The following is a 57,671-nucleotide window of genomic DNA, read 5'->3' on the forward strand; positions in this document are numbered from 1 at the left end:
AAGTGGACCTGTGCATGGAAACTTACGGCGAATGCATGAACTTCGGCCGGAGAAACATTGAGGTTTACGTACTGGCGTAAAAAAGAAGCACATATCAGGCTGACAAGTTGCCTGATATGTGCTTTTTGCATATGAGAAGAGAGTTAGAACTTCCACGTAGCGCCGAGCTGGACGCTGCCGCCGCGTTGTTTTCCGGCCCAGCCGGTGAGGCCGAGGTCGAGAGTCAGGGGCGTTTCGCCGGGTTTAACCTGCCAGCCGAGTTCGAGCATGCCGCTGCCGCCTTTGACACTGGGGCTGGGGACATTGCCGCCACTGGAGAAGTGGGCTCTGGCTTCGCCGCCGAATTCGTACTGGTAGGCAAGACCGCCGTAGAAACTGTTCTTGTCGTTGACCTTGTGGGTGAGCCGTGCGCCGATACGCAGGCGGTGGCTGTCTACTGCATCGAAGCTGCCACGTTCATCCGCAGCATTTTCGATATGGATGGTGGTGGTGTCACCAGCCTGATGGCTGTAGAAATATTTCAGATAGCCGTCAAGGGTGTTGCCGTTGCCGATATTAAAGGCTTTGCCGACACCGAGGTGGGCGGCAAAGTAGTTGGAGGAACTGTCGTAATCGACCTTGCCCAGGGTGTCCATGGTGGTCTTGTAGTCGGAGTTCACGCGGCCGCCGCGCAGGCTGCCCTCGTAGTAGAGGCCGTCATGGTTGACCTGCCGTGCCATGATACCAAGGCCGTAGTAATGGGCGCCGCCTTCACCGTGGGTACCTGCGGCATCTTCGAGGTAGCTGTCATAGCTGCCGCCGCCGTATTCCACTACGGGACCAAAGAGCAGTTTGCCCTGCGGATTGGCAATCTCCCGGGCAAAACCGACATTGATGCCAAAGCCCTTGGTGTCGACATAGGAGCCGCTCTGGGCACGCATGGAGGAGCCACCAATAGCGGCAAACGGCGTGAAGGTACTAACAGAGGGTACGCCTGCCGCGCCGCTGTTCGTCTGTTCGGCAACTTCGAGCGCTACGGCATTAGCGGCCTGCATAAAGCCCTGTGAGGAGAGCATATCTGCACCGGCGTTGATAAAGGTCGTAGTAGCCGCACGCGTTTCTACAAGGGACTTGGCGCGTTCCATACTGCTTTCCGTGCTGCTTTCGGTCTTGTCAGTAACGGTGGCGGTAATGGCGGTATCGCCCTGATTGATAGCGAATTGATAGGATGTGTCCAAAGTCAGGCTGGTGGCTGTAGGAACCGTGGTCAAAGTAGTGGTGGCAGCGGTGCCGGTAAATCCTGCAGCGTTGCTTATCAAAGTGACTTTATCTCCTTGATTGAGATTTACCCCAGTCTGAGCCGCTGCGCCGATGGTCACAGGAGTAGTGGTAAAATCAGTAGCACCGCCATTGATGGTCACCATTGTGTCACCACTGGCAATGTCGGAAGGCAGATAGAAGTTCAGATTTTGTGCGCCATAGATATTGTCGGTGATAGTAATGTCCTTGGCGGCAAAGTTGATGGTATTGTTGGAGGAGGTACCTGACATGACGCTGCCGCCGTTGATGCCCTGCAAAGTTATGGCAGCGAGGATATTGACAGTGTTGTCAGTGGCATTACCAGTTCCCATTGCCATACCGCCAGAAACCATGCCGTTGATGGTGCCACCGGAAATCGTCACCGTATTGTCTTTGGCATTGCCATAATTAGAGGTGCCGTCTGTCTGGGCACCTATGACTGCGCCGGTGACGGTACCGCCTTTGATAATGACGCTGTTTCCTGTTGCGTCACCGCCGTTTGAGGCCCAACCGCCAACAATATTGTTGGCACTAATCGTACCACTGGTAATAGTGATGGTGTTGCCTGTGGCATTGCCGTTGGTCGTATTTCCACATATAATGTTCTGGGAAGCTGTGACTGTCGCATCTGAAATGGTAATACTGTTGTTGACTGCATTGACTAGGGAAGCACTACTCATATTACCACCGATTATATAGCCAGTTGTAATGGTACCACCCGCAATGATGACCTGATTATTCTCCACACTTCCATTATAGGCTTGAGCGCCTACGATTCCGTTATATAAAATGACATTGAGATTGTTCAGTGTGATGGTGTTGTTGGTGGCGCTCTTACCCCAGGCACCGATAAATTGGTTTATATCCGTACCAGTATTTGTAAAATCATTCAGTGTCAGTGAATAGCCATCGGCACTTTGAGTGCCGGGATAACCGCCGATTATACTCCAATTAGACCAAGCACTGGTGCCGGTGATGGTCAGGGATTTTGTATTGGACGTGCCAACAGCAGGTGTCAACTCAGCACCTGTGGGCAAAACTGCGCCTGAGCCAAGTTTTACTGTGTCGTTATCATCTGTGTCAATATATATCGTTTTATCTGCCGTGGATGCTTCTGCCGATGGCGGACTAAAGAATCCCCCCCCAGTGCACATCAGTACGGCCAATACGAGCTTGGCCAATCTTTTTTGCTTTGTCTTGCTGCAATTTCTCATTTTTTATCCCCCTTTGGCTTGCGCCGTTTATAAAAATTTTGATACCGTCAGGATAGAAAATCCCAAAGACTATCATAGGCGGGTGCTTATCCAAAATCTACTGACAATATGGACAGTTTTGAAGAAAGGGGCGATTTTTCTACCTGTAAATTAGTACAGGTAGCCTGTATCGCATCTATATAATCATCGAGTTTAGCAAAATCAAGACTATCCTTCAGCTGGCGATAGCTTTGTACTATTTCCTTATAATAATCGAAAGCCATCTTATTTCTATGGCGGATTAGCTCTAAAAGCATTCGTTCACGGTCATAGCAACGGATGGATAAACCGTTGTATAGCATTTGCGTTTTTCCAATACCGTAATAATTGACTGACTCAAAATATTGTTTTGCGCCAGCCATCTTGATGCGTGTCATATGCCGACCTGTAGCTAAATGAAGTTGGTCAGGTATAACATCTGTTAGTCCCCAAAAATAAAAGGCATTATCCATAATGAAAATTGCATCCTTGTAGCTAGCCATAACAATCTCAATATCGGAAGCGGTTTCATTCTTGGAATATAAGCCAGGCGAAAGTTTGAAAAGTTCTCCTTTCTGCATAGCTTGTTTTACCTTGTATAAAGAACCGTATTGATTTATAGCATCTTTAAGTATCATAACCATAAGAATTGTCCTTTACTATAAACACACATTTTATCGTTTGTTGTGTATGATTACTTAATTTATATAGGGGGACTTGCTTTTTGTCAATATTTCAGTGATTATACACAATATAAATATATAGTTTGTATAATTGCTGAAATATAATTTGCTATAAAAATAAGGAGTTTCTGTACGAAGTAATGTCATACAGAAACTCCTTGTTTTTTAGAATGTCCAGTTAGCGCCGAGCTGGATGCTACCGCCGCGTTGTTTCCCAGCCCAGCCGGTCATGCCTAAGTCGATGGTTACGGGGCCGCCAGGTTTTACCTGCCAGCCAAGTTCCAGCATGCCGCTGGAGCCTTTGACACTGGGGCTGGGGACGTTGCCGCCACCAGCGAAATGGGCTCTGGCTTCGCCGCCGAATTCATATTGGTAGGCAAGGCCGCCATAGAAGCTGTTACGCTCGTTGACCTTGTGAGTAAGTCTGGCGCCGATGCGGAGGCGGTGGCTGTCTACCGCATCGAAGCTGCCACGTTCATCCGCAGCATTCTCGATATGAATGGTGGTGGTGTCACCAGCCTGATGGCTGTAGAAATACTTCAGATAGCCATCCAGAATGTTATTGTTGCTGAGATTATAGGTCTTGCCTACACCCAGGTGGAAGGCCCAATAATTGGAGGCGCTGTCGTAATTGACTTTGCCGAGGGTATCCATATTGCTCTTGTAGTCGGATGTTACGCGGCCGCCACGCAGGCTGCCCTCATAATAGAGACCGTCGTGATTGACCTGTCGTGCCATAATGCCCACGCCAAAGTAGTGGGAACCACCTTCACCATGGGTACCCGCCGCATCTTCAAGATAACTGTCATAACTGCCGCCGCCATATTCCACAATGGGGCCGAACAATAACTTGCCCTGCGGATTGGAAATCTCCCGGGCAAAACCCACGTTGAGGCCAAATCCTTTTGTATCCACATAGGAGCCGGTCTGTGCTCGGAAGCTGGAACCACCGAAGGCGGCGAAGGGCGTGAAAGCATTGGCGGCAGGTGCACCTGCTGCTTCCTTGCTGACATTTTCCGCGGCCTCGATGGCCACGGCGTTGGCAGCCTGAGCAAAGCCCTGAGAGGCCAGCATATCTGCCCCGGCGTTGACGAAGGTGGTGCCAGCGGCACGGGTTTCCACAAGGGATTTAGCTCTGTCGGTATTGCTGGTTTCTGTTTTGTCTGCCACAGTAGCGGTAACTGCGGTAGCTTCCTGAGTGATAGCGAATTTATAGGAAGTGTCTACAGTAAGACTGGTGGCTTTCGGTGCTGTGGTCAAAGTAGTGGTGGCAGCGGTGCCGGTAAATCCATTGGTATTACTGATTAAGGTTACTGTATCGCCTTGATTAAGATTTACCCCAGTCTGGGCTGCCGTGCCGATGGTGACACCAGTTAAATCGGTAGCGCTGCTGTTTATGGTCAGCATGGTATCGCCGCTGGCAATATCTGATGGCAGATAGAAATTCATATTCTGGAAGCCAACGACACCTTCATCGCCTACCGTCACGTTCTTGGCGGCAATATTCAGCGTATTGCCTGTAGCCGTGGAACCTTCACCGCCAAGAATATGCTTAACGGTAATTGCCTTGAGGATATTGATGGTGTTGTTATTGGCCGTACCATAGACAGCCGGATTCACCGAATAATCTACAGCCATACCACCATAAATGCGGGTCTCGCTGTCAAGCACCGCATCTTTTTCGATGGTGACAGTATTGCCACTGGCCTCGGTATCGCCATAACCGCCGTAAATGTAGCCTTTGACAGTGCCGCCGCTGATGGTAACCGTGTTATCATTAGCAACTCCACCGGCACCACCATTGATATGCACGGTACCGCTCCCAAAGGTGCTGTTGCCACTGATGGTAACTGTATTGCCTGTGGTCTCTCCATTGGTGACACCGCCCGCGATATAAATTCTGTCAGTCGCCGCTGTTGTGTTTATAGCCGCATTTCCCGTAATGGTTACGCTGTTGTTCTTCGCGCTCTTGCTGGCAGCGGTACTCTGACCGCCATATATTGCGAGTATGCCAGAAGATGTAGGCTCAAGAGTGCCACTGATTGTTACCGTATTGGCTTCAGCGTCTCCACTAGAACTTTCGCCCCCCTTAATCATAGAGCCATAGCCTCCGTTACCTCCGTTGTACATTACGGTGCTGCCCTCGCTGATATTGACGTGATTATCCGTTACAGTACCGCTTCCGTAACCACCTGTAATGATGGCAGTTTCAGGGGTGAATATAGTTGTCCCTCCCAGGAAATTCACATGATTTCCCGTAACGCTGCCGTTATTCTTGCCGCCATAAATACTATATAAGGTTATATTGGTTCCATTGATATTTACAGTAGCTCCATTAGCTCCTGCATCATAGCCGCCTATAAGTGTCAGGGCATCGGCAGTAAAGCTGCCTGTAACATTCAGAACATTTGCAGACGTAGGATAAAAGCTGTCATAGTCAGTATTACTCACCTTGGTCATTATTCCATCCGGAGTAAAGGTATATGAACCTGTGCCTCCACTTACATTCGTAATTGTGGCTTCCGTCGCCTCTGCCATCCCGGATAAATCAAGTAGTCCCCCCCCCTGAAAACAATAGTGCAATGGCGATTAAGCTGGCCAGCTGTTTGTATTTTCTGTTGTTTTTGTGCATATTAAATCGCTCCTCTAACAATAGAATAATAATAAACATTTCCTTTACTTTTTCTGCGTTTGGCTGTATGTTCCTACTGTACTTCAGGTACAGTCTTTGCCAAAACGCATTGCAAGCGACCTGTACTTTACCTGTACTTCGTAGGCTGGGGAAAAACAAACAAAAAGCCCCTTGAGCATAAATTCCTCAAGGGACTTTTGGTTTGGAAGATAAAGATCTTCCACGATTAGATTTTTTTCATATCGCGGGCGAGTTCTTCAATTTCAGCCCGGGTTAAATCAACCAATTCCAGAATTTCATCAATCGGTTTATTCTTTTGCAGCATACGCATAGCTGTGCGGCGGTCAGCGGCTTTTTCTCCTTCCGCCATACCTTTAGCCAGGCCTTCTTCCATGCCTTCGGCACGGCCTTCCGCCTTGCCTTCTTCAATCCAGGCATCTTTATCGGACTCATAGTCCATGATGGCCATTTCGCGGTTCAGGTAGTCGAGGCGTTCCTGCCGGTTCTGCATAAATATAGCGGCTGCGTCCAGCGCAGTCTGAATTGCAACTTCATTCATAGCCAGTTCCTCCATTTCTTTGGCATCCAATTTGTTGGAGAAGTAAGCCAGCCAGCGCTCCACACTGGTCATTTCGCTGATAGGCTTTTTCTGGAACTTGGGGACTTCGAGGAAATGCAGTTCCATGTCTTCGTTCAAGCGGCGGCCGGTTTCCTTGTTGTAAATGCTGTACATGGAGTGCGCCGGTTCGCCGGGGAAAATCGTATAGCGCAGGATGTTGATGGTGATGGACGGTTTCAAATTCTGATACTTTCCACCCTTGGCCAGGTTCATCAGGTACATCTGCGACCAATAGTAAAGGGTGCGGCGTTCCATGTTTTTCTTGTCCACAATCTGGACTTCCACATCAATCTGCGTGCCGTCCTCAGTGACGCAGAAAATGTCCAAACGGGTGAGCTTGTCGTCATCATAGAGCGGGACAATTTCGCTGTTTTGGAACTGAATGTCCTTTATGGCCTTGGCCTCGTGACGGTCAAGGACAGCGTTGAGAAAGTCGATGGTGACCTGCTTCCGCTCATCCTTGCCGAAGATGAACTTGAACAGGACATCGTTCATGGGATTGTATTTTTTGTTGGCAATATCGTTCTCGATAGCCTGCTTGAGAAGGTCTTTTGGGTATGTCATGGTAAACGCGCTCCTTTGGGGTTCTAATTGGATTATACCATGAAACGGGATAATTTTCAGCAAATTTATAAGAGCCCCTTCTAGTGATTTAGTCTAGAGGGGCTCTTAGTACAATAATGTATTTTTTAGAATGTCCAGTTAGCGCCGAGCTGGATGCTGCCGCCGCGCTGTTTTCCAGCCCAGCCGGTCATGCCTAAGTCGATGGTTACGGGGCCGCCAGGTTTTACCTGCCAGCCCAGTTCGAGCATGCCGCTGCCGCCTTTGACACTGGGGCTGGGGACGTTGCCGCCACTGGAGAAGTGGGCTCTGGCCTCGCCGCCAAATTCGTATTGGTAGGCAAGACCGCCGTAGAAACTGTTGCGGTCGTTGACCTTGTGCGTGAGGCGTGCGCCGATACGCAGGCGGTGGCTGTCCACGGCGTCAAAGCTGCCGCGTTCGTCAGCGGCGTTTTCAATATGTATGGTGGTCGTGTCACCGGCCTGATGGCTGTAGAAATATTTCAGATAGCCGTCAAGGGTGTTGCCGTTGCCGATACTAAAGGCTTTGCCGACACCGAGGTGGGCGGCAAAGTAGTTGGAGGAACTGTCATAATTGACCTTGCCGAGGGTATCCATGGTGGTCTTGTAGTCAGAGTTTACGCGGCCGCCGCGCAGGCTGCCTTCGTAGTAGAGGCCGTCATGGTTGACCTGCCGCGCCATGATACCAAGGCCGTAGTAATGCGCGCCGCCTTCGCCGTGGGTGCCTGCGGCATCTTCGAGGTAGCTGTCATAACTTCCGCCGCCATATTCCACCACGGGGCCAAAGAGGAGCTTGCCCTGAGCGTTGCTGATTTCCCGGGCAAAGCCGACATTGAGGCCAAAGCCCTTGGTGTCGACATAGGAGCCGCTCTGTGCACGCATGGAGGAGCCACCCATAGCGGCAAACGGCGTGAAGGTACTAACAGAGGGCACGCCTGCCGCGCCGCTGGTCGTCTGTTCGGCAGCTTCGAGCGCTACGGCATTAGCGGCCTGCATAAAGCCCTGTGAGGAGAGCATATCCGCACCGGCATTGATAAAGGTAGTAGTAGCCGCACGCGTTTCTACAAGGGACTTGGCGCGTTCCATACTGCTTTCCGTACTGCTTTCGGTCTTGTCAGTAACGGTGGCGGTAACGGCAGTATCGCCCTGATTGATAGCGAATTTATAGGAGGTGTCCAAAGTCAGGCTGGTGGCTGTGGGCGCAGTGGTCAGCGTAGTGGTGGCAGCTGTGCCTGTAAAGCCGTTGGTATTACTGAGTAAAGTCACCGTGTCCCCCTGATTGAGATTTACCCCAGTCTGGGCTGCCGTACCGATGGTGACACCAGTTAAATCGGTAGCGCTGCTGTTAATTGTCAGCATGGTATCGCCGCTGGCAATATCTGATGGCAGATAGAAATTCATATTCTGGAAGCCAACGACACCTTCGTCCCCAACAGTTACACCCTTGGCCGCGATGTTCAGCGTGTTCCCGGTGGCTGATGTGCCTTCACCGCCCAAGATGTGTTTGACCGTAACGGCTTTGAGAATATTGACGGTGTTGTTATTGGCGGCCCCATTCATGGTAAAGCCACCGTAAATGCGCGCGTTGCTGTCAAGTTCAGCATCGTTTTGGATGGTGACGGTATTGCCGCTGGCCTCTCCGTCAGAAGTAGCGCCACCGTATATATAACCGGTTACCGTACCGCCGCTGATGGTGACTGTATTGTCATTGGCATCGCCGCTGACGGCGTAATAACCGCCACCTACTTGTCCGCCGGTTACACTGTTAATGGTACCGCTGTTGATATTAACGGTATTGTTGTTGGCGGTTCCTGTAGGACTGGGATTGCTGTCACCATAAACATAGCCACCGTATACCATCTGAGTTATTGTGGTACTGTCGCCTGTGATGGTCAGGGTATTACCGCTGGCCGAGCCTCTGGTAGTGGCGGCGGCACCAAAAAGCCTGTAGGATGTAGGGGAGGTGATGGTAACTGTGAAGTTGTCTGCAGAGGTCGTTGGATATGACACGGCAAAGATTTCATTCCCGTAGGCGTAGTCGGCATGCCCAGGCGTAAAACTGGTTCCTGAAAAACTGGAGGTGTTGCCTTCGTGTTCTACAGTACCGTTGACAACATACGATGCTGCTAATACATCTGTAGATAGATTATAAAGTCCCCCCCCCGTGCACATCAGTGCGGCCAATACGAGCTTGGCCAATCTTTTTTGCTTTGTCTTGCTGCAATTTCTCATTTTTTATCCCCCTTTATTTTGCGTCGTTTATTGAACTTTGATTTTGAAGCGGAACGTGTCCTGATATTGTTTCGGGATGAGTTCTGCCAGGATTTTTTCGCAGAGGCCGCAAGTGCTGCACTCTTTGCATTCACAGGTCAGCAGCTTGTCTGGCACTTGCTCAACGGTTATTTTCTGCAGGATTTCAGCAGGTAGTACCTGGGCTGCGAAGAGAATGGTGCCGGAAAGCATCAGTTCAACTAATGGCAGGCTGTTGTTATCCGTCAAATAGGCATCCAGAGTACGGAAGGGATAATCCCCTGCAGAGTTCCGCCCCGCTATCTTATAGATATCCACCACATCATCATAATACTTCTGCCAACGGGGCAGGATCCAATTGGCCCGGAACAAATCTGCAATGCCGTCCTGACAGCAGCTCAAAAGTATTGGACGCTGCCCTCTGGCAATGGCCAGATTGTGGTTGAAGGAATTGGGACAGCCCATCAGACAGGCTTCGTTGACCAGGCATTTGAGGCGGAAGCCTGCGGCGTGCATTTCCTTCAGTTTGGACGGTGAACGTAGAATTTCTCGAGGCGGGTTGAATACGTTTACACCGCATTTTTCCCGCCAGATTTCCATTTGCCGCAGATTCCACTGATAAGCGTTGCAGGATGTGTGTATTTCCAGCTCCGGCATTACTGCGTGCAGGAGGGCGGCTACCCGGTAATCCGAGAGGATAAAGCCCTCGATTTGCAATTCGTTAGCTGCCCGCGCCAGAGTAAGGACAAAGCTTTTGACAGCATCCTCACTGTCAAACTGGTAACTCATGGCATTGACGGGGCAGATGCGGCGCACCTGTCCTCGGGAGAGGCGCAGGAACTCAAAGCAGTTTTTCAGGTACTGTGCCCGCATGGAATCCACATTGGCAGGTGGCTCTCCGGCCGCTTTCCTGTCGTCAAAGGTAAAACGCACATGAGAAATCATTTCCTGAAACGGCAGTTCACAATAGACATGGTCGATATGTTGTTTGCGCTTTTTCACCTCCTGTAAAAACCATTCAGGTTCCGTCCCATTATAAGGTACGGAATAAATTCGGTATGCTGGTGTCATTTCAACGGCCCCTTCCGTAAACATAAAATCCCAAAGACTATCATAAAAGATTATATATAGAAATAATACTGTATTAAAATACAGTTATGGAAAAATAATGAATTTTTCTACCTGTACTTTAGTACAGGTAGGCAATAAAGGTAAGGATTCATCGTAATTTTTTGTTTATTCGTATCAGCATGAAAAAAGTGTTATAATGTGGATGGAGTAATTTTGATTTTCATGGAGGAATTATCTTGTTTTCTGTACGTTTATTGTCATCAACGACATTGATATACATATATCTGATTCTGGTTTATAATCTGGCCATGAGTGGTGTGCAGGGCGTATCTGAAGCTGCCGTGAATACGGTGCTGGTGTCTTGCGCTGGGGCGGCAGGGATGGCATGCTTCGCTTTTGGCTTCCGTCATTTGCAAGAACGTGTTCAGTATCGTGTTCCACTTTATATCGTGGGGCTTTGCGCGGTCAGTCACCTGCTTATGGAGATTTTTTCAGCTGCTTCCCCGTTGTTTTTCGTGGAAATTGTGCTGGCGACGATGGGCTGGGGATTTCTAACGGCGTTTATTTTGTGCCGCGTAGCAACAGAGGTTTCAGCTACACATTTTGGGCGTTTCATTGGCCTTTCTTATGGGGGAGCTGCACTTTTGCAATTCGCTGTGGGCGAGGCGGATCGGTATTTTACTGAAGTGTCTTTGGCACAGTGGGGGGCCGTAGCGTGTTTGGCTGCATTTACCTACTTTATCAAGCGTGAGCCGATTTCTCTGTCTGTTTCCACGCCGCAAAGTGATTCGCCGGTCTGGTCATCGTTTTTTCAGAAAAGCCGTGTCTATTTGTTGGGCGGTGCTGCAGTGCTGTCATTGCTGATGGGCTTGTCTGATAGTGTTACGATTATGCACTACGCCGAATATGCGCCGTCTTTTCCGGCATCGCGCTTGTTTTATGCGATGGGGTTGGTGGCTTTTGGCTGGCTGGCAGACAGGCGTATGCTGCTGCTTCCCGGCGTTGTTTTGCTGACCAATGCTTATTATTTGTGGTTTAGGGCAATGGCGGCTGATGCAGATTTGTTTATCCTGTTGGCACAAATCGTGGAAGCTGTTTATTCGGCACCGGCTATTATTTTGCTGACGGTTGGTTTTTTGCACGCAGCCGCCCACTCGGCTTGTCCCGAACGATGGGCGGCTATGGGGCGTATTGTTGGTTTGCCTTTAACGAGTTTTGGACTGATGATGGGGTTATGGCTGTGGCCTCTTACTTCAACGCTGACGATGCTGGCCGTTTATACGACATTACTGCTGGTTGCTATTGCGTTGCTTTATCGTAGCATGCTGGGGTGTCTGGAAGCATTGGTTGAACTTGCTAAGGAGAAAATAAAGGCTGCGTCTCATAAATCTGAAACAGAGACGCAGCCGGTAGAGGAGAAATCCGTAGGGAAATGTGAAGATGAGTCAGCTGGCGATATCTTTACTGCATACTGCCGTCGTTATAGCATTACGGCAAAGGAAGCAGAGATTTTGCTGGACATCCTGAAAGGTCAGAATGCTGGTGAAATTGCTGCAGCGCAATTTATAACGAAGCGTACGGTGCGCTTTCATATCAGCAATTTACTGCATAAAACTGGGAATAAAACGCAAATTGCCATGATTGCGCATTTTCATCAAGTGACAGAAGATGTTACCCTGTTGGAAATGGACAATAACGCATCTGAAAGGAGTCCTGGATAAGGCGATTTAGAACTTCCACGTAGCGCCGAGCTGGACGCTGCCGCCGCGTTGTTTTCCGGCCCAGCCGGTCATGCCTAAGTCGATGGCAATGGGGCCGCCGGGTTTAACCTGCCAGCCGAGTTCGAGCATGCCGCTGCCACCTTTGACACTGGGACTGGGGACGTTGCCGCCACTGGAGAAGTGGGCTCTGGCTTCGCCGCCAAATTCATACTGGTAGGCAAGGCCACCGTAGAAACTGTTGCGGTCGTTGACTTTGTGCGTGAGCCGTGCGCCAATGCGGAGGCGGTGACTGTCTACGGCGGAGAAACTGCCGCGCTCGTCAGCGGCCTTTTCGATATGTATGGTAGTGGTGTCACCGGCCTGATGGCTGTAGAAATATTTCAGATAGCCGTCAAGGGTGTTGCCATTGCCGAGGTTAAAGGCTTTGCCGACACCGAGATGGGCGGCAAAGTAGTTGGAGGAACTGTCGTAATCGACCTTGCCCAGGGTGTCCATAGTGCTCTTGTAGTCAGAGTTCACCCGGCCGCCGCGCAGGCTGCCTTCGTAGTAGAGGCCGTCATGGTTGACCTGCCGTGCCATCAGCCCTACGCCGAAGTAATGAGCCTTGCCTTCGCCGTGAGTACCTGCTGCGTCTTCGAGGTAGCTGTCATAATTGCCGCCGCCGTATTCCACAATGGGGCCAAAGAGGAGCTTGCCCTGAGCGTTGCTAATTTCCCGGGCAAAGCCGACATTGAGGCCAAAGCCCTTGGTGTCGACATAGGAGCCGCTTTGGGCACGCATGGATGAGCCACCCACAGCAGCAAAGGGGGTAAATGAACTTACGGCAGGAGCATTAACAGCACCATTGTGGCTCTGTTCAGCTGCCTCAAGAGCCACAGCATTAGCGGCTTGCATAAATCCCTGCGAGGAAAGCATATCTGCACCAGCATTGACAAAGGTTGTGGTAGCGGCGCGGGTTTCTACAAGGGATTTAGCCCGTGCTGAACTGCTTTCCGTACTGCTCTCGGTCTTGTCGGTAACAGTGGCAGTAATTGAAGTACTTTCTTGATTAACAGCGAATTTATAAGAGGTGTCTAGAGTCAGGCTGGTGGCTGTGGGAGCAGTGGTCAGTGTAGTGGTTTTGGCTGTGCCCGTAAAGCCGTTGGCGTTGCTGAGTAAAGTTACGGTATCCCCTTGATTAAGGTTTACACCTGTTTGTGCCGCCACGCCGATGGTCGTATTCATCAAATATGTCGTACCACCGTTAACGGTCACCATGGTATCTCCTGCCGAGATGTCATCAGGCAGATAGAAATTCATATTTTCCGCACCGTAAATATTATCCGTAATGGTTATGCCTTTGGCGGCAAAATTGACGGTATTATCGGAGCCGTCTGCACCGCTGCCACCATTGATACCCATTAGTGTCATGGCGGCGAGAATATTGACCGTGTTGTTAGATGCTGTGCCGCTTGTTGCCATGCCGCCTGTGACCATTCCAGAAATGCTGCCGCCGGAAATGGTGACGATATTATTCGTGGCATCGCCGTTGGAACTTTGGCCGCCAATAACTGTGCCTGTGATTGTGCCGTCCGAAATGGCAACGGTATTATCGCTGGCCCTCGTATAACCCCAGCCGCCAGTGATACTATTATTAATCGTACCGCCGGAAACGGTAACTTTGTTGTTCGTGGCCTGGCCGCTCATCGCATGGCCGCCTTCCACAGGAGAATTGACTGTTCCTCCCGTGATGTTGACCTCGTTCGCCGTTGCGGTGCCGTTATATGCAAAAGCGCCGGTAATGCCTAAAACGCCACTGCTGATTTCACCGCCGTTGATGGTGAAGATGTTTCCTGTGGCGTCTGTTTTTCCGTATCCAGCATGCAGATAAGCGCCGTTAATGGGGCTGTCAGTAGCATTGATGATAACCTTGTTTCCAGTGACGCTGCCGACAGCAGAATATGCACCAGTTATCCCACCTATCGTACCGCCGTTGATGGTGATTGTATTATTGTCTGCATTGCCCGCAGCACCGGCTGTGCCGTTGTTGGCATTCCCGCCATAAACTTCGTTCACGGTGGCTCCACTTGCTATAGTGACCTGGTTGTTATTGGCATTGGTTTTTTGAGAACAGCCTCCATACACAGTTGTCACCGTACCGCCGTTGAGGTTTACGGTATTATTCGCGGCTTCCTGTGTCGTGCTGTACCCGCCGTACAGATATTTCAGCGTACCGCCTGTCATTGTCGTAGTGAATCCGGAGGCGGCACCGGTCCAAGTATTCAGAATAGAAGTTACCGCACTCTGTCCAGGCGTAATAACCACCATTGGCGTTGACAGTTGGGAAAAGACATCCCTTAGGCCACCCGAAGTCATGCCCATAATATTACCAAATACATAATCGTTCGCACCCATAGTTGCTCCTTCGGTGTTTAGCGAAGTTGCACTTATGGTCGTTGATGTAGCAGTACGGGCAGTTGGATTTACCGACTCAGCCGATGCTGTCCCAAGTCCCCCTCCCGTGCACAATAGCGCCGCCAGTACCAATCTTGTCAATTTCCTGTTATGACGTTGTTCCTTCATAATTAAATCCCCTTCTTTACGCAAAATAATATTGACGATTACTTTTATCTTTTTCTGCGTATAGCCGTATGTTCCTACTGTACGGCAGGTACAGTCTTTGTTGTAGGGCGTGGCTGGCGGCCTGTACTTTGCGGTTGACGGTCAGATTTGACAGGACAAGGCCAGAGGAAAATGGTATAATTTACGGATGTAGAAAAGCGATTTTTCAGGGGAAGTGATGAAATGCTCTATACACTTTATGCAGGAATGTTCTTTGCGAATATATTGTTTTACATGCACCTCTTGCAGCTGGTGGATGGTGAAGCTGTGGTCATGGCGAATCTGGGCTATATGCTGCTGTGTTCGTTGGGGATGATTGCCTACGGCTGGCTGCATGAGCGCTGGACGAAGGGGAAGTTGGCACTGTACAGTGCGTTGTTGCTCAATTCCTTGGGGAGTATATTTCTTTGGCAGGGCGGGGATTCCTGGTGGTGGCCGCTGCTCATGTTTGCCCTGTCTTATGGCTATCTGGCAGGCCATGTGGCCTATTTATCCGCCATGCAAGTGCAGGGCTGTTGTCAGGGAAGATTTATCGGTGTTTCCTTGTGCCTGTGCAATTTGCTGGTGTATCTTGCCTCACATCTGCCCGCCGGGGGACAGATGGCACTAGTGGTAAGCACTGCGGTGCTGGCCGCTTGGCTGATGGACAGGCTGGCGGATAATTTACCGGGGGCCGTTGATTTGCCGTCAGCGTCGCCGCAGGTTTTGCCCCAACAGTTGTCTTTAGCCGTTATGATCGCGCTGGTTTTGGGACTGCTCGTAGGGCTTGATGATAGTTCGTTCTTTCCACGCTTTGCAGCTTATGAGGAAACCTTTAGCACATCACGCATCTTTACGGCAGTCGGTTATCTGTTCGCTGGTGTGATTGCCGATTCTTGGCCCGTGTATCTGCCGGTCATCGCATTAGCCGCCAAAAGCATACCTATCTTTGTGCGGGCCGGTTCGGATAGTTTTGCCTTGTCACTGCTTTCCTATACGGATGCGTTTTTTACAGGCGCTTTGATTATACTGGTTATCAGAATGTTTTTTGCCGTCGCTCCGCTGACCAGCCGTCCGCGCCTGTGGGCTGGCATGGGGCGCGGCATTGAGATGCCGGCCAGCGCTGTAGCCGCCTTAGCAGGTAGTGTGTATTTCGAACAGCACAGCTTGTCTTTAACCGTGGCTTGTCGTGCGGCACTTCTGCTTTTCGGTGCGATTCTGTTCTATCGGGCGGTGGTGATTTATGCTGAAAGGCGAAACGAGGAGATTTTCTCCTTGCCGGATAATATAAGCCTCGTGGTAGAAAATGGCGGTAGTTGTGCTTTGATGCAGGAACGGGAACAGGAAATCGTACAGGAAAACGTACAAGTACAGGATAACTGTCCTGACTGGCAGCGGCAGTATAACCTGACCGACAGAGAGACAGAGGTCCTGCGTGAAGTGATGCAGGATAAAAAAATTGCCGATATAGCCGCAGCACTGGTGGTCACAGAACGTACAGTAAAATTCCACATTGGCAATATCTTGAAAAAGACAGACTGCAAGAACCAAAGAGAACTGCGCAACAAATTAGGAAAATACTAAAATAAAAAGCCCCTGAGGATGTAGTTTCCTCAGGAGGCCTTTTATTTTAGTGTTTTTATTTGCGTGACTACTCGACTTCGACGCCGTGTTTTCTGCATTCGTTGAAGAAGAAAACGGCATTGGTGTCCTTGGGATTTTCGCTCCAGAATTTGATAAGTTTCTTGGCCATATCGTACTTCTCCTGCATGAAGGGCAGGAGGTTTTCGGCGGTTACAGGGCCACCGACGGTCATAAACACATCAATATTATGGCTGAGGGTTTCAAGCATTTCCTCGGTACATTCATTCTTCGCCAGAGCTTCAGCAAAGCGTATACCCTGTTCCACATCATCAGCGTAGCCACGCTTTAACAGCCAGACGGCGATTTGTTTTTCCATGGAAGTCCCTCCCTTTTTCGCTATGTGTTAGACTTATTCGCTATCGGGTTGGGAATTTCCTGCCTGCTGGCAGGGAATATATTCGTGTTATGAATTACTTGTCAGCCAGTAACAGTTTTAAGGCAATTTGCTTCTCTGTCGGCAGGTTTTGCAACAGTTTTAACAATTGCGGGTCAATGCCGGCTGTTTCAGAAGCAGGAGGCTCGTTCGTATCCATTTTATCCGCCAGATTGTTGAGGTCTTCAATGCGGATATTCAGAGCCCCACAGATTTTCAACACGTTGTCCATGGCAGCACCGCCAATGGAGCCATTGAGAATGGACAACAAAGTAGTGTAAGGCATATTGATTAACTTGGCGAAGTCTTTCATGGTGTAACCATGGGACTTAATCAAAGCCTTGATGTAATCCTCTCTGTTCATTGTAACTAATCCCTTCCTCATCCCATAAATAACTAATTATTATTGTACAAGTAAATCGCGAAAAAGAAAAGACCTCAGGCAGGAAAACTGCGAAAAAAATTCTCAATAAGAAAAACGATGAAAAATAATAAATAAAAATCATATTTCGTATTGACTAGTATGGAATTTTGTAGTAGTATAAGCATGTAAACGAAATATAGTATTTATGACGGGCACAAAAACGAAATTCCCTTTTTGTGAGAAAATATCGAAACGACTAACGATATGGAGAAGGGATTCGCGCCCTAAAAAAATGTACTTTTTATGATTGAAAATTTATTATTACCCAAATTGTCTATAAATTTACAATCATAGAAATAAATAATCGCTTGGGCGGTTAAAAATGTGTGTTATTCCGGAGAGGATGAGATTTACGATGGAAAAAGCAACGGTCGTTGTTATTGGCGGCGGGGCTACCGGCGTAGGTATTCTGCGCGACCTTTCCATGCGCGGGGTAGATACGCTGCTGGTGGAAAAATGCGACCTGGTAAATGGTGCCAGTTCCCGCTATCATGGTTTGCTGCACAGCGGTGGCCGCTATGCGGTGAAAGACCAGGAGGCAGCCAAGGAGTGCATTATCGAAAATCAGATTTTGCGAAAGATTGGCAAGTCCTGTGTAGAGACGACCGGGGGGATGTTCGTAAGACTCAACATTGATGACCCGGATTACGAAGAAGCCTGGGTAAAGGGTTGTGCGGAGAGTGGAATTGAAGCCAAGCCGATTACCTTGGAAGAAGCCTTTCGGCTGGAGCCGCTGCTCTCGAAAAATGTGCAGTCGGCATATCTGGTACCGGATGCCGCCATCGACGGTTTTCGCATGAGCTGGCAGAATGTAGAATCTGCCAAACGCTATGGCGGACGCAGCCTGACCTACCGCGAGGTCATCGGGATTGAACAGGCAAATGGCGAGCTTAAAGGCGTGAAAGTACGAAATACCATCACCGGTGAGGAAGAAATCATCGAGTGTGAAGTCGCCATCAATGCGGCCGGTGGTTGGGCTGGCAAGGTTGCCGCTCTGGCAGGCCTCGAAGTTGGTGTTCAGCCGGATAAGGGCACGCTCTTAGCCTTCAACCAGCGCATTACCAATCACGTAGTCAACCGCCTGCACAAATCTTCCGATGGTGATATTTTCGTACCGCATGGTTCCATCACCATTCTGGGTACTTCTTCCATGAGTATTCCGGATGCGGAAGATACCAGCACTTCCCGTGCGGAAGTGGAAAACCTGCTATCTATCGGTGAAAAGACCTTTGAGCATCTGCGGGATTACCGCATGCTCCGTGCCTTTGCCGGTTCCCGTCCACTCTATATACCGCCAGGAGGAGCAGTTGGACGCAGTGCTTCCCGCGGCTTTGCCATCGTTGACCATGAGGAGGACGGCCTCAAGGGCATGTTCACCATTGTGGGCGGCAAGTTCACCACCTACCGGCTCATGGCTGAAAAGATGGCCGACAAGGTTTGTGCAAAGCTGGGCAATACGGAAAAATGCCGTACCGCCGAAGAACCGCTGGTTCCGGAGGTCAGCGAGGAAGCCAAGAAGGCAGCCCGCAAGTACTTCCCGGCTTATGGTACGAATTTGGCCGCAACCCGCTTAGGCCCCGAACGTTTCGCCAAGGTCGTAAAACGCTTGGAGGAAGCGCCGGAGAAACGGGAACTCGTTTGCGAATGCGAAAACGTAACGTTGGCTGAATTTGAAGAAATTGCGCAGGAAGAATCCTGCTATCAGATTAATGATATTCGCCGCCGTACCCGCGTGGGTATGGGCACCTGCCAGGGCAACTTCTGTGCCCTGCGCTCCGCCGGCCTGTTTGCTAAATACGGCAAGCACGAGCGGGCGGCAGAAACACTTACTCGCATGAAGGAATTTTTGCAGGGCCGCTGGAAGGGCATCCGTCCGGTGCTCGTCGGCAGAACCCTGCGGGAAACACAGATGACTCGGGCTTTATATGAACTGTCCTTTCATGTGAATGGAGGCAAAAAGGAATGAAACATGCGGATACCCTGGTAATTGGCAGCGGCTTTGCCGGCCTGATGGCGGCTTTGGTCAGTGCCAATCAGAGAAAAAAAGTGACCTTGCTCACCTGCGGGTCAGGTTCACTTTCCTTAAATAGCGGCGTAATTGATGTGCTGGGCTATGATGAGCAGCATAATTATGTGGAATGTCCCAAAGAGGCCATCAAGAGCCTGCCGGCTGAACATCCCTACAGCAAAATCGGGATGGAAACGGTGGAAAAAGCCGTGAACTTCTTCCTGGATTTCACCCGGGATTACGGTTTCCCCTATCGTGGTTCTCTAGACCATCAGCTGTTGGTTCCCACTGCTGTGGGCACCATGAAGCCGACCTGCCTGGCACCTCACTGCCTCGATGGCACGAGCCTCCATGGTGAGGAACATATCGTCATCGTAGGCATCAAGGGACTCAAGGATTTCTATGGCAATATCCTGCAGGATAATCTCCAGCAGTCCTTAAATGGCCAGACCAAGTTCCCGGTAGTGGAAGTGGAAACGCCGCTTCTGGGCGGCCGCGACATCACCACCATTGATGTGGCCCGCTGGCTGGATACGCAGGAAGGCCGCGATTCCTTTGCTTCGCAGCTCCGTCCTTATGTCCAGTCCGATAACACGGTGTTCCTGGTTCCGCAGGTACTGGGTACGAAAGGTCAGGAATGTGCCGCCTATATCCATGAGAAGTTAGGCGCCGAAGTTCTGGAAACCACCTGCCTGCCGCCATCTGTCAACGGCCTGCGTCTGCAGAAGATGCTGAAGCAAGCCCTGAAGGATATGAACGTGGAAATTGTGGAAAATACCAAAGTTCTCCGGGCAGTAAGCGATGGCAAAAAGGTTACGGGGGTTGTAGCTGAAGCTTCGATTCGCGAAAAGACCTACTACGCAGATAAGTTCATTCTAGCTACCGGCGGCCTCTACAGCGGCGGCATCACGGTGCGGGAATTTGAACATCCGCAGGAAATGATTTTTGATTTGCCTGTATATATTGAATCCGGTGAGGAAAACTGGAGCAATGCAGAACTGTTCTCTGCAAAACCTCAGGGCTTTGCCAAGACCGGCGTGCGCACGGACACGAGCCTGCGCCCTGTAGATGCTAATAACGAGCTCGTCTATGAGAATGTCTATGTGGTTGGCAGCAATCTGGGTGGTTATGATTTCTGCTTTGAACATTCCGGCAACGGTGTGGCGTTAGCTTCGGCCTACAAAGCCGCATTGATGTGAGGAAGGGAGACTTTGGCGATGAGCGATATTAGTAAGAAAATAGAAGAAATGGAATCGGCTCTCTCGACTGCTGACCATTGCCTGTCCTGCACATCCTGCATGTCCAGCTGCCCGGTAATGGAAGCAGAAAAGAGCTACCGCGGCCCGAAACTTGTGGGCCCGGCCCACAGCCGCATGCATTTTTCGCAGGATGACTTTGAAGACAGCTTGGACTTCTGCTCCAACTGCAAGAGCTGCGATAGAGCCTGTCCCTCTGGGGTGGCGGTATCCACTCTGAACATGCTGCAGCGGGCCAAGTATTATGAAACGCATGAGCATTCCCAGCGGGATGATATGCTGGCTCATGGTGAGCGCATGGCAAAACTTGTCCGTGCCCTGCCCTTTGGCGCAACCTTTGCTAACTTGGGCATGAGCATCGGCAAGAGCCTGGGCGTGTTCTCGGCTATGGGCATAGCCGGTGAGCGCAGCATGCCGGCTTACGCTTCGGAAAGCTTTATGCAGCTTTTCAAGGGCATCAAGCAGCCCAAGAGCGATAAAAAAGTGGTGTTCTTCCCCGGCTGCTTCATCAACGACAACGAACCGCAGGTTGGTGTGGCCTTTGTCAAGGTCATGAATGCCAACGGCTATGAAGTCCTCGTGGATGAGAAGTTCAACTGCTGTGGCTCGCCGCTGGTGGTTACGGGGTATCTCGATGAGGCTCACGAACACGCAGATAACAATGTGTCCCGCATTTTGGAATGGAAGAAAAAAGGCATCCCCGTGGTTGCCTGCTGCACCAGTTGTTCGCTGATGCTCAAACAGGAATATCACGAGTTATTTAATGAAGAAAAGATGCACGAAGCGGGCGAAAACGTCTATGACGCTTTTGAATTCCTGGAGATTCTCGCTGACAAGGGGCAGCTCAATACAAACTTTAAGCAGGTCGGGGAAAAGCTCATGTATCACGTTCCCTGCCACCTCAAGAGTCAGGGCTTCGGTGTTCCGGCTGCCAAGATTTTGGCGCAGGTTCCCGGGGTTACGGTAGAACAGGCTGATGCCGGTTGCTGCGGCATGAGCGGTAACTACGGCTTCAAGGGAGATAAATACGAAATCTCCATGAAGATTGGTGAAAAACTGTTCAACCGGATTAAGGAATCTGCTAGTGACGAAGTCATCTGTGACTGCGGCACCTGCAGACTACAGATCCAACATGGTACGCAGGCCAAAACCTGCCATCCCGTTGAGATATTAGCCAAGGCTTATGGGAAATAACCCATAGTTAAGGAAGGAGGATTTTCGATGATTCGGAGAATTGTACTGATTTGTTCTGCCGGTGTGTCCACCAATATGCTGGTGCGCCGCATGGAGCATGAGGCAGCAAGACTGGGGTATCCCTGCTCGGTGACGTTCTATCCTATTCAGGAAGTCAAGGAAGCAGCCCAGTTCGCTGATGTAATGCTTCTGGCTCCCCAGTCCGCATTTGAACTGCCGGAGATTCAGGTCAAGTATCCCAATGTCAAATCAGCGGTCATTCCCAAGGATTTGTATGCCAGCATTGACTCGGTAAAAATCCTGGACCTGGCACAGAAAATTGCCGGGGATTATTAAGAATTATCTAAATCTTAATTTGAGTCTTAATTGACTTCACAAGAAAGAAGAGGGGTTTCACAATGGCAAAGAACTATGTAATGGCTTTGGATGCAGGTACGACGAGCAATCGCGCAATCATTTTCGACAAGAACTCGAAGATTGTCGGCGTTTCCCAGAAGGAATTTACCCAGTACTTCCCGGAACCGGGCTGGGTTGAGCATGATGCTGATGAAATCTGGAGCTCCATGACCACGGTTATGAAGGAAGCTCTCGAACAGTCTGGTCTCGTAGCCAGCGATATCGCTGCTATCGGTATCACCAACCAGCGCGAAACTACGGTTGTATGGGATAAGAACACGGGCCGTCCTGTGTACAATGCTATCGTTTGGCAGTCCCGCCAGACGGCTCCCATTGCTGAAGACCTGAAGAAAAAAGGCCTTGTGGATGAGGTTAAGGACAAGACTGGTCTTCTGATTGACGCTTATTTCTCCGCTACGAAAATCAAATGGATTCTCGACAAGGTGGAAGGTGCCCGCGAAAAGGCAGAAAAGGGCGACCTGCTCTTTGGTACCATTGATACCTGGCTGATTTGGAAACTCACGGGCGGCAAGGCTCATGTGACGGATTACTCCAACGCTTCCCGTACGATGCTCTACAACATCAACGAACTCAAATGGGATGACGCACTCCTCGGTTATCTCGATGTTCCTAAGTGCATGCTGCCGGAAGTTAAACCGTCTTCCTGCGTATACGGCGAAACCATTCCGTCCATTCTCGGTGCTCCGATTCCTGTTGCTGGTGCTGCTGGTGACCAGCAGGCAGCACTCTTTGGCCAGAACTGCTTCGAGCCGGGCATGGCTAAGAACACCTACGGCACTGGCTGCTTCATGCTTATGAACACGGGTACGGAAATTCACAAATCTAAGAATGGCCTCGTAACGACCATCGCTTGGGGCCTTGATGGCAAAGTTGAATACGCTCTCGAAGGTTCCATCTTCGTAGCTGGTTCCGCTATCCAGTGGCTCCGTGACGGTGTTCGCATGGTAGACTCCGCTCCGGACTCCGAATGGGTTGCCAAGAAGGTGAAAGACAACGGCGGCGTTTATGTAGTACCTGCTTTCGTAGGTCTGGGTGCTCCGTACTGGGATATGAATGCCCGCGGTGCTATCATCGGCATCACTCGCGGCACGACGAAAGCCCATATCGTTCGTGCAACCCTCGAATCCCTGGCTTATCAGACCCGCGACGTTCTGGAAGCTATGGAAGCTGATTCCGGCGAAAAACTCTCCGCTCTCAAAGTTGACGGCGGTGCTGTTGCTAACAATCTGCTCATGCAGTTCCAGGCTGACCTCCTCGGCGTTCCTGTTGACCGTCCGCAGATTACGGAAACCACGGCTCTCGGCGCAGCTTACCTCGCTGGTCTTGCTGTTGGCGTTTGGACGAACAAAGAAGAACTCAAGAGCAGCTGGAAACTGGATTCCCGCTTTGAATCCCAGATGGAAAAAGAAGAATCCGATCGCCTCTACAAAGGCTGGCGTAAAGCTGTTAAACACTCCATGCATTGGCTGGATGAAGAGTAATTCAAGAGAGGCTTGTTGAGATAGTTTAGCCGGGCGGTTCGTCCGTCCGGCTGCTATACAGCTATAATCTATTTATAAGAAAGAGGGATAATCATGGTAACAGGTACGGAAAACTTGTTCGGCGAGTTCATGGGCACGATGGTCCTGCTCGTCTTTGGTTGCGGCGTTTGTGCAAATATGACGCTGACCAAATCCAAAGGCCAGGGGGGCGGCTGGATTTGCATAGGCTTCGGATGGGCATTTGCCGTTACTCTCGGTGTATTCACGGCTACGACGCTGGGCGCGCCTCAGGGGGATCTGAACCCGGCTGTTACGTTGGCTAAGATGATGGCTGGTATTTATACCTTCAACCAGTTCGTGATGACTTCTATCGTACAGATTCTCGGTGGTATCGTTGGTGCTGCTATCGTATGGCTGGCATACCTGCCGCATTGGGCTGAAACCGAAGATCCGGCTGCTAAGCTCGGCGTATTCTCCACGGGCCCGGCTATCCGCAATCCGGCTGCTAACTTCCTCTGCGAAGCTATCGCTACGTTCTTCCTGATGTTCGTCATCTGGATGATTTTCTCCAAACCGGTTGGCACGCTCGTTCCGGGCTATGGCCCCTACATCGTTGGTATCTTGATTCTGGCTCTTGGTCTTTCCCTGGGTGGCCCCACGGGTTATGCCATGAACCCCGCCCGTGACCTTGGTCCGCGCATTGCCCATGCAATCCTGCCGATTGCTGGCAAAGGCAGCTCCGATTGGGGTTACGCTTGGATTCCTGTTGTTGCTCCTCTGTGCGGTGCACTGGTAGCTTATCTCGTTGCTTCCAGCTGCGGCGTTCTTGGATAAAAAATCTCCTAAGTTCATTTTTCCCCTAAAGATTCCATAACAACAAATACGCTGCGGTCATGAGAAATCCTCATGACCGCAGCGTATTTTAGTAGGAAAAATTATTTCGATTCCGGCATTTGCAGATAGTCATTGCCGTCTTCGCCGAAGAGGTATTCACCAGAGAAGAATTTGATGGGGACGGCGGTAAGCAGGCCACCGAGCAGGAACATGAAAGTTGTGGGAATCAAAACCGTATAGCGTATAGCTTCGTAGAAGGTCTGTCCACTGGCAATTTCCTTGGACAGAAGCTGCCAGAGAAGCGCGGTGCTGCCCAGTCCTTCAACCAGCCCGATGAACAGAATCATATTCACAGTACTGGGGGTAGCAATTCCGCGCGTCAGGGCTGCTACGATAACGGAGCCGACGATTATAAGAGCCGTGCACCAAACGATGAAGCGAAGGTAATTCTTGCGCAGGGCAAGAATCTTAAAATATTTGCGATTCACATAGATAGAAGCAACAAACCATAAAACCAGAGCAGCGGCACCAAGTATGTTGTTGAAGATGTTCATCAGAATCATGCTGACAAATACACAGGGCAGTAAGCGCAGCAGATAATGCAAAACCTTATTCTTATAATAAATGTAGAGACTGACGACAATCAGACTGAGCGAGACAACGACCTGCAGCAGAGCTGCGGGCTTAAGAAAAGTCCGGATGGATAAATCTGTGGAAAATAAAGTGTACTGGAAAAAGAAATTGACGAGAGCAAAGACCGCCAGGAATGAAATGAACTTGTTGCAGCGGCTTTGTTCTTTAGGAGAAAAATCGTTTTGGTCTAAACATGCTTTTACTGTACTCATATAAACCTCCTGAAAATGAAAATAACATGAAAACAATGAGAGTATAACAAGCTTAGATTAAAGTTTGCTTAAATTGCTACAATTCTAATACGAATTTAATAAATTTATCATATCATAATCAGTATCCGATAAAACAGGATATGGAGAGCGATAACTATGGATAGTCAGGACTTCAAAAACCGCTGTGAATATGAACTGCTGCGGGAGAATCTGGCAGAGCTGTTTCAAAAATATGAGACGGGCGCCTTAAACGCCAGCGCTGCCTATGGGGAGTCTGGAAATCTGCTGGAATATGACAAGCATTGTGCAGAAGGGCTCTTTTTACGGTTCTATGCCCTGCGGCATCTGGTGAAGCCGGAGCAGAAGAATCCAGATTTCTTTGCCCATGAAGACCGGGCGGAGGTTAAAATCCTGCGGCAGCTAATGACGGCAGAACTTCATTATTATCTGCTGGATAAGCAGGCGATATTGGACCGTGTCAGCAAGGAATTTTACGGCTATCTCCATGCATTTTATGCGGCGGATAATTATCTGGCGGTGGTGCAGAAAATCAGCCTGTTTGAGGGAATCTGCATAGGAAGCAAGCTTCCTATGGATGCGCACTGCCTGAGGTTTGTCCAGCCTTACCTCAACTATATAATCGGCATGGCCGGTAATATGACGGCAGCGGAAGCTGGGCGGTTCCATGATATCTTTGCCAAAATCAGCGGGGTTATGGCAGAAAAAGCCCGGGAACTGTCGGAGCGGCAGGCGTCGCTCCGGGAGATTGAGTTCAGCGTACTGGAAAAAGAGCTGGACGGTATTTTACAGGACATTCAATCGCCAAAGCGGATTGAACATAAATTATAGATTTCCTTAAAGAAAGGGTGTTGATTTTGGTATTTTATTTGATGTTGGTTGGTCTTTTGGCCTTTATCGTTATGGCGATTGCCCTTACCTGTTGGGTAAAGGCACCGCCCGATGTCGCGTTTATTCTCTCCGGCTGGCGGGCTAAGCCGCGCATGCTCGTGGGCCAGGGCGGCGTGAAGGTGCCGCTGTTGGAACGGGTGGACCGTTTGTATCTCGGTCAGATGACGGTGGACATCCGCACTCAGCAGAGTGTGCCCACCAATGACTTCATCAACGTCAAGGTAGACGCCGTAGCCAAGGTTTCCGTGGATGATTCCGATGAAGCCCGCTTGCTGGCTTCCAAGAACTTCCTGAACCTCACGCCGGAACTCATCGCCGACCAGCTGCGTGATTCTCTCGAAGGCAATATGCGTGAGATTGTGGGCACACTGTCCTTGAAGGAAATCAGCACCAACCGCGATTCGTTCTCGGAACAGGTTAAGGCTGCCGCTGCACAGGATATGGAACGCTTGGGTATCAAGGTGATTTCCTGCAACATCCAGAACATCACTGATGAGACCGGCCTCATCACGGATTTGGGTGCGGACAACACGGCCCGTATCCGCAAGGACGCTTCCATTGCCAAGGCTTTGGCTGACCGGGATGTCAGCGTAAAACAGGCTGAAGCAATGAAGGAAGCCAACGATGCCAAGGTCAAGGCGGAACTCGAAATTGCTCAGCGTCAGAATGAGCTGGCCATCCGCAAGGCAGAACTCAAACGGGAATCCGACATCAAGCAGGCAGAGGCTGATGCGGCTTATGCCATTCAGGAACAGGAACAGCGCAAGGCCATCGAGACGGCTACGGTGGATGCGGAAATCGCCAAGGCCAACCGCGAAGAAGCTCTGCGCAAACAGCAGGTAGCTGTCCGCGAGCAGGAACTGGCGGCAGAGGTTCAGAAGAAAGCGGATGCGGAAAAATACAACATCAGCAAGCAGGCTGAAGCTGAACTGGCCAAACGCCAGCGCGAATCCGAAGCAAAACTCTACGAACAGCAGAGAGATGCCGAAGCCCAGAAAGCCCAGGCTGAGGCTAAGAAATACGCCATGGAGCAGGAAGCTGCCGGTATCACCGCCAAGGCGCAGGCCGAGGCCGAAGCCATCCGCCTGAAAGGTGAAGCCGAAGCTGCTGCCATGGACAAAAAGGCGGAAGCCCTCAAGAAATACGGCAAGGCGGCAATGGCGCAGATGGCTATTGAAATCCTGCCCAAGGTTGCCGCTGAAGTGGCTAAGCCACTGGGCACCATCGACAAAGTTACCATCTTTGGCGGCGGCAATGGCAGCGGCATGTCCTCCATGAGTGACAACGTGCCCTTGGTCATGGCCAAGACAATCCAGACCATCAAAGAAGCTACCGGCGTAGATATCGCCGAAATCATGCGGGCAGAAAGCTATGAGGCCAAAACGACGAAAAATGTCAACGTCACCGGCATGACGGAAAAAGAAGCCCGGGAAGCAGTGGGAGCTGCCACCATGGCCGAAGCCATCCCCGCAAAATAAGCAGAAATAAAAGCCATATACAGAAACATACAGGAAACTCAAGAAGTCCGGGATAACCGTTAACGAAAAGGTTATCCCGGACTTCTCCTTATAGGTAGGGCGGTCTGTAAGGAAAATTTTGTAAATTTATGGTATAATGAACGAAGAATTATATGCACATGGAGGAAGCATTAAATGGCGAATAACAGCAGTGCCAATATCGGCTTTGAGAAACAAATATGGGATGCGGCCTGTGAGCTTTGGGGGCATATTCCTGCGGCTGATTATCGTAAGGTAATTATCGGCCTTATCTTTTTGCGTTATATTGGCAATGCTTTTGAAAAACAGTATAACAAGCTGGTAGCAGATGGTGATGGGTTTGAAGATGACCCGGATGCTTACGAGGCAGAAAATATCTTTTTTGTGCCGGAAGATGCCCGGTGGAGCAAGATTGCTGCAGCTGCCCATAAGCCAGAGATTGGTACTGTTATCGATAACGCCATGCGGGCTATTGAAGATGACAATAAAAAGCTCAAAAATGTCCTGCCTAAGAACTTTGCCAGCCCGGATTTGGATAAGCGGGTACTGGGCAATGTAGTTGACCTCTTTACCAACATGAATATGGATGATACGGAGGAGAGCAAAGACCTTTTGGGGCGAACTTATGAATATTGTATTGCGCAGTTTGCCGCTTACGAAGGTGTAAAAGGCGGCGAGTTCTATACACCTGCCAGTATCGTTAAAACCATTGTATCTGTACTTCGTCCGTTCTCGAACTGTCGGGTATATGACCCCTGCTGTGGCAGTGGCGGGATGTTCGTACAAAGCGCAAAATTCATTCAGGCACACAGCAATATGCGCGGCGTAATTTCTGTCTATGGGCAGGAATCCAATGCCGACACGTGGAAGATGGCAAAGATGAATCTGGCAATCCGCGGCATTGATGCCAACCTTGGTGAACATCAGGCGGATACGTTCTTCAATGATATTCACGGCGACAGCTTGAAAGCCGATTTCATCATGGCGAATCCTCCGTTTAATCTTTCCAACTGGGGACAGGACAAGCTGAAAGACGACAAACGTTGGAAATATGGTCTGCCCCCTGCAGGCAATGCCAACTATGCGTGGATTCAGCACATGATACATCATCTGGCACCGAACGGAAAAATCGGTCTGGTGCTGGCCAATGGTGCCTTGTCTACACAAACGCGCGGTGAAGGCGAAATCCGCAAAAACATTATCGAAGATGATTTGGTGGAAGCCATCATTGCCATGCCTACAAAACTTTTCTACAGTGTCACCATTCCGGTAACACTGTGGTTTATCACCAAGAATAAAAAGCAAAAGGGCAAGACCTTATTTATTGATGCCCGGGATATTGGACATATGGTTGACAGCAAACACCGCGACTTCACCGATGAAGATATAGCGAAACTGGCGGATACTGTAGCGGCTTTCCAAAATGGCACCTTGGAAGAAGTAAAAGGCTTTTGTGCCGCTGCCACCACAGAAGAAATTGCTAAACAGGATTATATCCTGACCCCAGGACGCTATGTAGGTATTGCTGAACAGGAAGATGACGGCGAACCCTACGAAGAAAAGATGAAGCGGCTAACAGGCGAACTTTCCGGATTGTTCGCTAAATCCCATGAACTGGAAGATAAGATTCGGAAGAATCTGGAGGCGATTGGGTATGAAGTGTGAAATTAAAACATTGGGAGAACTTTCAATAGAGGGAAAAGGCTCTTATGGAATAGCTGCGTCTGCTGTTGAATATTCACCTAATTTGTATACATATTTGCGTATAACAGATATTAATGATGATGGGACTATAAAAAAAGATGGTTTGAAGTCTGTTGCCGATGATAGGGCAGAGGAGTATTTGCTTCGGCCTAATGATATAGTATTCGCGCGTACAGGCGCTAGTACTGGTCGTAATTATTTTTATGATGGTAGCGATGGCGAATTTGTATATGCAGGATTTTTAATAAAATTTAGTATAGATACGCAAAAGGTAAATCCATACTATATTAAATATTTTTGTCAGTCTGATATTTATAAGCAATGGGTGCAATCTTTTAATACAGGGAGTACAAGAGGAAATATCAACGCTAAGACATATTCGGATATGCAAATACCATTGCCGCCAAGAAAGCAACAGGATTTTTTGGTATCAATTTTGAAGCCAATAGATGATAAAATTGCTGCGAATAAAGAAATAAATAAGAATTTAGAGGAGCAAGCACAGCTTTTCTATAAAAAGTTTGATTTTAATTGTCAGGCTTGGAGAGAAGGAACTGTCGGAGATGTGGTCACATTACAAAGAGGGTATGACCTGCCAAAAACGAAAATGATAAAAGGTAAATACCCAGTGGCAGGCTCAACGGATACAATTTTTTATCATAATCAATATATGGCAGAACCACCCTGTATTGTTTTAGGGCGAAGCGGCAATATTGGAAAGCCAAGACTATATCTTGAACCATGTTGGCCACATAATACATCGTTGTTTACTAAACAATTCAAAAACAGTAATCCTTTATGGGTTTACTTTATGTTATATCATTTAGATTACAGTATGTTCCAAGGTGGTAGTGCCGTTCCTACACTTAACCGTAATCATATCCACTCCTATGCAATAAAAATACCGCCGATTGCGGAGCAGAATAAATTTGCACAAACTATCGAACCGTTGATAAAGGCAATATTCCATAATAGAAAGGAAATAGAAACTTTATCAAAGTTAAGAGATACATTACTTCCACGACTTATGTCTGGTGAGATTGATGTATCGTGTGTTAGTTGATTAAGGAAAAACTAATTTTGCATTTTGCGGAGGAAAATGGTAGTTGAATTTTTTTGCAGATGTTGTATCGGAATTAACACTTTTCTTTACAAAGAAAAATCCTTGTTTGAAAATAGAACGATTTTTTCCGCCGATACCTTTTGAAGTACTAGAATATGAGGATTTTGCAGAACGTAATAAGAAAATCATAAGATATAAAGCTGGCTATCTTTTGGAACGATTGTTCACATTCAATAAAAAACATATTTCAACTAATAAGAGAAATGTGATGGTTTCACAAGAATTGAAGCGAAAACTTGACTCGAATGATTATGCTAAATTTAAAGCAGTTATAGAAAAGATTAAATGTGATTTTGAAAACGGAGTTGACCTTAATGGAAGATTAAGTAAACTTGCAGATAATCCAGCTAAAAATGATTTGATGCTCTTTGAATGGAATATGTATCATTTACACTTAGGCGAAAGAAAAGAAGAACGTCAAAATGGAAGGAATTATTACAATCGTACAGGAGAACTGTTAATAGTATATATTCCTGATTGTGAGGAAGAGGCCTATTTTGTTGATATTACAGAAAATCATAAAAATAATCCATTAGCTTTTTCAAGACAACGATATTTAGATATACTTAATAGAAATTGGCCAAATCTATTATCAAAATTTGAATTGCCTGAAGCTATACTAGAATCTCAAATAACTGATGAAGATAGAACTTTGTTACGAAAGAAACATGTGTGTACACTTAATAGTATTGGTGGAAAAACTTATTTAAATCCTGGCATTGGCGTGACCAGTGCTGCTACGAGTATACAGATATTAAGGCGTACTGATTATTTGATGGAGTATATTCATGAGTTGGAACTATTTTATAGAAATATTCAAAAGAGATTTATTCCAAAACAAATACCCGAGTATCTGGATTTTAAATTAAGATTTGATGAAATCAATAATTGTTTTTTTATATTAAAGTGTGCTCCGAGGAGAGGAAGAAAGGTAGTTCAAACCTTTTTTGTTAAATAAATGGGGTTAATTATGAATAAAAGGTACTATTATGAATAATCAAATTATCACATTTAAATATATATCTAGTGTGGCAAAGCCATTAGCAAAAAAATACCATGTGAAAGCGATATACCTGTTTGGCTCCTACGCTCGTGGTGAGGCTGATGAGAATAGTGATGTAGATTTTCTCGTCTACATTGACGAAGAATTCAGGCTGACAAATGTACTTGCCTTGGGAGAGGAACTGCGTGAAGCTCTGCAAAAGAGGGTTGACATCTTTGAAATCCATGAAATAAATAAGGATAGCGATTTTTATAGAAATGTTATGAGGGAAAAGGTTTTAGTAGTATAAGGAGATATAGCAATGGGAAAAATATTAGGCATAGCTATTAAGAACTATGGCTCATTACGCGATATAAAAATGGGAAAACTATTTAGTGACCGCAATGCTGATGAATTAGGAAATATGGTTGCGATTATCGGCCCTAGTGGAAATGGTAAGAGTACCATAGCTGATGCGTTTGGTTTTATTTCCGATTGCATATCCAGCGATGTAGAAACGGCTTGTGATGAAAAGAACCGTGGTGGCTTTGACCAGCTTATATCGCAGTGTGGCGCAAAAGATATTCGTTTTGAGATTTACTATAAGGAAAGCCAAAATTCAAGGCCTATAACCTATGAGTTGACTATCAGTACAGATAAAAATAACAGACCGTATGTAAAGGAAGAACGTTTGCGGCAGAGAAGAGCAGGTAATAGCTACGGATGGCCGTTATCATTCCTTCATTTAGTAGATGGTAAAGGTTATGCTTTTGAAGGTGCAGAAGGTGGACAGGTAGATGATGAGGGGAATGAAACTGTAGGGACAAAGGTGGCAGTAGAGCTTTCGGAAAGCAGAACTTTAGGCATAGTCACACTGGGCGTAATGAAGCAGTATTCACGTATAGAAAAATTCCTGTCATTTCTGAAAAGCTGGTATTTATGCTATTTTACCCCTGATGCTGCAAGACAATTACAAACAGCATCACCATCGCCATACTTAAATAAAACGGGCAGTAACATAAATAACGTTGCACAATACATGTATCGTGAAAATTCTGATGAATTCAAGAAAATATTATTAGATATACAAGATAAGATTCCTAATATTGAACGTATAGAGCCTGTAAAATTACCCAATGGGCAAATGGTATTAGAATTTTTCCAAAAGGGATTTAGCGAACCGTTTTTTTCACCGCGTATGTCTGACGGTACATTGAAGCTTTTTGCTTATTATTTGCTGCTACATGAGCGTAATCCTCGTCAGCTTGTATTCGTAGAAGAACCAGAGAATGGCTTATATCATAAATATTTGGCAAGTTTGGCGATTGAGATGAAAAGAAATGTTGGCAAAGGCTATGCAAAACAGTTATTTGTAACAACACATAGTCCGTTCTTTGTAAATGCCTTAACGCCTAAGCAGGTTTGGGTGTTGGAAAAAGGAGAAGATGGTTTTTCAAAGATAAGACGAGCTAGTGAGTATGACTTTGTAAATGACCTGACTTCCGAAGGTGCAAGTGTTGGTGATTTATGGTATAGTGAGTATTTTGGCTGAGGTAATGCAATGTACTTTCAATTCCTAATAGAAGATAAATCAGGTAAGGTTCTTGTCGAAAAAATCATGGATAAATTATGTGAGGTAGAGAGTAATCTTTTTTATGAATGCAAATATTTCCATGGGATAGGTGGTTTTACGAAGAAAAATACTGTGAAAGAGACTAAGACGGGGAAACTGCTGAATGACCTAGCGACTTACCTTAGAGGGTTCGACAAGAGTTTGAAGTTTATGCCTGATGGTGCTGCTGTTTTTGTGGTTTTAGATAATGATACAAGAGAAACAGAAGTTTTTAGAAATGAACTTGAGCAAGTTGCAATAAGTAATAATATTTCAATAGACCATGTCTTTTGTATAGCTGTTGAAGAGATGGAAGCATGGCTATTAGGGGATGAGGCAGCTATAAAATCAGCTTACCCGGAGGCAAGATTGAATTATTTGAAAAACTATAAGCAGGATAGCATTTGCGGAACCTGGGAGATTTTAGCTGAGATTGTCTATGAAGGTGGCATGAAGCGGTTTGCAGAAGAGTGCCCTACTTTTGTCGAAGCAGGAAGATTAAAAAGTGAATGGGCTGAAAAAATAGGGCAATACATGGATTTAGATAACAACCATTCTCCTAGTTTCCAATTTTTTATTGGAGAAGTAAGACGTAGATTGTCTGCATAGCTGGAAGAAATTAAGCTAAAGGGATGATAGCAATGCCAAACGCATATACCGAAGCGGATTATGAGAGCTCTGTTATGGAGTTATTTGCCGGGCTGGGCTATGAGGTGGTTTATGGTCCGGAGATAGAGCGTGACCAGCGCAGTCCGTTGTATGATGAGGTATTGGAGGATTATATTCGGCGCCTTAATGCAGATTTGCCGGAAGATGCCATTGCGGATGCGCTTTTTAAGCTGCGCAATTTTGATAATGGTGACCTTGTTCTGTGCAATGAAGTCTTTATGGATTATCTGCAGAACGGGGTTCCGGTGCGCTATACAGTAAAGGGGGAGGAACGTGCGGCTATTGCTTATCTGGTGGATTATGATAATCCTGCCAATAACTCCTTTATTGCGGCGAATCAATGGACATATATTGAGAACAGCACCAAGCGCCCGGATGTGGTGTTGTTTCTTAATGGTTTGCCCATTGCCATTATAGAACTCAAGTCTCCTTCCCGTGAGGAAACGGATGCCAGTGAAGCATATTTGCAGCTGCGGAATTATATGAAGGAAATTCCGTCGCTGTTTATTTATAATGCCATTTGTGTAATGAGCGATATGATGACTTCCAAGGCGGGGACTATCACTTCAGGCGAAGACCGTTTTATGGAGTGGAAAACGACGGACGGAAGTTATGAGAATACCCAGTACGCCCAGTTCGACACGTTCTTTGAAGGGATATTTGAACGAAGTAGATTGTTGGACATCCTGCAGAATTTTATCTGTTTCTCTAATGATGGACTGTCAAAGGTGAAAATTTTGGCAGGGTATCATCAGTATTTTGCTGTCCGTAAGGCGATTGACTCAACAAAACACGCTACAGTTACCGATGGTAAAGGTGGCGTGTTTTGGCATACTCAAGGGAGTGGCAAGTCATTGTCGATGGTATTCTATGTACATCTGCTGCAGGCGGCGTTGAACAGTCCAACTGTGGTGGTGATAACAGACAGGAATGACCTTGATGACCAGCTTTATGGACAGTTTGCCAAGTGCAAGGCATTTTTGAGGCAGGAACCTGTTCATGCGGAGAGCCGGGAGCATTTGAAAAACTGGCTGGCAGGACGACAAGCCAATGGGATTATCTTTACAACCATGCAGAAGTTTGAGGAATCAGATGAACCGCTGTCAGAACGACGGAATATTATTGTAATGGCTGATGAGGCACACCGTTCGCAGTATGGGCTGACAGAAAAAATTGTGATGACTCATAATGAGGAAGGTCAGGAAGTTGCCAAGCGCGTGGTAGGTACGGCGCGGATTATCCGCAATAGCCTGCCTAATGCGACCTATATCGGTTTTACCGGTACACCGATTTCTGCCAAGGACAGAAGCACCCGTGAGGTTTTCGGCGATTATATTGATATTTATGATATGACGCAGGCGGTAGAGGATGGAGCAACTCGGCCTGTGTATTATGAGAGCCGGGTTATTAAACTGCATTTGGACGAGGCGACATTGAAACTCATTGATGCTGAGTATGATTTGATGGCACAGAATGCGGATGCTGCTACTATTGAAAAAAGCAAGCGTGAGCTTGGGCAGATGGAGGCCGTTCTGGGGAACGATAAAACCATTAATTCTTTGGTAGAGGATATTCTTGACCATTATGAAAACTACCGGGAAAACTTGCTGACGGGCAAGGCTATGATTGTAGCTTACTCCCGCGCTATTGCCATGAAGATTTATCGGCGTATTCTGGAATTGCGTCCTGCTTGGACGGAAAAAGTTGCCGTGGTTATGATCGAGAGCAACAAAGATCCGGAAGATTGGCGGCAAATTATTGGCAATAAGCATCGGCGGGATGAACTTGCGCAGAAGTTTAAGGATAATAACAGCCCACTAAAAATTGCGATTGTGGTCGATATGTGGCTGACTGGTTTTGATGTGCCGTCTATGGCTACCATGTATGTCTATAAACCAATGAGCGGGCACAATCTCATGCAGGCCATTGCCCGTGTCAATCGGGTGTGGCGGGACAAGGAAGGCGGCCTTGTGGTAGATTATGTGGGGATTGCATCTGCGCTCAAACGGGCTATGAATGATTACACTGTGCGGGATAAGAAGAATTATGGTGATACGGATATTGCTAAGGTGGCCTATCCAAAATTCCTTGAGAAATTATCTGTTTGCCGGGATTTGTTCTATGGCTATGATTACAGAAAATTTTCCACTGGTTCAGATTTGCAAAGGGCGAAAACGATAACCGGTGCGGTGAACTTCATCGTTGACCGGGAGAAGGACAAGGAAAAAGATGCCTTCATCAAGGAGGCGCTGCTTCTCCATCAAGCACTTTCGCTTTGTTCGTCTATTGCACCAGAGACTGAACGGTTTGAGGCAGCATTCTTTGAAGCGGTGCGGGTTCTTGTCCTGCGGTTGACCCATCAGGGGACAGGGCAGAAGATTTCTTTGCCGGAAATGAATCAACGGATTAATGACCTTTTGCAACAAAGCATCAAGAGTGATGGTGTTATTAATCTTTTTTCAGATGTAGAGCGGGAGTTTTCCCTGTTTGACCCTAAGTTTTTGGAAGAAATCGCCAAGATGAAAGAGAAAAATTTGGCGGTGGAGTTGTTAAAAAAACTTATTGCCGAGCAGGTACAGATTTATCGTCGTACCAATGTGGTGAAGTCAGAGAAGTTCAGTGAAATCATCCAGCGGGCAATGAATGCTTATCTCAATGGGATGTTGACCAATGAACAGGTGATAGAGGAACTTTTGAATCTCGCCAAGCAAATATCCAAGGCACAGCAGGAAGGAAAACAATTAGGGCTGACTGCTGATGAGCTGGCTTTTTATGATGCGTTGACCAAGCCGCAGGCAATTAAAGATTTTTATGAGAATGAAGAACTTATTGCCATAACGAAAGAGCTGGCGGATACGCTGCGCCGGAACCGCACCATTGACTGGCAGAAAAGGTCAAGTGCCAGAGCGAGAATGCGTATGCTGATTAAAAAGCTCTTGAAAAAACATAAATATCCGCCAGAGGGTATGGAAGATGCGGTGCAGACGGTAATGCTACAATGTGAACTTTGGACGGATAATAGTGTTGATATGCAATATGAATTTGAATCAGAAATGCCGTTGGCGGCAGAGACAAAGGCGAGGTATGATTGATATATTGCGCAAAGAAACTACTTATTATATACTATTCCTAGTGATTTAATGGAATGAAGGATGTGGTACTCGATGAGTGAAAAGTATGTTTTGGCGCTGGATTCGGGCACGATTAAAAACCGCGCAGTTATTTTCAACTCTAAGGGCGAAATGGTTTCCTATGCGGAAAAGAAAATCAGCGTGAACAAGCCGCACAAAGGCTGGGTGGAGCAGGACCCGGATGAAATCTGGAGCACGCAGCTGTGGACGGCTAAGGAAGCTATTCAGCTGGCGAAGATTTCCCATCGGGACATTGCGGGCATCGGTGTCACCAACCAGCGGGAGACGACCATTGTCTGGAACAAGAATACGGGCCGTCCCATTTATCCGGCTATCAGCTGGGAATCCCAGCAGACGGAAGACATCTGCAAACGTCTGGTTAATGCTGGCCTGCAGGAGGAAATCAAACAGAAGACCTCGCTGGTTATCAATCCCTATTTCTCGGCTACAAAACTCTGCTGGATTTTGGAAAATGTACTAGGCGCCAAGGAGATGGCAGAAAACGGCGAACTGCTGTTCGGTACGGTGGACACTTGGCTCATGTGGAAACTCAGCGGCGGAGAGATTTTTGCTACGGATTATTCCAATGCTTCCCGTACCATGATGTTCAATCTGCGCAATTTGGACTGGGATGATGATATTCTGGAACATCTGGGCATTCCTCGCAAGATGCTGCCGGAAGTGTGCCCTTCCAGTCATGTTTACGGTGAGACGGATGCGGCGGTTATCGGTTCCCGGATTCCCATTGCGGGCTGTATCGGCAACCAGCAGGCGGATTTGTTCGGCGAAGCCTGCTTCAAGAAGGGCATGGCCAAGAATACTTATGGCGAAGGCTCCTTCTTCCTGATGAATGCGGGCAAGAAGTACCACAGCTCGAAGAACGGCCTGATTACTACGATTGCCTGGGGCATTGGCAAGGAAATCACCTATGCACTGGAAGGCAGTGTGCTGGTGTCTGGTGCCACTTTGAAATGGGTCAAGGAAGGTCTGGGGCTTATCGATTCCCTGTCGGATTCCGAGTGGCTGGCCAAGCAGGTGCCGGATGCGGACGGCGTTTATTTCGTTCCCGCCTTCCGCGGCCTGTCGGCGCCGTACTGGGATATGGAAACCAGCGGCATGATTATCGGCATCAACGAGGATACCCAGCGTGCCCATATCGTGCGGGCGGCTTTGGAAGCGCTGGCTTATCAGGTGCGTGATGTATATGAATCCGTTGTCTCGGATACGGGCATGGATATCAAGAGTCTGCATGTGGATGGCGGTGCCAGCCAGAACCATGCATTGATGCAGTTCCAGGCTGACCTCCTGAATATCCCGGTAATCCGTCCTTACGTGGCGGAAACCACGGCGCTTGGCGCCGCCTTTATGGCAGGTCTGGCCACCGGCGTATGGGAAAGCGTGGATGAGCTCAAGAAACTCTGGCGGGAAGGTATGCGCTTTAAGCCGGCTATGAGTGAAAGAGGGCGTGCAGCACTTTATGATGGGTGGCAGGAAGCTGTTTCCCGCGTAATGGGCTGGCCTAACAAGTAAATTCGATATGTGGGGGCTGGGCGGTTTGCCACCGCTCAGCTGTTGCAGTTGAAGTGCAAAAAAGAAAAAGTAACTACGAGTGGGGCGGGCAGCCCTGCCGAAAGCGAAGCGTTTTGCCTAAGGGCGTCCGAAAAGGATTTTTGCTTACCTTAGTGTTATCGGGAAAAGTCTACTGTTTGAGCGCAGCGAGTTTTGACTTTTCCCGATACTTAATGGAAGGGCAAAAATCCTTTTCAGCCCGCAGGCAAGAGCTGAGCGTCGGCAGGGCTGCCCGCCCCACGAAGGCAATTATTACCTGTTAATTTTGGGTAGGATTTTTTCGCTTATTGTGCTAAAATGTAATTTAGTATGTATGAAAGGCGGGAATTTCATGAAAATAACGATTGGCAGCGATCACGGCGCTGTCCAGCTCAAAGAAGAAGTCAAGATGGTTCTGAAGGAATACGGCGACGTTGAGGTAAAAGATGTCGGCACCTTCGGTACCGATTCTGTTGATTACCCGGATATTGCCGAAAAGGTTTGCGGTGATGTCGTAAGCGGCAATGCCGACCGCGGCATTGTGCTCTGCGGCACCGGCATTGGCATTTCCATTGCTGCCAACAAGATTAAGGGCATCCGCTGCGCACTCTGCAATGATGTGTTCTCGGCCAAGATGAGCCGTCAGCACAATGATGCCAACGTGCTGGCCATGGGCGGCCGGGTATTGGGCTTTGGCCCTGCCGGGGAAATCGTCCGGGCCTTCGTGGAAGGCAAATTTGAAGGCGGCCGCCATGAACGCCGGGTAAATAAAATCATGGCTCTGGAAAAATAAGCAAGATTAAAGCAAGTAAGGTAGTGAAAGTCAGGTAAAGTTTTTTGGTCCGAGCCACAGTGGCTCAAAGGAGGCAACCACATGAATCTTATGGAAATTCTGCAGCAGTCGGATCCAGACGTAGCAAAGCATGTAGGCAGTGAGCTGAACCGCCAGCGGGAAAAGCTGGAGCTTATCGCGTCGGAAAACATTGTAAGCAAAGCTGTGCTGGCAGCTCAGGGCAGTGTGCTTACCAATAAGTACGCGGAAGGTTATCCTGGCAAGCGTTATTATGGCGGCTGCGAATTCGTGGATGAAGTGGAGACTCTTGCCATTGAGCGGGCCAAGAAACTCTTTGGTGCAGAGTATGCCAATGTGCAGCCTCACTCCGGTGCGCAGGCCAATATGGCCGTGTTCTTTGCCCTTTTGCAGCCCGGTGATACGGTGATGGGCATGAACCTCAATGATGGCGGCCATTTGACGCATGGTTCCCCGGTCAATATGTCCGGCAAGTACTTCAAGATTGTGCCTTATGGCGTGGACAAGGAAACGGAAACCATCGACTATGATGCATTGGAGGCGCAGGCTAAGGAATGCAAGCCGAAGCTCATCGTGGCAGGCGCTTCTGCCTATGCCCGCACGCTTGATTTTCCGCGTCTGGCCCAAATCGCGCACGGTGTTGGCGCCTATCTGATGGTGGATATCGCGCATATTGCCGGCCTTGTGGCGGCAGGTGAACACCCCAGCCCCATTCCCTATGCGGATGTGGTGACGACCACCACCCACAAAACCTTGCGCGGCCCGCGCGGCGGCATGATTCTCTGTAAAGATGCAGAGTTCGGCAAGCAGTTCAACAAGGCGGTATTCCCCGGCATTCAGGGCGGCCCCTTGATGCACGTTATCGCGGCTAAGGCTGTGGCTTTGGGTGAAGCGTTGAAACCGGAGTTCAAGGAATACGCCAAGCAGGTCATTAAAAATGCGGCAGTGCTGGCGAAAACCTTGCAGGAGGAAGGCTTCCGCATTGTGTCCGGCGGTACGGACAACCATCTGATGCTCGTAGACCTTACGAACAAGGGCATTACGGGCAAGGTGGCGCAGACGGTGCTCGACGAAGTGAACATCACCGCCAACCGCAACACCATTCCCTTTGAACCGCTGTCTCCCTTTGTGACTAGCGGCCTGCGTCTGGGTACGCCTGCCCTCACTACTCGTGGCTTTAAGGAAGCCGATTTGCAGGAAGTCGGCAAAATCATCGCGCTTGTTTTGAGCGATGTGGAAAATGAGGAAAAGAAAGCAGAAGCACGTAAGCGGGTAGCCGCTCTGTGCAAAAAATACCCGCTTTATGCCGGTATGTAAAAGGAGAAAGAAAATGTCTGATAAGCTTAATGTAAATGTAATTGACCATCCCCTGATTCAGCATAAACTCACCATGATGCGCCAGAAGGACACGGGCACGAAGGATTTCCGCGAACTCCTCGAAGAAATCGCCATGCTCATGACCTATGAAATCACCCGGGATTTCCCGCTGAAAGACATTGAAATTGAAACCCCGGTATCCAAGTGCACGGCCAAAGTGCTGGCTGGCAAGAAGGTAGGCGTTGTGCCTATCCTGCGCGCAGGCCTTGGCATGCTGAACGGCGTGGTTAACATGATTCCCGCTGCCCGCGTTGGTCACGTGGGTATGTACCGTGACCCCAAGACCTTGAAGCCGGTGGAATACTACTGCAAGCTGCCCGGTGACGTGGAAGAACGCACGCTGATTGTGGTTGACCCCATGCTGGCCACGGGTGGCAGTGCTTCCGCAGCCCTGACCCTCTTGAAGGAAAAAGGCGCAACCAGCCTGACGCTCATGTGCCTCGTGGCTGCTCCCGAAGGCATCAAGGTTATCAACGAAGACCATCCCGATGTGCCGGTTTATGTAGCCGCTGTTGATGAAAAACTCAACGAAAAGGGCTATATCGTACCGGGCCTCGGCGATGCCGGTGACCGTATTTTCGGTACGCTGTAAGAAGTAACAAAGGAATGAAAGAAATTGAGTAATTTAGAAGTCGGCATTGTGGGCCTGCCCAACGTGGGCAAGAGCACCCTCTTTAATGCCATCACTAAGGCCGGAGCAGAAGCGGCCAACTTCCCCTTCTGCACCATCGAACCCAATGTAGGCGTAGTAGCTGTTCCTGATGAACGCCTGAACGTTCTGCATAAGATGTATGATTCCAAGAAGACGACCCCGGCTTCCGTCCGTTTCGTGGACATTGCGGGCCTTGTAAAGGGCGCTGCCAACGGCGAAGGCCTCGGCAACAAGTTCCTCGAACACATTCGTCAGGTAGATGCTGTGGCTCATGTGGTGCGTTGCTTTGACGATGCCAACATCACCCATGTAGAAGGCGGCGTTGACCCGCTGCGCGATATCGACATCATTCAGACGGAACTGTGCCTGGCTGACCTCGAAGTCGTGGAAAAGCGCATCATGCGTCTGGCTAAGATTGCCAAGTCCGGCAACAAGGAAGCCAAGGTGGAAGATGAAATCCTGCGCCGTATCAAGGAAAGCCTCGACAATGGCAAACCGGCCCGTCAGGTGGAACTCACCGCAGACGAGCTCGAAATGATTAAGGACATCAACCTCTTGACATTGAAGCCGACTCTCTATGTCACGAACGTGGCTGAGGATGAAGTGGCTACGGCTTATGAGGAAAATGCCTATGTGCAGAAGGTCAAGGAATTTGCCAAGGCTGAAAACGCTGAGGTTGTAGCTATCTCTGCGCGCGTAGAAGCGGAAATCGCTGAACTCGATGCCGAAGAAGCCAAGGCATTCTTGGAGGATTTGGGCGAAACGGAAAGCGGTCTGGACAGACTCATCAAAGCTGCTTTTGACCTCTTAGGTCTGCAGACCTTCCTGACCGCCGGCCCGGATGAATGCCGTGCCTGGACGATTACCAAGGGCACCACGGCACCGAAGGCCGCTGGCAAGATTCACACGGACTTTGAACGCGGCTTTATCCGCGCCGAAATCGTCAACTATGATGACCTCGTGGCCAATGGCAGTGTAGCAGCTGCCCGCGAAAAAGGTCAGGTTCGCGTGGAAGGCAAGGACTATGTGATGCAGGACGGAGACGTAGTAAACTTCCGTTTCAACGTATAAAAGCATAAGAAAAAACTCCCATTAGTTGGGAGTTTTTTTATAAAGTTCCGGCCGTCTGTCGCCGAATATATCCATTGTCTCTTTGATTTGGGCCTGTATGGGCAGCCGTAGGTTGCTCTGAAGGATTTCTTCATCTTCCCCGGCTTCCGCCAGGATTTCTCCCCAGGGGTCGATGATGGCGGAGTGGCCTGCCAGTTGTTCCTCGCTGCCGTCGATACCTGCTTCGTTGCAGGCGACGACAAAGACCTGATTCTCAATGGCTCGTGCCCGAATCAGGGTTTGCCAGTGGATGAGCCGTTTCAAAGGCCAGGCGGCGGGGAGGAAGAGTACCTGCGTGTCCTCCAGTGCCAGCTTCCGCGCGGCCTCGGGAAAGCGGATATCATAGCAGACTAAGATGCCGCATTTCACGCCGTCCAACGTGAAAGTCACGAGGTTGTCGCCAGCGGTGAAATCTTCGTGTTCCCTGCTGGGGGAGAATAGATGGGTTTTGTGGTAGGTGGCCAGCATGTGTCCGTTGCGGTCGAAGATGTAGCTGGTGTTAAAGACCTTATCGCCAATGGCGTTGGCCACGGTACCGCCGACTACATTGACCTGATATTTTTGGGCGATAGCGGCAAGCGCCTGCCGAGTCTCTTGCCCATCGGCATCGGCATAGGAGAGCACAGGCTTTGGATAGAAACCCAGCCGCCAGAGCTCCGGCAATAGCAGGACATCCGGCCGCGCCTTCATGGCCTGGGCAGCCAGACGGTAGAGAGCGGCGGTATTTTTTTCCGGTGCACCGAGCGTCACCTGCATTTGCAAAACTGCGACCTTCATAACAGTACCTCATTACTCAGGAAAGGAACGAAACATGGAAAAGATAACCTATGAACTGGGCGATATTGTCCGTCTGAAAAAGAAACACCCCTGTGGCAGTTTCAACTGGGAAATCCTGCGGGTTGGCATGGACTTCCGCCTGAAATGCCAGGGGTGTGGCCATCTTATTCTCATTCCCCGCACCAAATTTGAAAAGATGGTCAAGGGAAAAGTGGAAAATCAGCCGAAAAACTGATAGTAGAGGTTAATCAGGAACAGGGCCACAGCCAGACCGATGGAACCCATGCTGGCGGCATTGACATAAGCCTTGATTTTTTCCGAGAAGTTCCCATGACGGTAGAGATAAGTCAGCGTCAGGGAAAGCGTCAGCAAGAAGTACATGGCCCGATTGGTGTTATCGAAATGCTCCCAGCCCACGAAGGTCAGGACGAAGGTGATGGCAATCATAATCAGCAGCAGATAATCTTTGCCTTCCTTGTACTTCGGTTCCTGTTTCACTGCTTTGGGATGCAGCTTGTTCTGCAATTTCTTGTATTGTTTGGACATACTTATAGCTCCTATCTAATGGAATAATATAAAACCTGCTCTTAGTATACCATAGAGCAGGTTTTTTGGCTATTGTGGCGAAGTAAGAAAACAGAGTGACGCAATTAAAAAGTGAAGGGGAGGGCAGACCGTCATGCAGAAAAAAGTCCTGCTGATTCATAAAGGCAAGTCCTTTATGCTCAATACCATTGTAAAAAATCTGGTGGATGATGGCTATGAAGTAGTGGAAGCGGCACCGGAGATGGAAGAAATTGCCGCCCATAAGGGCGAAACGGAACTCATACTCATGTATCTGGGGGATTATGTGGATGATGCTGTCGGTGCTTTGGTATATTTGAAGGATATCTGCACCGAGGAAGATAAGCTCTTAGTCCTCGTGGGCACGGCTACGGAAATCGAAACCGTGAACAAATCCATTCCTGCGGCATTGGTGGCGGCTACCGTGGAACGGCCCTTTGACATGAAGAAACTGGTGGAACAGCTGGACTGGCTGCTGTCCGCTAATGATGACTTAGCCCGGAGAAAAAATATTCTGCTGGTGGATGATGACAGCACCTTCCTCAAGATGGTCAAAGACTGGCTTTCGGCAAAATACCGCGTGACCATTGTGACCTCCGGCGCCCAGGCGCTTATGTACATTGCCGATAACACGCCGGATTTGATTCTCCTTGACTATGAAATGCCGGTGACCTCTGGCCCGCAGGTGTTGGAGATGATTCGTAGCGAATCCAAGGTGGATTCCATTCCCGTGATTTTCCTCACGGGGAAAGGAGACAGGGAAAGCGTTATGAAGGTGCTGGCCTTGAAGCCTGACGGCTATCTCCTGAAATCCATGGAACGGCCGAAGCTGATTGCCGCCATTGATGATTTCTTCGAGAAACGGAAATACCAAAAACTCCACGACAACAATATTCAGTAAACGGATAATGTTTTAGAGGAGGAAAACAGCAATGCTTCAGAAGAACTATTCAATAACTCTGCCAGCTGACCGGCAGGAGGAATTCCTGAAGGAAATACAACCGCTCCTGTTGGAGATGGAGGAACAGGCGCAAACGTATCAGGCAAGCTGTTTATATCTGCATTTGGTGTTCAGTGGCGTAATGCCGGCGATGGTGCAAAGTATTCAGCAGCTGTTGCGGGAAAAATTGCCGCAGGCGGTTATAACGGGCATGACGGAAACGCTCTTTGTGCAAAAATTAGAGCAGGTGAAGCTGCAAATTAATGCTAATTTTTGGCAGTCCGGCAGGGTGGAAGTTTTGGAATACGAAGGGAAGCCAACGAATTATGAGACTGAGGGACATATCTGGGGCAGAAAACTGCGTGCTATTCCTCATCTGAAAGCCGTGGGGATATACTGTGCCGGCATGGGAACATCGTTCACGCATTTTTTGCAGGGGATGGCTGAAGAAATACCGCATACGGTTGTCTATGGCACGGTGGTCAGTATATTGGAAGATGTTACTTCGGCACCGTTGGAATGCAAGAATTTGTTTAAGCTTTTGATGGACAAGGCGAAGTATGGTACTTCGGTTGTCGGTCGTAAGGTTTATGAAAATGGCATTCTCATGGCGGCATTCTGCGGTGAAGATTTGCATGTCTTATCCGATTATGTGCTGGGCTGGAATCCGATAGGCAAGGAACTGGAAGTCACGGAAATGGTGGGGGATACCTGCGTGGCGAAATTAAACGGCATGCCCGCCACGAATATTTATGAACATTATCTGCAGGTGAAACCCGACGAAAATTTTGTCTATAATATTTCCGAATTTCCGCTGGCTGTGGAGCGCAACGGCTGTCTGATTGCCCGCGTACCGCCGGTCTATGATGAGATGGGGCGGATTTATTTCAGCGGCGATGTGCATTTGGGCGAGAAGATGCGGCTGACCTATGCCGTGCCCGCTAATCTGTTGCAGGAAACGGATAGGGCAAGTGAAAAACTTTGTTCCTTTGTGCCGGAGAGTATTATTCTGACCTTATGTGGCAATCGGACGTTTTTCCTCAAGGATTTGGCTGGCAAGGAGATTGAGTTTTATCGGCGCTTTGCCCCAAATTTGATTACCAATTATGGCACCTCGGAGATTTACTGTTATGAAGGACAGGGTGGCATTTTGAATAGTGCTCTGGTCAGCGTGGGCTTTCGTGAAGGAGATATAAAAGAACTGCCCGAGTGCTATGCGGAAATGACCGCTGAAGAAAAGCCAGTGGTCATTCCGCTGGCAACACGGATGGCGGCTTTTTTGGATGCGGTGACGCATGAACTGGCCGAATCCAACAAGGAACTTTTGGAAATGGCCCATGCCGCCAAGGCGGCAAGCATTGCCAAGAGTCAGTTCCTCTCGGGCATGAGTCATGAAATCCGCACACCCATCAATGCGGTATTGGGCATGGATGAAATGATTCTGCGGGAAACCAAGGAAGAACAGACGCGAGAATATGCGCAGAATATCCGCACAGCCGGTACAGCGCTATTAGCGCTGGTCAATGATATTCTGGACTTTTCCAAGATTGAGGCGGGGAAGATGGAAATTATCCCCGTGGAGTATAGTGCAAGTTCTATGCTGAATGATTTAGTCAATATGATTCGTCAGCGGGCGGAGAAGAAGGGGCTTAAATTCCATGTGGAGGTTCCAGAGGATATGCCCAGCATCCTGAAGGGCGATGAAATCCGTCTGCGGCAGGTGGCGGTGAATATCCTGACCAATGCGGTCAAGTACACGGACGAAGGAAGCGTAACCCTAAACTTAAGCTATAAAAAAATTGGTGAAAACCGCATTGCGCTGACCACCAGTGTCAAAGATACGGGGATTGGCATCAAACAGGAAGATATCGAAAAGCTCTATCACGCCTTTGAACGCATTGAGGAAGAACGCAACCGCACAATTGAAGGCACAGGCTTAGGCATGAACATCACCAAAAAACTGCTCGAAATGATGGGCAGTCATTTGGAGGTGGCAAGTGTTTATGGTGAGGGCTCGGAGTTTTCCTATACCGTGGAGCAGGAAGTGCTGAACTGGTCGCCCATGGGCAATTATGAGAAAGCTTACCGCAACATGATGGCCGCGCAAACGACTTATCGGGAAAGTTTTGTGGCGCCCGATGCAAAAATCCTCGTGGTTGACGATACGGCCATGAATCTCACGGTGGTGCGCGGGCTCTTGAAGCAGACCCTTGTGCAGGTGGAAATGGTGCTCAGTGGTTATGAATGTCTAGCTCGGGCAGAAAAGGAGCATTTTGATTTGATATTCCTCGACCACCGTATGCCGGGGCTGGATGGTATTGAAACCCTGCACCGCCTGCAGGAAATGAATCAACAGGAAAATGCCCTGAATGTCCATACGCCGGTGGTGGTGCTCACGGCCAATGCGGTCAGCGGGGCACGGGAGGAATATATCGCCGCAGGCTTTGATGATTATCTGACCAAACCCATTGACAGTCAGCAGCTCGAAAATTTGCTGCAAAAATATCTGCCACCGGAAAAAGTGCAGCCCGTGGGAACGTTGGAACCTGTGCAGACGGAAAAAGCAGAGGAAATTCCTCCCTGGCTGGAGAAGGTGCAGGGCTTGGATGTTCAGGCGGGGATTCACCATTGCGGTTCCCTGGCAGATTATATGGATGCCCTGACGGTTTTTGCCCAGTCCATCGAAAGCGGTGCGCAGGAAATTCAGCGCTTCTATGATGAACGGGATTGGGATAACTATACCACTAAGGTCCATGCGCTGAAGAGTACGGCCCGGGTGGTGGGGGCCGGGGAACTGTCCGAGAAGGCTCGTCGTCTGGAGGATGCAGGCAATAATTGTTACTGTGAGGAAATCAAAACCAACACTTTGCCGCTTTTGGAACTTTACCGGAGCTTTGCCGTGAGCTTATCGCCTTTGCTGGCAGCAGAGAAGCCGGATGGTGAAAAAGCGGCCATCGATGAAGCGGAACTGGCGGAAGCATGGGAGGCCATGGCTGAAGTGGTGCAGAGCTTTGACTACGACAGTTTGCAGTATATGATTGGCGAACTTGATGGCTACAGCCTGCCTGCGGCCGATAAAGAGAAGCTGGCAAAAATCAAACAGGCCGCCAGTGTCCCTGACTGGGAAACATTGAAACGTATTTTGTATTAGCATTGTAATATTTAGATAATTGTGCTAAAATGAGCGAGGCAGTATTAACTGCCTCGCATTTATTTTCACTATAAGGAGTGATATTATGAGCAATTGGTTTACCAAGCTGCAAAGCATTGGCAAGGCCTTGATGCTGCCTATCGCGGTTCTGCCGGCAGCGGCTTTGCTGCTGCGTCTCGGTGCGCCGGATGTGCTGAACATCCCGTTTATCACCAAGGCCGGTGGAGCGGTCTTTGATAATCTGGCGCTTATCTTTTCTATCGGTATCGGTGTGGGTCTGGCTAAGGACAACAACGGTGCGGCAGGTCTGGCCGGTGCCATCGGTTATCTGATTCTGACCTCGGCTCTCAAGACCATTGACGAAACGCTGAACATGAGTGTTCTGGCCGGTATCGTCAGCGGTATTGAAGCCGGTATCCTCTACAACCGCTATCATACGACGAAACTGCCCGAATATCTGGGCTTCTTCGGCGGCCGCCGTTTCGTACTGATTGTGACGGCAGCAGTATCCATTATTCTTGCCGCCATCTTTGGCGTAATCTGGGGCCCGTGCCAGACCTTTATCCATGCAGTGGGTGAATGGATTATCGGCGCTGGTGCACTGGGCACCTTCGTCTATGGTGTGCTCAACCGCCTGCTGATTCCGGTGGGCCTGCACCACATCCTTAACAGTTTCATCTGGTTCGTGTTTGGTGAGTACACCAATCCGGTGACCGGGGCTGTGGCTACCGGTGACCTCAACCGCTTCTTTGCGGGCGACCCCACGGCAGGTATGTTCATGGCAGGCTTCTTCCCGATGATGATGTTCGGTATGCCGGCTGTGGCTCTGGCCATGTATCATGCTGCAAAGCCGGAGAACCGTGCTAAAATCGGCGGTATGCTGGCTTCTGTAGCCTTCACGGCTTTCCTGACCGGTATCACGGAACCCATCGAGTTCATGTTCATGTTCCTGGCTCCGGCACTCTATGCTGTACATGCGGTACTGACGGGCCTGTGTCTGGCCGTTACGTATTCCTTCGGTGTGCTGGACGGCTTCGGTTTCTCGGCAGGTTTTATCGATTATGTAATTGACTGGGGACTGGCCACCAAGCCGGAAATGATTCTGGTCATTGGCGTAGGCGTATTTGCGCTCTACTATGGCATTTTCAGCTGGGCTATCCGCCAGTTCGATATTCCGACCATCGGCCGCTATGATGAGGATATGCCTGTCAGCAGCGAGAAAGTCACGATGAGTGAACTCTCTGAGCAGGTGCTGGCAGCCTTGGGCGGCAAGGAAAATCTGGAGGAAATCTCCAACTGTGCGACCCGCTTGCGCTGCACGGTTAAAGACGTCAACAAGATGGATTTGGAGCGCGTCAAAAAGGTTAACGGCGTACGCGGCGCCTTTGCTACGGGCAATGCGGTACAGGTCGTTATCGGCACGAACGCCGAACATGTGGCCAATGAGATTATCGCGCAGTCATAATAGCATAAGAAAAAACCTTCCCGATGTTTGGGAAGGTTTTTTCTTATACGGTGGCAATATCGAGACGGCCGAGAGTAGCCAGAATCTTATTGTAAGTTTCGCGGCAAATGGGGCGTTTGCCTTGTTCGAATTCGATAATCAGGGAAGGACGCATACCGCACATGATAGCCAGGCGGCTGCAGGACAGGCCCTGGTCTAAGCGGGCGCTGCGCACGAGGGAAATTGACTTAAATGATTTAACCATACACACACTCCTGGATAAAAATAAAATAACCGGATAATCGCAAGATTATCCGGTTAAGAGGTACTGCTTATTCAGCAGCGGCAACCACTTCTTTGCCGTCATAGTAGCCACATTCGGGGCATACATGATGAGGCATTTTCGGTTCGTGGCACTGCGGGCAGGAAACAAAGCCCGGTGCTTCTAACTTCCAATTAGCACGGCGCTGATCGCGGCGGGCCTTGGACATTTTTCTCTTTGGTACTGCCATTTTGGTTTCACCTCCGGAACAATCCGACTTACTGTTTAGTGAAATCCATACAAACTAGGGTTGATGCTGAATGGATTCATTTCACAATTGATATGTGCATTGACACATGATAGTATTTTACCGTTTTTGGCGAAATAATGCAAGCTTTTTTTGGCAAAAATTGTCAGCCGGCGTTATAATGGAAGTAATTGGTTTGGGAGGAGGAATTTTGTGAGCGATAAAGTCAGGGGCAATGTGATGCTCTTGCTCACTGCTATGATTTGGGGCGGGGGCTTTGTGGCCCAGAGTGCGGGCATGGATTATATCGGCCCCTTTACCTTTTGCGCGGCGCGCTATGTGCTGGCCATGCTGGCGCTTATCCCGGTGATTTTTTTCTTCAGCGTGCAGGCACGGAAAAATCCGCAGGCCAGCCTTGGGGAAAAGTTTGCACCGGACAGAGTTACCCTTTGGGGCGGCTTATATTGCGGCCTGACTTTGGGCGTGGCCGATGCTCTGCAGCAGGTGGGTATCTGTTATACCACGGCAGGGAAGGCGGGCTTTATCACGGCGCTCTATATCATTATGGTGCCGCTGATGGGGCGCGTGGTGGGGCAGCGTATTCCAAAGGTTCTGGCCTTTTGTGTGCTGCTGGCCATTGTGGGCTTTTATTTCCTCTGCGTCAATGAGGAGCTTAGCGTGGGCTATGGAGATTTTCTGACTTTGTGCTGCGCGGTGTTTTTCTCCCTGCATATCTGGGTTATTGATTATTTCATGAAGCGCAAGGCTGATGGCATAAAACTGTCCTGGGTGCAGTTTGCGGTGGCCTTTGTGTTTGCCAGCGGGTTGGTGGGCGGTTTTGAAGCGCCTAGCTTGGAAAGCCTTTGGGCGGCCCGCTATCCGCTGCTGTTTGCGGGCGTGATTTCCAGCGGCATTGCCTACACCCTGCAGATTTTGGGGCAGAAGTACACAGACCCCACCATTGCCACACTCTTGATGAGTTTGGAGTCGGTGTTTGCGGTAATCGCTGGCTGGGCGGTGCTGGGGGAAGTGATGAATGGGCGCGAGATTTTGGGGTGCGTGCTGGTGTTTATCGCGGTGCTGTTGGCGCAGTTGCCATTGCCGGCGTTAAAAAGATAGGCAACGGCACTGGAGAGGGTCTTTCGCAGTATGTTGGTTTGCATTATAAGCCTTCCCCTTGAGGGGGCGACAAAGTCGCGGGAGTCCAGTGGACTCCCTGGATAGTGCCCCGTAAGGGGCGGATGAGGTGCTTTGCAGGAGAACGAGACAAGTATAGCGAATTTCTTAGTGTTCATAGTTATAGTGACATTCAGGAGGTTGAACGTAATGGGCATCAAGAATATCGGCTTTATTGGTACGGGCATTATGGGCGCGGCTATGGCTGGGCATTTGATGGATGCGGGGTTCAAGGTTAGCGTTTACAACCGCACGAAGGCTAAGGCGGAAGAATTGCTGGGCAAGGGGGCTAAGTGGTGTGACAGTCCCGGTGCCTGCGCCAAGGGGCAGGATGTGGTGATTACCATTGTGGGCTATCCCAAGGATGTGGAGGAAGTTTATCTGGGGGATGACGGCATTCTGGCCAATGCCAAGGCCGGGGCTTATGTGGTGGATATGACTACGTCTTCACCGATTTTAGCGGAAAAGATATTTGCCTGCGCGAAGGAAAAGGGTATTTTTGCCGTGGATGCGCCAGTGACCGGCGGGGATGTCGGGGCGAAGAATGCCACGCTTTCCATCTTGGTGGGCGGCGAGGAAAATGATTTTGAAGCCCTGCGGCCGGTGTTCTCCGCCATGGGGACGAATCTGGTCTATATGGGGACGGCTGGAGCCGGGCAAAAGGCCAAGGCCTGCAATCAGATTGCCATTGCTGGTGCCTTGGCAGGCGCCTGCGAAGCCTATGCTTATGCGAAAGCTTCTGGTATCGATTTGGAGAAAACATATCAGGCTATTTCTGCAGGAGCTGCAGGCAGCTTCCAGATGAGCAATGTTGTGCGCCGCGGCTTAGATGGTGACTTTGAGCCGGGCTTTATGATGAAGCACTTCGGCAAGGACTTGGCCATCGGCACGGAAACTTCGGCGGCTTATGGTGTGGCTCTGCCGGTATTGGGCCAGGTTTTGAGCCAGGTGCGGCAGATGGAACGGCTGGGCGAGGGAAATAAGGGAACCCAATCGCTGTTGCATTACTATGGTCTGGGTAAGTAAGAGAACATATTTTATAGTACTGTAATATTGTAAGGTACCTGCCTGAAATGGTATAATAGGCAGGTACTTTTATTTTTAGAAGGGGAATAATTTTATGAACGAGAATGGTAAGTTAAAGCGGGGGCTAAAGAACCGCCACCTGCAGATGATTGCCTTGGGCGGAGCCATTGGCACCGGGCTGTTCTACGGTTCGGCATCCACCATTGCTCTGGCGGGGCCTGCCGTTATGCTGGCTTATTTAATCGGCGGCATTATGATTTTCTTCATCATGCGCATGCTTGGGGAAATGGCGGTGGATGAGCCGGTATCAGGTTCTTTCAGCCACTACGCGACAAAATATTGGGGCAAGTTCCCGGGCTTTATGTCCGGCTGGAATTATTGGTTTAACTATGTGCTGGTATCCATGGCGGAACTTACGGCCGTGGGCATCTATATGCAGTTCTGGTTCCCGGATTTGCCGCAGTGGATTGCGGCGCTTATCTGTCTGGTGGCCATTACGGCGCTGAACCTCATCAATGTGCGGCTTTATGGCGAAACCGAATTTTGGATGGCGCTTATCAAAATCACCGCCATTGTGCTGATGATTGTGCTGGGGCTGTACATTCTGGTGGGAAGTCCGCAGCCCTTCCCGGATAATCTCAGCAATCTTTGGTCTTATGGCGGTTTCCTGCCCAATGGTGTATGGGGCTTGGCGCTGGCCATCGCAGTGGTCATGTTCTCCTTTGGCGGTATCGAGCTTATCGGTATCACTGCCGGGGAAGCGGAAAATCCCGACAAGACCATTCCCCAGGCCATCAATCAGGTTATCTGGCGTATCCTGATTTTCTATGTGGGCACCATGGCGGTGCTGATGGCCCTTTGGCCTTGGAAGGAAGTAGGCATGGAGGCCAGCCCCTTTGTGCAGATTTTCATGAGCGTGGGGATTCCGGCGGCGGCACATATTCTGAACTTCGTGGTGCTGACGGCGGCGGTATCGGTTTATAATTCCGCCATCTACAGCAACAGCCGCATGCTCTACGGTTTGGCGGCCAAGAATGAAGCACCGAAATTCTTGGGCAAGCTTTCCAGCCACGGTGTGCCGGTGCGGGGCATCCTTGTTTCTTCGGGCATAACGCTTATCTGCGTAGCTTTGAACTACTTCTTTCCCGGAAAGATTTTCATGCTCTTGATGTCCATTGCCACCATCGCGGCCACCATCAGCTGGCTGACCATTGTCATCACGCATCTGAAATTCCGGGCTCATTGCCTGGCAACAGGGAAGGCGACGAAGTTCAAATCGCCCCTGTATCCCTTTGTTAATTATCTCTGCATAGCCTTCCTGCTGAGCATCTGGGGGCTTATGACCCAGATTGAAGGCATGGATTTGGCAGTCTACATTTTGCCTGCTTGGCTTTTGTGCTTGTGGATTGGGTTTAAGTATCAGAACAAATAATATACAGTAACTTGAAAAGGCCGGTATGACTTTTTCCGTAACGTTTGAAGCGCAGCTTCTAAGTGAAGGAAAAAGTTATACCGGCCTTTTATGCGTGGCTTTTATTTTGGTCTGATATTGACGAATACATCATAGAAGGCCAGCCCGGAGGCGGCCGTGGTCAAAATCCCTAAATCCGTGGGCACTCCGGCATTGAGGAGGTTAAGCCCTCCTTTTTGACTGGCGCCCTGAATACTCAGGATGATATCCGGCGACAGGTCTTCGCGGAACTGGACACTGACAGGCACTTCGCCCTGTTCATTCCAGACAATGGCAGGATGTTTGTCCTGCAGGTGAAGCGCCTGCCCCACAGCGGGATGGATATAGACCAGAGGATATTCCGGCAGCTTGTGCTGCTGGGGATAGCTTTGGCCATTGATATGTTCCTGCGAATGGGGGGTGAGGAAATGGAAGGGGTATTTCTCGCTGGGGAGCAGCTGGGAAAAATTATCCGGCAGGCTGCAGCAGTGGAATTTGCCATCATCCGTGGCAAATTTTCCTCCGGCCCAGGGGAAGGACTGGTAGCGGAAGCGTACGGGGCCGCTATATAGGTCCTGCCATTTTTTGATATGCAGAGCCTGACAGACTTCCGGGGTAAATTCTGCGTCGAGAAATTCCTCATCGGTAAGCTGAGCGGGAAAGGTGCTTGTGCCCGGAGCCAGTTCATTCAAGCGGCGGGTCAGCAGACGGGCGATTTCCAAATCGCTTTTGGCTTCTCCACGCGGGGGAATGGCAGGTTCGTTAATGCTGATACGGTGGCGGAAATAACCGCCGTAGACATCCAGTTCTTCAAATTCTGTGGTCACGGGCAGAACAATGTCAGCCATCTGCGTAGAGTGGGTCATAATCTTGTCGGCGGCCACCACAAGTTCCAGCTGGGGCCAAAGTTCTTTTAGCTCCGTCAAGCCCGCATCCTGACGAAGCGGGTTACGACAGGCAATCCAGAGCAGTTTTACCGGTGGAGCATTCAGATTATGCAAGCCATGGGCGAAGTTATTGATATTGATAAAACGGGTGTCTGACCGCTTTTGCATAATGTGGTAGGGGAAAATATCCATGCCCATGTCGGCAAAGTTCACCCCGCCACCGGAAATGCCGATATTGCCGGTGAGCATGGAGAGGGCATCGATGAGGCGGATGGTCAGACCACCCTGAATATGGCGTTGAAGGCCATAGCCGCACCAGATATGCATGGGGCGGTTTTGCAGGATGAGTTCTGCCAAAAAATCAATGACTGCTGCTGGCTGGCCTGTGGCTTTTAACAAGGGGCGTGCAGGAGTTTTTGCGATGGCGGCCAGCAATTCCTTGGCGCCGGTGAGGTTGTCCTTGTTATAGGATAGTTTATTGTAGGCGGCCAGCTTTTTGAGCAGTAAAAGGGCCAGCGCGGCGTCGCCGCCGGGGCGCAGTTCGATAAAATAGTCTGCCTTGCGGGCGGTTTCTGTGTACACTGGGTCAATGACTACCACCTTGGCGCCCCGTTCTTTGGCAGCGTAGATGAAGGGCATGGAATGGACGGAGGTCCATGCAGGATTTATGCCCCAGAGGATAATCAGTTTTGCTTCGAGCAGCTGACGGATATCGGCGGTTTCATTGGCGCCAAAGTCCAGCTTCTGGGCGTCCAGTCCGGAAGAAAAACAAGGCGTGCCGGTGGTTTGGGTGGTGGGCCCCAGACTGTTGAACATTCCCTCTATGGCATAGTGCAGCAGGCTAAAATTGCCGGAATACTTGTTGAGGCACAGGGGCAGGGCAGAGTGATAGCGATCCTTTAGTTCCAGAATCTTTCGGGCAATGGTATCAATCGCCTCTTCCCAGGAAATCCGCTGCCAGTTCCCGGAACCGCGGACGATTTGCCGTTGGGGATAGAGCAGGCGCTGCGGATGGTAGACTGAGGCGAGAATTTCCGCCTGCTTGCTGCAGAGACGCTCGGAAGCGCCGTCCTGCTTGTCACCTTTGATGTATTCGATTTTCCCGCCACGGGTAAAGGCCAGCATGGGACAGGAATCGTAGCAGTTGCGGGGACAGATATGACGGGTGACCTGATAATTATCCTGTAAAAACATACATAGCCTCCTTTCCGGGATGTAATCCGTTAATCAGCCCCGCTGCAGGGTAAAACTGCTGTCAGCAGGTGGAGCAGGAGGAGTTTCCTCCTGCAGGGAAAATTCTGTCTGCCCCGCAAAGCTGGGCTGCAGCTTTAGAATGCTTTGCGGACAGTTGTTGACACAAAGACCGCAGGCGGTGCATTTGATGGGATTGAAATGGAGCTTTTTGCCCCCTTCGCTGTCGCTGATAACCAGAGCCTTTTCCGGGCAGAGCATGGTGCAAAGGCCGCAGGCCGTGCAGGATGCTGTAAGCTCCAGACCGGGAAAGAGCTGGCAGGGAGAAGTGTCCTGCTTGTCCAGCCAGATGGTTCCATCAAAGGCATACTGGCGTTCCGTCTGAGCCTGAGCGATTTCTGCGGCGGTGTCCGAGGCGGCATGAAAGAGGGAGCGGAAGAAGGAACGGCGGGCCACTGCCTGCGGCGCTGGGGCAGAATCCTTCACATGAACCAGTTTGATGGTTGCTTTGCCTGCTTCCTGCAGAGCCTGATTGCAGGCGGCGATTTCCTGCGCCAGCCAATTCTGCACGGCAGGCTTGCACTGCGCGCAGCGGCTGGTGTCCATGGCCAGAGGCTGCTTTTCTGCCAGTGCCCAAAGCAAACGGCGGTTCAAGGCTCCCAGACAGGCCATGGCATGAGGCGAAACTTTCCGGCACATAAGAACCTGCGGGGCGAGCTTTTGCGCTGCGGTAAGACAGTTGTCATAGTCCGTATCGCTGGTGATGGCTCCTGTGGGACAGACCGCGGTGCAAAGACCGCAGTTATCACATTTTTCACGGTCGATTTCCCGGTTATGGATTGCCCCTTGGGGACAGATTCCCTGACAGCGGTTGCAGGTGATGTTGGTATAGTGAAACAGGCAGCGGTTCAGGTCGATATCGCGCCGGGCCATGGATTCAGCCCCTTTCTGAAGATAGTTTCCTTCATTATACCGCCAGTGGGGAGGATTTGACAAATGAAAAGGCGTATAATTAGCAGTGAGAATTGCGTAGGACAAATGACAGAAGGATGGAACATTATGCTGAAAGATGGCTTGTATGAAAAAGTAGTCAGCGATTCATTGTCAGATGAGCTGGCTGCGTTACCGCATAAATATAAAGAACTGGCTGCTATTGATAAGGCAGAGGCGGCTAAGATTTTAGCGCAGTATGTGGCGGCTGTAGTCGAGCGGGGCTTAAAGTCGGTGCGGGATAATAGCGAAGATATTGCGAGCCAGGTGTCTCTGGTGAATGAAATTATCGCTACGGTTCAGGAGAAAACGCAGGAACAGGATTTTTCTGCCATGAAGGTGGAGGAGACAGGACAGCAACTGTTGGCATTATATGACCGGCAGGATAGCATTCTGGCTTTGGGGGCTAGGGGAAAGGATAAAGTTGACCGGCCGGAGACTTCGCTGGCGCAATCCAGTCTGTTTACCGGGGCTGTCCATGAGCCGCAGATGTATACGGAGCTGAAAAAGGAAATTGCCAGTTGCAATCGCATTGACATGTTGGTGTCCTTTATTAAGTGGAGTGGCTTGCGGCTGCTGATGGAGGAGTTGCAACACTTCACCCAAAACGGCGGCAAGTTGCGGATTATCACCACTTCCTACATGGGGGCTACGGATGTCAAGGCAATCAAAGAGCTCAGCAAATTGTTAAATACAGAAATCAAAGTCAGTTACGATACCCAGCGTACGCGGCTGCATGCCAAGGCGTATGTGTTTTATCGGGATACGGGGTACACGACGGCTTATATCGGTTCATCCAATCTTTCGCAGGCGGCCATGTCCAGCGGCTTGGAGTGGAACGTAAAAATTACGGCGCAGGACCAGCCGGAGACTTTGGCGAAGATTGCGGCTACGTTTGCCAGCTATTGGGAAAGCCGGGAGTTTGAAATCTATACAGAGGCTGAGGAACTGCGCCTGTATCGGGCTTTGCGTGATGAGAAATACTTTAAGGAGGGCAATACCACCCGCTATACGTTGGATGTGCGGCCCTATTCTTATCAGCAGGAAATACTGGATAAACTGGCGGCAGAGCGGGCTGTGCGGGGGTTATATCGCAATCTCTTAGTGGCTGCCACTGGTACGGGCAAGACGGTTATTGCCGCCTTTGATTATGCCCGCTTTTGCAGGGAGAATTCTGGGCGGCCGAATCGGCTGCTCTTTGTGGCACATCGGCAGGAGATTTTGAAGCAAAGCCTTTCTACATTTCAGGCAGTGCTGAAGGACAATAATTTTGGTGAACTTTTTGTGGGCCAGTATACGCCAAAGGCTATTGACCAGCT

General features: G+C 49.4%; 47 protein-coding genes (2 of these 47 running past the window's edge). 31 read left to right on the forward strand and 16 right to left on the reverse strand.

Translation table 11 applies throughout. From position 1 onward, the window contains the following. On the forward strand, positions 1 to 80 hold the 3' portion of the coding sequence (locus P157_RS0103500) for a G5 and 3D domain-containing protein (RefSeq protein ID WP_026759788.1). It extends 736 nt beyond the left edge of the window; 80 of the gene's 816 nt are visible here — the last part of the coding sequence; its start codon lies beyond the left edge, outside the window; its stop codon occupies positions 78 to 80. Positions 81 to 143: 63 nt separating this feature from the next. Here the strand turns inward: P157_RS0103500 and P157_RS13755 are convergent, their stop codons facing one another. The 6 genes from P157_RS13755 to P157_RS0103535 form a co-directional block, all read right to left on the reverse strand. Beyond that, positions 144 to 2,492 carry an autotransporter outer membrane beta-barrel domain-containing protein gene (locus P157_RS13755; RefSeq protein WP_037368098.1) on the reverse strand — a complete coding sequence of 783 codons (2,349 nt, stop codon included), beginning with the start codon at positions 2,490 to 2,492 and terminating at the stop codon, positions 144 to 146. An 86-nt stretch (positions 2,493 to 2,578) separates the two neighbouring features. Further along, entirely contained in the window at positions 2,579 to 3,154 is a 576-nt protein-coding gene (locus P157_RS13760; RefSeq protein ID WP_051598477.1) for a type IV toxin-antitoxin system AbiEi family antitoxin domain-containing protein, read from the reverse strand. A gap of 204 nt (positions 3,155 to 3,358) precedes the next feature. Next, complete coding sequence (locus P157_RS0103515; RefSeq protein WP_026759789.1) at positions 3,359 to 5,653, reverse strand: autotransporter outer membrane beta-barrel domain-containing protein; 2,295 nt, start codon at positions 5,651 to 5,653, stop codon at positions 3,359 to 3,361. 398 nt (positions 5,654 to 6,051) lie between these two features. Further along, on the reverse strand, positions 6,052 to 7,008 hold the full coding sequence (locus P157_RS0103525; RefSeq protein ID WP_051598478.1) for an Rpn family recombination-promoting nuclease/putative transposase: 957 nt from the start codon (positions 7,006 to 7,008) through the stop codon (positions 6,052 to 6,054). A gap of 125 nt (positions 7,009 to 7,133) precedes the next feature. After that, on the reverse strand, positions 7,134 to 9,257 hold the full coding sequence (locus P157_RS0103530; RefSeq protein ID WP_026759792.1) for an autotransporter outer membrane beta-barrel domain-containing protein: 2,124 nt from the start codon (positions 9,255 to 9,257) through the stop codon (positions 7,134 to 7,136). 27 nt (positions 9,258 to 9,284) lie between these two features. Continuing rightward, the gene (locus P157_RS0103535; protein ID WP_026759793.1) at positions 9,285 to 10,346 is read right to left on the reverse strand and encodes a U32 family peptidase; all 1,062 of its coding nucleotides are present in this window, start codon (positions 10,344 to 10,346) and stop codon (positions 9,285 to 9,287) included. A 236-nt stretch (positions 10,347 to 10,582) separates the two neighbouring features. Here P157_RS0103535 and P157_RS0103540 point away from each other — a divergent pair, with 236 nt between their 5' ends. Next, positions 10,583 to 12,067, forward strand: coding sequence for a helix-turn-helix domain-containing protein (locus P157_RS0103540; RefSeq protein ID WP_026759794.1), 1,485 nt, complete (start codon positions 10,583 to 10,585; stop codon positions 12,065 to 12,067). 6 nt (positions 12,068 to 12,073) lie between these two features. On the opposite strand, the gene P157_RS0103545 is transcribed toward P157_RS0103540, so the two are convergent. After that, complete coding sequence (locus P157_RS0103545) at positions 12,074 to 14,629, reverse strand: autotransporter domain-containing protein (RefSeq protein WP_155266694.1); 2,556 nt, start codon at positions 14,627 to 14,629, stop codon at positions 12,074 to 12,076. Positions 14,630 to 14,851: 222 nt separating this feature from the next. On the opposite strand from P157_RS0103545, the gene P157_RS14820 reads away from it, so the two are divergent. Continuing rightward, positions 14,852 to 16,231: a helix-turn-helix transcriptional regulator gene (locus P157_RS14820; RefSeq protein WP_026759796.1), complete on the forward strand. Its 1,380-nt coding sequence runs from the start codon at positions 14,852 to 14,854 to the stop codon at positions 16,229 to 16,231. Between the two features lie 67 nt (positions 16,232 to 16,298). On the opposite strand, the gene P157_RS0103555 is transcribed toward P157_RS14820, so the two are convergent. Together P157_RS0103555 and P157_RS0103560 are read right to left on the reverse strand one after the other, a co-directional pair. Continuing rightward, a complete protein-coding gene (locus P157_RS0103555; protein WP_026759797.1) occupies positions 16,299 to 16,607 on the reverse strand; it encodes a hypothetical protein in 309 nt (102 codons plus the stop codon). Positions 16,608 to 16,701: 94 nt separating this feature from the next. Then, positions 16,702 to 17,028, reverse strand: coding sequence for a helix-turn-helix domain-containing protein (locus tag P157_RS0103560; RefSeq protein ID WP_026759798.1), 327 nt, complete (start codon positions 17,026 to 17,028; stop codon positions 16,702 to 16,704). 415 nt (positions 17,029 to 17,443) lie between these two features. On the opposite strand from P157_RS0103560, the gene glpA reads away from it, so the two are divergent. From glpA to P157_RS0103590, 6 genes are all read left to right on the forward strand, one after another. Beyond that, entirely contained in the window at positions 17,444 to 19,054 is a 1,611-nt protein-coding gene (gene glpA / locus P157_RS0103565; RefSeq protein ID WP_026759799.1) for an anaerobic glycerol-3-phosphate dehydrogenase subunit GlpA, read from the forward strand. Beyond that, complete coding sequence (glpB, locus tag P157_RS0103570; RefSeq protein WP_026759800.1) at positions 19,051 to 20,295, forward strand: anaerobic glycerol-3-phosphate dehydrogenase subunit GlpB; 1,245 nt, start codon at positions 19,051 to 19,053, stop codon at positions 20,293 to 20,295. The genes glpA and glpB overlap by 4 nt, the downstream gene beginning before the upstream one ends. Positions 20,296 to 20,313: 18 nt before the next feature. Then, positions 20,314 to 21,546 (forward strand): anaerobic glycerol-3-phosphate dehydrogenase subunit C, encoded by a 1,233-nt coding sequence (locus P157_RS0103575; RefSeq protein ID WP_230578435.1) that lies wholly within the window; start codon positions 20,314 to 20,316, stop codon positions 21,544 to 21,546. Positions 21,547 to 21,573: 27 nt separating this feature from the next. Beyond that, positions 21,574 to 21,882, forward strand: coding sequence for a PTS lactose transporter subunit IIB (locus P157_RS0103580; protein WP_026759802.1), 309 nt, complete (start codon positions 21,574 to 21,576; stop codon positions 21,880 to 21,882). Between the two features lie 62 nt (positions 21,883 to 21,944). After that, positions 21,945 to 23,444, forward strand: a complete 1,500-nt coding sequence (gene glpK / locus P157_RS0103585) for a glycerol kinase GlpK (protein ID WP_026759803.1) — start codon at positions 21,945 to 21,947, stop codon at positions 23,442 to 23,444. A 93-nt stretch (positions 23,445 to 23,537) separates the two neighbouring features. After that, positions 23,538 to 24,278 carry an MIP/aquaporin family protein gene (locus tag P157_RS0103590; protein ID WP_026759804.1) on the forward strand — a complete coding sequence of 247 codons (741 nt, stop codon included), beginning with the start codon at positions 23,538 to 23,540 and terminating at the stop codon, positions 24,276 to 24,278. A gap of 101 nt (positions 24,279 to 24,379) precedes the next feature. Here P157_RS0103590 and P157_RS0103595 read toward each other — a convergent pair whose 3' ends face one another. Further along, entirely contained in the window at positions 24,380 to 25,123 is a 744-nt protein-coding gene (locus P157_RS0103595; protein ID WP_026759805.1) for a hypothetical protein, read from the reverse strand. A 156-nt stretch (positions 25,124 to 25,279) separates the two neighbouring features. On the opposite strand from P157_RS0103595, the gene P157_RS0103600 reads away from it, so the two are divergent. The 14 genes from P157_RS0103600 to ychF all read left to right on the forward strand — a co-directional run bounded on the left by P157_RS0103600 (position 25,280) and on the right by ychF (position 42,208). Then, entirely contained in the window at positions 25,280 to 25,972 is a 693-nt protein-coding gene (locus P157_RS0103600) for a hypothetical protein (protein WP_026759806.1), read from the forward strand. A gap of 41 nt (positions 25,973 to 26,013) precedes the next feature. Next, positions 26,014 to 27,510: a flotillin family protein gene (locus P157_RS0103605; protein ID WP_037368510.1), complete on the forward strand. Its 1,497-nt coding sequence runs from the start codon at positions 26,014 to 26,016 to the stop codon at positions 27,508 to 27,510. 174 nt (positions 27,511 to 27,684) lie between these two features. Further along, the gene (locus P157_RS0103610; protein ID WP_026759808.1) at positions 27,685 to 29,193 is read left to right on the forward strand and encodes a type I restriction-modification system subunit M; all 1,509 of its coding nucleotides are present in this window, start codon (positions 27,685 to 27,687) and stop codon (positions 29,191 to 29,193) included. After that, positions 29,183 to 30,295 (forward strand): restriction endonuclease subunit S, encoded by a 1,113-nt coding sequence (locus tag P157_RS15625; RefSeq protein ID WP_196243100.1) that lies wholly within the window; start codon positions 29,183 to 29,185, stop codon positions 30,293 to 30,295. The genes P157_RS0103610 and P157_RS15625 overlap by 11 nt, the downstream gene beginning before the upstream one ends. A gap of 43 nt (positions 30,296 to 30,338) precedes the next feature. Beyond that, positions 30,339 to 31,313, forward strand: a complete 975-nt coding sequence (locus P157_RS0103620; RefSeq protein ID WP_026759809.1) for a hypothetical protein — start codon at positions 30,339 to 30,341, stop codon at positions 31,311 to 31,313. Between the two features lie 31 nt (positions 31,314 to 31,344). After that, on the forward strand, positions 31,345 to 31,647 hold the full coding sequence (locus P157_RS0103625) for a nucleotidyltransferase family protein (RefSeq protein ID WP_196243101.1): 303 nt from the start codon (positions 31,345 to 31,347) through the stop codon (positions 31,645 to 31,647). A 12-nt stretch (positions 31,648 to 31,659) separates the two neighbouring features. Next, complete coding sequence (locus P157_RS0103630; RefSeq protein WP_026759811.1) at positions 31,660 to 32,889, forward strand: AAA family ATPase; 1,230 nt, start codon at positions 31,660 to 31,662, stop codon at positions 32,887 to 32,889. Between the two features lie 9 nt (positions 32,890 to 32,898). Further along, positions 32,899 to 33,558 (forward strand): DUF4276 family protein, encoded by a 660-nt coding sequence (locus P157_RS0103635; RefSeq protein WP_026759812.1) that lies wholly within the window; start codon positions 32,899 to 32,901, stop codon positions 33,556 to 33,558. 32 nt (positions 33,559 to 33,590) lie between these two features. Beyond that, the gene (locus tag P157_RS0103640; RefSeq protein ID WP_026759813.1) at positions 33,591 to 36,710 is read left to right on the forward strand and encodes a type I restriction endonuclease subunit R; all 3,120 of its coding nucleotides are present in this window, start codon (positions 33,591 to 33,593) and stop codon (positions 36,708 to 36,710) included. A gap of 72 nt (positions 36,711 to 36,782) precedes the next feature. Then, the gene (gene glpK, locus P157_RS0103645; RefSeq protein ID WP_026759814.1) at positions 36,783 to 38,279 is read left to right on the forward strand and encodes a glycerol kinase GlpK; all 1,497 of its coding nucleotides are present in this window, start codon (positions 36,783 to 36,785) and stop codon (positions 38,277 to 38,279) included. 370 nt (positions 38,280 to 38,649) lie between these two features. After that, a complete protein-coding gene (gene rpiB, locus P157_RS0103650; RefSeq protein WP_026759815.1) occupies positions 38,650 to 39,090 on the forward strand; it encodes a ribose 5-phosphate isomerase B in 441 nt (146 codons plus the stop codon). A gap of 81 nt (positions 39,091 to 39,171) precedes the next feature. Then, entirely contained in the window at positions 39,172 to 40,425 is a 1,254-nt protein-coding gene (gene glyA, locus P157_RS0103655) for a serine hydroxymethyltransferase (protein ID WP_026759816.1), read from the forward strand. A 13-nt stretch (positions 40,426 to 40,438) separates the two neighbouring features. Beyond that, entirely contained in the window at positions 40,439 to 41,077 is a 639-nt protein-coding gene (gene upp / locus P157_RS0103660) for a uracil phosphoribosyltransferase (protein WP_026759817.1), read from the forward strand. A 24-nt stretch (positions 41,078 to 41,101) separates the two neighbouring features. After that, positions 41,102 to 42,208, forward strand: a complete 1,107-nt coding sequence (gene ychF, locus P157_RS0103665) for a redox-regulated ATPase YchF (protein ID WP_026759818.1) — start codon at positions 41,102 to 41,104, stop codon at positions 42,206 to 42,208. A gap of 21 nt (positions 42,209 to 42,229) precedes the next feature. Here the strand turns inward: ychF and P157_RS0103670 are convergent, their stop codons facing one another. Continuing rightward, the gene (locus tag P157_RS0103670; protein ID WP_026759819.1) at positions 42,230 to 43,024 is read right to left on the reverse strand and encodes a carbon-nitrogen family hydrolase; all 795 of its coding nucleotides are present in this window, start codon (positions 43,022 to 43,024) and stop codon (positions 42,230 to 42,232) included. 34 nt (positions 43,025 to 43,058) lie between these two features. On the opposite strand from P157_RS0103670, the gene P157_RS0103675 reads away from it, so the two are divergent. Then, on the forward strand, positions 43,059 to 43,259 hold the full coding sequence (locus P157_RS0103675; RefSeq protein ID WP_026759820.1) for a DUF951 domain-containing protein: 201 nt from the start codon (positions 43,059 to 43,061) through the stop codon (positions 43,257 to 43,259). On the opposite strand, the gene P157_RS0103680 is transcribed toward P157_RS0103675, so the two are convergent. After that, positions 43,244 to 43,570 carry a hypothetical protein gene (locus P157_RS0103680; RefSeq protein ID WP_026759821.1) on the reverse strand — a complete coding sequence of 109 codons (327 nt, stop codon included), beginning with the start codon at positions 43,568 to 43,570 and terminating at the stop codon, positions 43,244 to 43,246. The two genes, P157_RS0103675 and P157_RS0103680, sit on opposite strands and share 16 nt — an antisense overlap. 133 nt (positions 43,571 to 43,703) lie before the next feature. Here P157_RS0103680 and P157_RS0103685 point away from each other — a divergent pair, with 133 nt between their 5' ends. From P157_RS0103685 to nagE, 3 genes are all read left to right on the forward strand, one after another. Continuing rightward, entirely contained in the window at positions 43,704 to 44,489 is a 786-nt protein-coding gene (locus P157_RS0103685; protein WP_026759822.1) for a response regulator, read from the forward strand. Positions 44,490 to 44,520: 31 nt separating this feature from the next. Next, on the forward strand, positions 44,521 to 47,679 hold the full coding sequence (locus P157_RS14825) for a response regulator (RefSeq protein ID WP_051598479.1): 3,159 nt from the start codon (positions 44,521 to 44,523) through the stop codon (positions 47,677 to 47,679). Positions 47,680 to 47,764: 85 nt separating this feature from the next. After that, complete coding sequence (gene nagE / locus P157_RS0103695; protein ID WP_026759823.1) at positions 47,765 to 49,144, forward strand: N-acetylglucosamine-specific PTS transporter subunit IIBC; 1,380 nt, start codon at positions 47,765 to 47,767, stop codon at positions 49,142 to 49,144. Between the two features lie 43 nt (positions 49,145 to 49,187). On the opposite strand, the gene P157_RS0103700 is transcribed toward nagE, so the two are convergent. Both P157_RS0103700 and rpmF read right to left on the reverse strand, forming a co-directional pair. Continuing rightward, positions 49,188 to 49,388 carry a helix-turn-helix domain-containing protein gene (locus P157_RS0103700; protein ID WP_026759824.1) on the reverse strand — a complete coding sequence of 67 codons (201 nt, stop codon included), beginning with the start codon at positions 49,386 to 49,388 and terminating at the stop codon, positions 49,188 to 49,190. Between the two features lie 67 nt (positions 49,389 to 49,455). Further along, positions 49,456 to 49,635: a 50S ribosomal protein L32 gene (rpmF, locus tag P157_RS0103705; RefSeq protein ID WP_026759825.1), complete on the reverse strand. Its 180-nt coding sequence runs from the start codon at positions 49,633 to 49,635 to the stop codon at positions 49,456 to 49,458. 210 nt (positions 49,636 to 49,845) lie between these two features. Here rpmF and P157_RS0103710 point away from each other — a divergent pair, with 210 nt between their 5' ends. The 3 genes from P157_RS0103710 to P157_RS0103720 all read left to right on the forward strand — a co-directional run bounded on the left by P157_RS0103710 (position 49,846) and on the right by P157_RS0103720 (position 53,266). Further along, a complete protein-coding gene (locus P157_RS0103710) occupies positions 49,846 to 50,751 on the forward strand; it encodes a DMT family transporter (protein WP_026759826.1) in 906 nt (301 codons plus the stop codon). A gap of 213 nt (positions 50,752 to 50,964) precedes the next feature. Beyond that, positions 50,965 to 51,834 carry an NAD(P)-dependent oxidoreductase gene (locus tag P157_RS0103715; protein WP_026759827.1) on the forward strand — a complete coding sequence of 290 codons (870 nt, stop codon included), beginning with the start codon at positions 50,965 to 50,967 and terminating at the stop codon, positions 51,832 to 51,834. 94 nt (positions 51,835 to 51,928) lie between these two features. Next, positions 51,929 to 53,266 carry an amino acid permease gene (locus P157_RS0103720; RefSeq protein WP_026759828.1) on the forward strand — a complete coding sequence of 446 codons (1,338 nt, stop codon included), beginning with the start codon at positions 51,929 to 51,931 and terminating at the stop codon, positions 53,264 to 53,266. 101 nt (positions 53,267 to 53,367) lie between these two features. On the opposite strand, the gene P157_RS0103725 is transcribed toward P157_RS0103720, so the two are convergent. Both P157_RS0103725 and P157_RS14830 read right to left on the reverse strand, forming a co-directional pair. After that, positions 53,368 to 55,365: a molybdopterin-dependent oxidoreductase gene (locus tag P157_RS0103725; protein WP_026759829.1), complete on the reverse strand. Its 1,998-nt coding sequence runs from the start codon at positions 55,363 to 55,365 to the stop codon at positions 53,368 to 53,370. A 33-nt stretch (positions 55,366 to 55,398) separates the two neighbouring features. After that, positions 55,399 to 56,295 (reverse strand): 4Fe-4S binding protein, encoded by an 897-nt coding sequence (locus P157_RS14830; RefSeq protein ID WP_051598480.1) that lies wholly within the window; start codon positions 56,293 to 56,295, stop codon positions 55,399 to 55,401. A gap of 126 nt (positions 56,296 to 56,421) precedes the next feature. Between P157_RS14830 and P157_RS0103740 the strand changes: the two genes are divergently transcribed. Then, positions 56,422 to 57,671, forward strand: partial view of a DUF3427 domain-containing protein gene (locus tag P157_RS0103740; protein WP_026759831.1) — the beginning only. 1,927 nt of this gene lie beyond the right edge of the window; 1,250 of the gene's 3,177 nt are visible here — the first part of the coding sequence; its start codon is at positions 56,422 to 56,424; its stop codon lies off the right edge, out of view.

Origin of the sequence: Selenomonas ruminantium AC2024, assembly GCF_000687995.1 — a bacterium.
Lineage (GTDB): Bacteria > Bacillota > Negativicutes > Selenomonadales > Selenomonadaceae > Selenomonas_A > Selenomonas_A ruminantium_B.

What these genes read in the sequence shown, in the direction of transcription:
- P157_RS0103720 (WP_026759828.1), top strand. Translation starts at nt 51,929, where the DNA reads ATGAACGAGAATGGTAAGTTAAAGCGGGGGCTAAAGAACCGCCACCTG.
- rpiB (WP_026759815.1), top strand. Translation starts at nt 38,650, where the DNA reads ATGAAAATAACGATTGGCAGCGATCACGGCGCTGTCCAGCTCAAAGAA.
- P157_RS0103600 (WP_026759806.1), top strand. Translation starts at nt 25,280, where the DNA reads ATGGATAGTCAGGACTTCAAAAACCGCTGTGAATATGAACTGCTGCGG.
- P157_RS15625 (WP_196243100.1), top strand. Translation starts at nt 29,183, where the DNA reads ATGAAGTGTGAAATTAAAACATTGGGAGAACTTTCAATAGAGGGAAAA.
- glyA (WP_026759816.1), top strand. Translation starts at nt 39,172, where the DNA reads ATGAATCTTATGGAAATTCTGCAGCAGTCGGATCCAGACGTAGCAAAG.
- P157_RS0103700 (WP_026759824.1), bottom strand. Translation starts at nt 49,388, where the DNA reads ATGGTTAAATCATTTAAGTCAATTTCCCTCGTGCGCAGCGCCCGCTTA.
- glpK (WP_026759803.1), top strand. Translation starts at nt 21,945, where the DNA reads ATGGCAAAGAACTATGTAATGGCTTTGGATGCAGGTACGACGAGCAAT.
- P157_RS14820 (WP_026759796.1), top strand. Translation starts at nt 14,852, where the DNA reads ATGCTCTATACACTTTATGCAGGAATGTTCTTTGCGAATATATTGTTT.
- P157_RS0103595 (WP_026759805.1), bottom strand. Translation starts at nt 25,123, where the DNA reads ATGAGTACAGTAAAAGCATGTTTAGACCAAAACGATTTTTCTCCTAAA.
- upp (WP_026759817.1), top strand. Translation starts at nt 40,439, where the DNA reads ATGTCTGATAAGCTTAATGTAAATGTAATTGACCATCCCCTGATTCAG.
- P157_RS0103675 (WP_026759820.1), top strand. Translation starts at nt 43,059, where the DNA reads ATGGAAAAGATAACCTATGAACTGGGCGATATTGTCCGTCTGAAAAAG.
- P157_RS0103685 (WP_026759822.1), top strand. Translation starts at nt 43,704, where the DNA reads ATGCAGAAAAAAGTCCTGCTGATTCATAAAGGCAAGTCCTTTATGCTC.
- P157_RS0103680 (WP_026759821.1), bottom strand. Translation starts at nt 43,570, where the DNA reads ATGTCCAAACAATACAAGAAATTGCAGAACAAGCTGCATCCCAAAGCA.
- P157_RS0103610 (WP_026759808.1), top strand. Translation starts at nt 27,685, where the DNA reads ATGGCGAATAACAGCAGTGCCAATATCGGCTTTGAGAAACAAATATGG.
- P157_RS0103530 (WP_026759792.1), bottom strand. Translation starts at nt 9,257, where the DNA reads ATGAGAAATTGCAGCAAGACAAAGCAAAAAAGATTGGCCAAGCTCGTA.
- P157_RS0103575 (WP_230578435.1), top strand. Translation starts at nt 20,314, where the DNA reads ATGAGCGATATTAGTAAGAAAATAGAAGAAATGGAATCGGCTCTCTCG.
- P157_RS0103560 (WP_026759798.1), bottom strand. Translation starts at nt 17,028, where the DNA reads ATGAACAGAGAGGATTACATCAAGGCTTTGATTAAGTCCCATGGTTAC.
- rpmF (WP_026759825.1), bottom strand. Translation starts at nt 49,635, where the DNA reads ATGGCAGTACCAAAGAGAAAAATGTCCAAGGCCCGCCGCGATCAGCGC.
- P157_RS0103580 (WP_026759802.1), top strand. Translation starts at nt 21,574, where the DNA reads ATGATTCGGAGAATTGTACTGATTTGTTCTGCCGGTGTGTCCACCAAT.
- P157_RS14825 (WP_051598479.1), top strand. Translation starts at nt 44,521, where the DNA reads ATGCTTCAGAAGAACTATTCAATAACTCTGCCAGCTGACCGGCAGGAG.
- P157_RS0103625 (WP_196243101.1), top strand. Translation starts at nt 31,345, where the DNA reads ATGAATAATCAAATTATCACATTTAAATATATATCTAGTGTGGCAAAG.
- P157_RS0103535 (WP_026759793.1), bottom strand. Translation starts at nt 10,346, where the DNA reads ATGACACCAGCATACCGAATTTATTCCGTACCTTATAATGGGACGGAA.
- nagE (WP_026759823.1), top strand. Translation starts at nt 47,765, where the DNA reads ATGAGCAATTGGTTTACCAAGCTGCAAAGCATTGGCAAGGCCTTGATG.
- P157_RS0103640 (WP_026759813.1), top strand. Translation starts at nt 33,591, where the DNA reads ATGCCAAACGCATATACCGAAGCGGATTATGAGAGCTCTGTTATGGAG.
- P157_RS0103630 (WP_026759811.1), top strand. Translation starts at nt 31,660, where the DNA reads ATGGGAAAAATATTAGGCATAGCTATTAAGAACTATGGCTCATTACGC.
- P157_RS0103545 (WP_155266694.1), bottom strand. Translation starts at nt 14,629, where the DNA reads ATGAAGGAACAACGTCATAACAGGAAATTGACAAGATTGGTACTGGCG.
- P157_RS0103605 (WP_037368510.1), top strand. Translation starts at nt 26,014, where the DNA reads ATGTTGGTTGGTCTTTTGGCCTTTATCGTTATGGCGATTGCCCTTACC.
- P157_RS0103555 (WP_026759797.1), bottom strand. Translation starts at nt 16,607, where the DNA reads ATGGAAAAACAAATCGCCGTCTGGCTGTTAAAGCGTGGCTACGCTGAT.
- P157_RS0103635 (WP_026759812.1), top strand. Translation starts at nt 32,899, where the DNA reads ATGTACTTTCAATTCCTAATAGAAGATAAATCAGGTAAGGTTCTTGTC.
- glpA (WP_026759799.1), top strand. Translation starts at nt 17,444, where the DNA reads ATGGAAAAAGCAACGGTCGTTGTTATTGGCGGCGGGGCTACCGGCGTA.
- P157_RS13755 (WP_037368098.1), bottom strand. Translation starts at nt 2,492, where the DNA reads ATGAGAAATTGCAGCAAGACAAAGCAAAAAAGATTGGCCAAGCTCGTA.
- P157_RS0103590 (WP_026759804.1), top strand. Translation starts at nt 23,538, where the DNA reads ATGGTAACAGGTACGGAAAACTTGTTCGGCGAGTTCATGGGCACGATG.
- glpB (WP_026759800.1), top strand. Translation starts at nt 19,051, where the DNA reads ATGAAACATGCGGATACCCTGGTAATTGGCAGCGGCTTTGCCGGCCTG.
- P157_RS0103670 (WP_026759819.1), bottom strand. Translation starts at nt 43,024, where the DNA reads ATGAAGGTCGCAGTTTTGCAAATGCAGGTGACGCTCGGTGCACCGGAA.
- P157_RS0103525 (WP_051598478.1), bottom strand. Translation starts at nt 7,008, where the DNA reads ATGACATACCCAAAAGACCTTCTCAAGCAGGCTATCGAGAACGATATT.
- P157_RS13760 (WP_051598477.1), bottom strand. Translation starts at nt 3,154, where the DNA reads ATGGTTATGATACTTAAAGATGCTATAAATCAATACGGTTCTTTATAC.
- P157_RS0103515 (WP_026759789.1), bottom strand. Translation starts at nt 5,653, where the DNA reads ATGACCAAGGTGAGTAATACTGACTATGACAGCTTTTATCCTACGTCT.
- P157_RS14830 (WP_051598480.1), bottom strand. Translation starts at nt 56,295, where the DNA reads ATGGCCCGGCGCGATATCGACCTGAACCGCTGCCTGTTTCACTATACC.
- glpK (WP_026759814.1), top strand. Translation starts at nt 36,783, where the DNA reads ATGAGTGAAAAGTATGTTTTGGCGCTGGATTCGGGCACGATTAAAAAC.
- P157_RS0103725 (WP_026759829.1), bottom strand. Translation starts at nt 55,365, where the DNA reads ATGTTTTTACAGGATAATTATCAGGTCACCCGTCATATCTGTCCCCGC.